64 protein-coding genes, 4 tRNA genes and 2 pseudogenes (1 of these 70 only partly in view) are annotated in these 56,157 nt (G+C 44.4%); 19 read left to right on the top strand and 51 right to left on the bottom strand.

The annotated features are described in order from the left end of the window. On the bottom strand, positions 1–122 hold the start of the coding sequence (locus NI469_RS05350) for an energy transducer TonB (RefSeq protein WP_253174564.1). The gene continues 736 nt to the left of window position 1, outside the view; only the first 122 of its 858 coding nucleotides appear in the window; it begins with the start codon at positions 120–122; the stop codon falls past the left edge of the window. 263 nt (positions 123–385) lie between these two features. On the opposite strand from NI469_RS05350, the gene NI469_RS05345 reads away from it, so the two are divergent. The 3 genes from NI469_RS05345 to NI469_RS05335 all read left to right on the top strand — a co-directional run bounded on the left by NI469_RS05345 (position 386) and on the right by NI469_RS05335 (position 2,609). Beyond that, positions 386–1,072: a hypothetical protein gene (locus tag NI469_RS05345; RefSeq protein ID WP_174894205.1), complete on the top strand. Its 687-nt coding sequence runs from the start codon at positions 386–388 to the stop codon at positions 1,070–1,072. 159 nt (positions 1,073–1,231) lie between these two features. Next, the gene (locus NI469_RS05340; protein ID WP_253174563.1) at positions 1,232–1,945 is read left to right on the top strand and encodes a DUF3108 domain-containing protein; all 714 of its coding nucleotides are present in this window, start codon (positions 1,232–1,234) and stop codon (positions 1,943–1,945) included. An 88-nt stretch (positions 1,946–2,033) separates the two neighbouring features. Beyond that, complete coding sequence (locus NI469_RS05335; RefSeq protein ID WP_253174562.1) at positions 2,034–2,609, top strand: xanthine phosphoribosyltransferase; 576 nt, start codon at positions 2,034–2,036, stop codon at positions 2,607–2,609. A 311-nt stretch (positions 2,610–2,920) separates the two neighbouring features. Here NI469_RS05335 and NI469_RS05330 read toward each other — a convergent pair whose 3' ends face one another. The 3 genes from NI469_RS05330 to NI469_RS05320 form a co-directional block, all read right to left on the bottom strand. Then, positions 2,921–3,595, bottom strand: a complete 675-nt coding sequence (locus NI469_RS05330; RefSeq protein ID WP_253174561.1) for a hypothetical protein — start codon at positions 3,593–3,595, stop codon at positions 2,921–2,923. A gap of 84 nt (positions 3,596–3,679) precedes the next feature. Then, a complete protein-coding gene (locus NI469_RS05325; protein WP_253174560.1) occupies positions 3,680–4,885 on the bottom strand; it encodes a CsgG/HfaB family protein in 1,206 nt (401 codons plus the stop codon). Continuing rightward, the gene (locus tag NI469_RS05320; RefSeq protein ID WP_253174559.1) at positions 4,879–5,256 is read right to left on the bottom strand and encodes a hypothetical protein; all 378 of its coding nucleotides are present in this window, start codon (positions 5,254–5,256) and stop codon (positions 4,879–4,881) included. The genes NI469_RS05325 and NI469_RS05320 overlap by 7 nt, the downstream gene beginning before the upstream one ends. Positions 5,257–6,047: 791 nt before the next feature. On the opposite strand from NI469_RS05320, the gene NI469_RS05315 reads away from it, so the two are divergent. Beyond that, positions 6,048–6,455, top strand: a complete 408-nt coding sequence (locus NI469_RS05315; RefSeq protein WP_171054336.1) for a hypothetical protein — start codon at positions 6,048–6,050, stop codon at positions 6,453–6,455. 47 nt (positions 6,456–6,502) lie between these two features. On the opposite strand, the gene wrbA is transcribed toward NI469_RS05315, so the two are convergent. After that, complete coding sequence (gene wrbA / locus NI469_RS05310; protein ID WP_114541585.1) at positions 6,503–7,099, bottom strand: NAD(P)H:quinone oxidoreductase; 597 nt, start codon at positions 7,097–7,099, stop codon at positions 6,503–6,505. 113 nt (positions 7,100–7,212) lie between these two features. On the opposite strand from wrbA, the gene NI469_RS05305 reads away from it, so the two are divergent. After that, complete coding sequence (locus NI469_RS05305; protein WP_184412847.1) at positions 7,213–8,460, top strand: YihY family inner membrane protein; 1,248 nt, start codon at positions 7,213–7,215, stop codon at positions 8,458–8,460. A gap of 27 nt (positions 8,461–8,487) precedes the next feature. Here the strand turns inward: NI469_RS05305 and yddG are convergent, their stop codons facing one another. Continuing rightward, complete coding sequence (gene yddG, locus NI469_RS05300) at positions 8,488–9,375, bottom strand: aromatic amino acid DMT transporter YddG (RefSeq protein WP_253174558.1); 888 nt, start codon at positions 9,373–9,375, stop codon at positions 8,488–8,490. Beyond that, positions 9,372–10,310: a DMT family transporter gene (locus NI469_RS05295; protein ID WP_253174557.1), complete on the bottom strand. Its 939-nt coding sequence runs from the start codon at positions 10,308–10,310 to the stop codon at positions 9,372–9,374. Before NI469_RS05295 ends, yddG begins: the two co-directional genes overlap by 4 nt. A 104-nt stretch (positions 10,311–10,414) precedes the next feature. Between NI469_RS05295 and NI469_RS05290 the strand changes: the two genes are divergently transcribed. Beyond that, a complete protein-coding gene (locus tag NI469_RS05290; RefSeq protein WP_253174556.1) occupies positions 10,415–11,236 on the top strand; it encodes an AraC family transcriptional regulator in 822 nt (273 codons plus the stop codon). A gap of 52 nt (positions 11,237–11,288) precedes the next feature. Here NI469_RS05290 and NI469_RS05285 read toward each other — a convergent pair whose 3' ends face one another. Then, a complete protein-coding gene (locus NI469_RS05285; RefSeq protein WP_253174555.1) occupies positions 11,289–11,930 on the bottom strand; it encodes a fumarylacetoacetate hydrolase family protein in 642 nt (213 codons plus the stop codon). Positions 11,931–11,967: 37 nt separating this feature from the next. Further along, positions 11,968–12,465 carry a YcxB family protein gene (locus NI469_RS05280; RefSeq protein ID WP_253174554.1) on the bottom strand — a complete coding sequence of 166 codons (498 nt, stop codon included), beginning with the start codon at positions 12,463–12,465 and terminating at the stop codon, positions 11,968–11,970. Positions 12,466–12,622: 157 nt separating this feature from the next. On the opposite strand from NI469_RS05280, the gene NI469_RS05275 reads away from it, so the two are divergent. Further along, positions 12,623–13,921, top strand: coding sequence for an SRPBCC family protein (locus NI469_RS05275; protein WP_253174553.1), 1,299 nt, complete (start codon positions 12,623–12,625; stop codon positions 13,919–13,921). 105 nt (positions 13,922–14,026) lie between these two features. Here the strand turns inward: NI469_RS05275 and NI469_RS05270 are convergent. The 5 genes from NI469_RS05270 to NI469_RS05250 form a co-directional block, all read right to left on the bottom strand. After that, a tRNA-Arg gene (locus NI469_RS05270) sits at positions 14,027–14,103 on the bottom strand. A gap of 287 nt (positions 14,104–14,390) precedes the next feature. Then, positions 14,391–14,996 (bottom strand): dihydrofolate reductase family protein, encoded by a 606-nt coding sequence (locus NI469_RS05265; protein ID WP_114541580.1) that lies wholly within the window; start codon positions 14,994–14,996, stop codon positions 14,391–14,393. Positions 14,997–15,114: 118 nt separating this feature from the next. Next, positions 15,115–15,191, bottom strand: a tRNA-Arg gene (locus tag NI469_RS05260). 49 nt (positions 15,192–15,240) lie between these two features. After that, positions 15,241–15,317 (bottom strand) — tRNA-Arg (locus NI469_RS05255). Positions 15,318–15,333: 16 nt separating this feature from the next. Continuing rightward, positions 15,334–15,423, bottom strand: a tRNA-Ser gene (locus tag NI469_RS05250). A gap of 263 nt (positions 15,424–15,686) precedes the next feature. Here NI469_RS05250 and rnr point away from each other — a divergent pair. From rnr to NI469_RS05225, 5 genes are all read left to right on the top strand, one after another. Continuing rightward, positions 15,687–18,134 carry a ribonuclease R gene (rnr, locus tag NI469_RS05245; protein ID WP_016806776.1) on the top strand — a complete coding sequence of 816 codons (2,448 nt, stop codon included), beginning with the start codon at positions 15,687–15,689 and terminating at the stop codon, positions 18,132–18,134. Positions 18,135–18,576: 442 nt separating this feature from the next. After that, complete coding sequence (locus tag NI469_RS05240) at positions 18,577–20,631, top strand: M3 family metallopeptidase (RefSeq protein ID WP_253174569.1); 2,055 nt, start codon at positions 18,577–18,579, stop codon at positions 20,629–20,631. Positions 20,632–20,671: 40 nt separating this feature from the next. Next, positions 20,672–20,878, top strand: coding sequence for a YheV family putative zinc ribbon protein (locus NI469_RS05235; protein ID WP_253174568.1), 207 nt, complete (start codon positions 20,672–20,674; stop codon positions 20,876–20,878). 19 nt (positions 20,879–20,897) lie between these two features. After that, positions 20,898–21,332, top strand: a complete 435-nt coding sequence (locus tag NI469_RS05230) for a restriction endonuclease subunit S domain-containing protein (protein WP_005168705.1) — start codon at positions 20,898–20,900, stop codon at positions 21,330–21,332. Between the two features lie 55 nt (positions 21,333–21,387). Further along, entirely contained in the window at positions 21,388–22,269 is an 882-nt protein-coding gene (locus NI469_RS05225) for a DMT family transporter (protein ID WP_253174552.1), read from the top strand. Between the two features lie 61 nt (positions 22,270–22,330). Here NI469_RS05225 and NI469_RS05220 read toward each other — a convergent pair whose 3' ends face one another. The 5 genes from NI469_RS05220 to NI469_RS05200 all read right to left on the bottom strand — a co-directional run bounded on the left by NI469_RS05220 (position 22,331) and on the right by NI469_RS05200 (position 27,662). Then, a complete protein-coding gene (locus NI469_RS05220; protein WP_253174551.1) occupies positions 22,331–24,613 on the bottom strand; it encodes a TRAP transporter large permease subunit in 2,283 nt (760 codons plus the stop codon). Positions 24,614–24,810: 197 nt separating this feature from the next. Then, positions 24,811–25,383 carry a rhombosortase gene (gene rrtA / locus NI469_RS05215; protein WP_253174550.1) on the bottom strand — a complete coding sequence of 191 codons (573 nt, stop codon included), beginning with the start codon at positions 25,381–25,383 and terminating at the stop codon, positions 24,811–24,813. 67 nt (positions 25,384–25,450) lie between these two features. After that, entirely contained in the window at positions 25,451–26,491 is a 1,041-nt protein-coding gene (locus tag NI469_RS05210) for a hypothetical protein (protein WP_004281480.1), read from the bottom strand. A 534-nt stretch (positions 26,492–27,025) separates the two neighbouring features. Continuing rightward, positions 27,026–27,412, bottom strand: a complete 387-nt coding sequence (locus tag NI469_RS05205; protein WP_253174549.1) for a hypothetical protein — start codon at positions 27,410–27,412, stop codon at positions 27,026–27,028. Continuing rightward, on the bottom strand, positions 27,405–27,662 hold the full coding sequence (locus tag NI469_RS05200) for an FAD assembly factor SdhE (RefSeq protein ID WP_004281484.1): 258 nt from the start codon (positions 27,660–27,662) through the stop codon (positions 27,405–27,407). Before NI469_RS05200 ends, NI469_RS05205 begins: the two co-directional genes overlap by 8 nt. A 183-nt stretch (positions 27,663–27,845) precedes the next feature. Between NI469_RS05200 and NI469_RS05195 the strand changes: the two genes are divergently transcribed. Next, entirely contained in the window at positions 27,846–29,018 is a 1,173-nt protein-coding gene (locus NI469_RS05195) for an acyl-CoA dehydrogenase family protein (RefSeq protein WP_253174548.1), read from the top strand. A gap of 60 nt (positions 29,019–29,078) precedes the next feature. On the opposite strand, the gene NI469_RS05190 is transcribed toward NI469_RS05195, so the two are convergent. The 30 genes and pseudogenes from NI469_RS05190 to NI469_RS05045 form a co-directional block, all read right to left on the bottom strand. Continuing rightward, a complete protein-coding gene (locus NI469_RS05190) occupies positions 29,079–30,569 on the bottom strand; it encodes a flavin-containing monooxygenase (protein ID WP_253174547.1) in 1,491 nt (496 codons plus the stop codon). Between the two features lie 221 nt (positions 30,570–30,790). Next, positions 30,791–31,156: a 50S ribosomal protein L17 gene (rplQ, locus tag NI469_RS05185; protein ID WP_004281488.1), complete on the bottom strand. Its 366-nt coding sequence runs from the start codon at positions 31,154–31,156 to the stop codon at positions 30,791–30,793. Positions 31,157–31,174: 18 nt separating this feature from the next. Then, on the bottom strand, positions 31,175–32,182 hold the full coding sequence (locus NI469_RS05180; protein ID WP_004281489.1) for a DNA-directed RNA polymerase subunit alpha: 1,008 nt from the start codon (positions 32,180–32,182) through the stop codon (positions 31,175–31,177). 16 nt (positions 32,183–32,198) lie between these two features. Then, positions 32,199–32,825: a 30S ribosomal protein S4 gene (rpsD, locus tag NI469_RS05175; RefSeq protein WP_004281490.1), complete on the bottom strand. Its 627-nt coding sequence runs from the start codon at positions 32,823–32,825 to the stop codon at positions 32,199–32,201. 12 nt (positions 32,826–32,837) lie between these two features. Next, positions 32,838–33,224 (bottom strand): 30S ribosomal protein S11, encoded by a 387-nt coding sequence (rpsK, locus tag NI469_RS05170; RefSeq protein WP_004281491.1) that lies wholly within the window; start codon positions 33,222–33,224, stop codon positions 32,838–32,840. 19 nt (positions 33,225–33,243) lie between these two features. Beyond that, positions 33,244–33,600: a 30S ribosomal protein S13 gene (rpsM, locus tag NI469_RS05165; RefSeq protein ID WP_004281492.1), complete on the bottom strand. Its 357-nt coding sequence runs from the start codon at positions 33,598–33,600 to the stop codon at positions 33,244–33,246. A 105-nt stretch (positions 33,601–33,705) separates the two neighbouring features. Beyond that, positions 33,706–33,822 carry a 50S ribosomal protein L36 gene (rpmJ, locus tag NI469_RS05160; RefSeq protein ID WP_000867907.1) on the bottom strand — a complete coding sequence of 39 codons (117 nt, stop codon included), beginning with the start codon at positions 33,820–33,822 and terminating at the stop codon, positions 33,706–33,708. A 19-nt stretch (positions 33,823–33,841) separates the two neighbouring features. Then, positions 33,842–35,161 carry a preprotein translocase subunit SecY gene (gene secY, locus NI469_RS05155; RefSeq protein WP_180037316.1) on the bottom strand — a complete coding sequence of 440 codons (1,320 nt, stop codon included), beginning with the start codon at positions 35,159–35,161 and terminating at the stop codon, positions 33,842–33,844. 45 nt (positions 35,162–35,206) lie between these two features. Next, a complete protein-coding gene (rplO, locus tag NI469_RS05150) occupies positions 35,207–35,647 on the bottom strand; it encodes a 50S ribosomal protein L15 (protein WP_004281494.1) in 441 nt (146 codons plus the stop codon). 3 nt (positions 35,648–35,650) lie between these two features. Then, positions 35,651–35,827: a 50S ribosomal protein L30 gene (gene rpmD / locus NI469_RS05145; protein WP_004281495.1), complete on the bottom strand. Its 177-nt coding sequence runs from the start codon at positions 35,825–35,827 to the stop codon at positions 35,651–35,653. 6 nt (positions 35,828–35,833) lie between these two features. Continuing rightward, complete coding sequence (gene rpsE, locus NI469_RS05140) at positions 35,834–36,331, bottom strand: 30S ribosomal protein S5 (protein WP_004281496.1); 498 nt, start codon at positions 36,329–36,331, stop codon at positions 35,834–35,836. Positions 36,332–36,333: 2 nt separating this feature from the next. Continuing rightward, positions 36,334–36,684 carry a 50S ribosomal protein L18 gene (rplR, locus tag NI469_RS05135; protein WP_004281497.1) on the bottom strand — a complete coding sequence of 117 codons (351 nt, stop codon included), beginning with the start codon at positions 36,682–36,684 and terminating at the stop codon, positions 36,334–36,336. A 14-nt stretch (positions 36,685–36,698) separates the two neighbouring features. Next, positions 36,699–37,232, bottom strand: coding sequence for a 50S ribosomal protein L6 (gene rplF, locus NI469_RS05130; RefSeq protein WP_004645059.1), 534 nt, complete (start codon positions 37,230–37,232; stop codon positions 36,699–36,701). Positions 37,233–37,245: 13 nt separating this feature from the next. Then, on the bottom strand, positions 37,246–37,641 hold the full coding sequence (gene rpsH / locus NI469_RS05125; RefSeq protein WP_004281499.1) for a 30S ribosomal protein S8: 396 nt from the start codon (positions 37,639–37,641) through the stop codon (positions 37,246–37,248). A gap of 12 nt (positions 37,642–37,653) precedes the next feature. Beyond that, a complete protein-coding gene (gene rpsN, locus NI469_RS05120; RefSeq protein WP_004732275.1) occupies positions 37,654–37,959 on the bottom strand; it encodes a 30S ribosomal protein S14 in 306 nt (101 codons plus the stop codon). A gap of 9 nt (positions 37,960–37,968) precedes the next feature. After that, positions 37,969–38,505 carry a 50S ribosomal protein L5 gene (rplE, locus tag NI469_RS05115; RefSeq protein ID WP_004645057.1) on the bottom strand — a complete coding sequence of 179 codons (537 nt, stop codon included), beginning with the start codon at positions 38,503–38,505 and terminating at the stop codon, positions 37,969–37,971. Between the two features lie 16 nt (positions 38,506–38,521). Continuing rightward, the gene (gene rplX, locus NI469_RS05110; RefSeq protein WP_004281502.1) at positions 38,522–38,839 is read right to left on the bottom strand and encodes a 50S ribosomal protein L24; all 318 of its coding nucleotides are present in this window, start codon (positions 38,837–38,839) and stop codon (positions 38,522–38,524) included. Positions 38,840–38,848: 9 nt separating this feature from the next. After that, on the bottom strand, positions 38,849–39,217 hold the full coding sequence (gene rplN, locus NI469_RS05105; RefSeq protein WP_004281503.1) for a 50S ribosomal protein L14: 369 nt from the start codon (positions 39,215–39,217) through the stop codon (positions 38,849–38,851). 91 nt (positions 39,218–39,308) lie between these two features. Then, complete coding sequence (rpsQ, locus tag NI469_RS05100; RefSeq protein ID WP_004281504.1) at positions 39,309–39,566, bottom strand: 30S ribosomal protein S17; 258 nt, start codon at positions 39,564–39,566, stop codon at positions 39,309–39,311. Further along, positions 39,563–39,760: a 50S ribosomal protein L29 gene (rpmC, locus tag NI469_RS05095; protein WP_004281505.1), complete on the bottom strand. Its 198-nt coding sequence runs from the start codon at positions 39,758–39,760 to the stop codon at positions 39,563–39,565. The genes rpsQ and rpmC overlap by 4 nt, the downstream gene beginning before the upstream one ends. Beyond that, complete coding sequence (rplP, locus tag NI469_RS05090; protein ID WP_004281506.1) at positions 39,760–40,173, bottom strand: 50S ribosomal protein L16; 414 nt, start codon at positions 40,171–40,173, stop codon at positions 39,760–39,762. The genes rpmC and rplP overlap by 1 nt, the downstream gene beginning before the upstream one ends. After that, positions 40,113–40,929: pseudogene (rpsC, locus tag NI469_RS05085) on the bottom strand (30S ribosomal protein S3). The gene rplP and the pseudogene rpsC overlap by 61 nt, the downstream one beginning before the upstream one ends. Position 40,930: 1 nt before the next feature. Further along, entirely contained in the window at positions 40,931–41,260 is a 330-nt protein-coding gene (gene rplV / locus NI469_RS05080; RefSeq protein WP_001982638.1) for a 50S ribosomal protein L22, read from the bottom strand. An 11-nt stretch (positions 41,261–41,271) separates the two neighbouring features. Further along, positions 41,272–41,547, bottom strand: coding sequence for a 30S ribosomal protein S19 (gene rpsS, locus NI469_RS05075; RefSeq protein ID WP_004281508.1), 276 nt, complete (start codon positions 41,545–41,547; stop codon positions 41,272–41,274). 19 nt (positions 41,548–41,566) lie between these two features. Further along, positions 41,567–42,391 (bottom strand): 50S ribosomal protein L2, encoded by an 825-nt coding sequence (gene rplB, locus NI469_RS05070; protein WP_004281509.1) that lies wholly within the window; start codon positions 42,389–42,391, stop codon positions 41,567–41,569. Between the two features lie 11 nt (positions 42,392–42,402). Next, a complete protein-coding gene (gene rplW, locus NI469_RS05065) occupies positions 42,403–42,723 on the bottom strand; it encodes a 50S ribosomal protein L23 (RefSeq protein WP_004281510.1) in 321 nt (106 codons plus the stop codon). Next, positions 42,720–43,322: a 50S ribosomal protein L4 gene (rplD, locus tag NI469_RS05060; protein ID WP_004281511.1), complete on the bottom strand. Its 603-nt coding sequence runs from the start codon at positions 43,320–43,322 to the stop codon at positions 42,720–42,722. The genes rplW and rplD overlap by 4 nt, the downstream gene beginning before the upstream one ends. A gap of 11 nt (positions 43,323–43,333) precedes the next feature. Further along, positions 43,334–43,972 (bottom strand): 50S ribosomal protein L3, encoded by a 639-nt coding sequence (gene rplC, locus NI469_RS05055; protein ID WP_004645054.1) that lies wholly within the window; start codon positions 43,970–43,972, stop codon positions 43,334–43,336. Between the two features lie 60 nt (positions 43,973–44,032). Next, positions 44,033–44,344: a 30S ribosomal protein S10 gene (gene rpsJ, locus NI469_RS05050; protein ID WP_000070912.1), complete on the bottom strand. Its 312-nt coding sequence runs from the start codon at positions 44,342–44,344 to the stop codon at positions 44,033–44,035. Between the two features lie 272 nt (positions 44,345–44,616). Beyond that, positions 44,617–45,351 (bottom strand): type 1 glutamine amidotransferase, encoded by a 735-nt coding sequence (locus NI469_RS05045; protein WP_005108602.1) that lies wholly within the window; start codon positions 45,349–45,351, stop codon positions 44,617–44,619. Positions 45,352–45,514: 163 nt separating this feature from the next. Here NI469_RS05045 and NI469_RS05040 point away from each other — a divergent pair, with 163 nt between their 5' ends. The 5 genes and pseudogenes from NI469_RS05040 to yihA all read left to right on the top strand — a co-directional run. Beyond that, the gene (locus NI469_RS05040; RefSeq protein ID WP_035335417.1) at positions 45,515–46,717 is read left to right on the top strand and encodes a PLP-dependent transferase; all 1,203 of its coding nucleotides are present in this window, start codon (positions 45,515–45,517) and stop codon (positions 46,715–46,717) included. Positions 46,718–46,735: 18 nt separating this feature from the next. Further along, positions 46,736–48,286, top strand: a complete 1,551-nt coding sequence (locus NI469_RS05035) for a helicase HerA-like domain-containing protein (RefSeq protein ID WP_253174546.1) — start codon at positions 46,736–46,738, stop codon at positions 48,284–48,286. Between the two features lie 153 nt (positions 48,287–48,439). Then, a complete protein-coding gene (locus tag NI469_RS05030) occupies positions 48,440–49,201 on the top strand; it encodes a globin domain-containing protein (protein ID WP_004281516.1) in 762 nt (253 codons plus the stop codon). A gap of 97 nt (positions 49,202–49,298) precedes the next feature. Continuing rightward, positions 49,299–49,739, top strand: a complete 441-nt coding sequence (locus NI469_RS05025) for an RrF2 family transcriptional regulator (RefSeq protein ID WP_253174545.1) — start codon at positions 49,299–49,301, stop codon at positions 49,737–49,739. Positions 49,740–49,844: 105 nt separating this feature from the next. Continuing rightward, positions 49,845–50,621 (top strand): annotated as a pseudogene (gene yihA / locus NI469_RS05020) (ribosome biogenesis GTP-binding protein YihA/YsxC); the annotation flags it as partial. Between the two features lie 277 nt (positions 50,622–50,898). Here yihA and NI469_RS05015 read toward each other — a convergent pair. After that, positions 50,899–52,146 (bottom strand): dicarboxylate/amino acid:cation symporter, encoded by a 1,248-nt coding sequence (locus NI469_RS05015; RefSeq protein ID WP_071850882.1) that lies wholly within the window; start codon positions 52,144–52,146, stop codon positions 50,899–50,901. Between the two features lie 173 nt (positions 52,147–52,319). Further along, entirely contained in the window at positions 52,320–53,192 is an 873-nt protein-coding gene (locus tag NI469_RS05010; protein ID WP_180180576.1) for an acyl-CoA thioesterase, read from the bottom strand. 283 nt (positions 53,193–53,475) lie between these two features. Between NI469_RS05010 and plsB the strand changes: the two genes are divergently transcribed. Next, positions 53,476–56,043: a glycerol-3-phosphate 1-O-acyltransferase PlsB gene (plsB, locus tag NI469_RS05005; protein WP_253174544.1), complete on the top strand. Its 2,568-nt coding sequence runs from the start codon at positions 53,476–53,478 to the stop codon at positions 56,041–56,043. Positions 56,044–56,157 lie beyond the last annotated feature (114 nt).

Raw genomic sequence — 56,157 nt, 5'->3', positions numbered from 1 at the left:
CTGGTATCCCGATCTTGCGGCATACCAAATTCCAGTGTCAGCACGATCAAATGCAGAATGCCTGCGGCAAGCAACGCACTGCTAAACACTGGATCTTTCCACCAAGTTCTGACCAGAGGCATGAGTATCATCGTTTTTTCACATTCGCCTAAACTCAATAATGAGTTCAGCTCCCCAAAAAAGTATTTGAAAGATTAAAAATAAACGGATTCGTCATTTATCTTTTTAAAATGCCAAATCCATCAAATCTTCAACGTTACATAACTAAAACTATAAAAATGGTGCTATTTATTTTGCTAAACTTCAAGCATGAACGCTTGTATTTTTCATACAATTCGACAAGATACATCCCGAGTCAAAAATAAAGTTGCCAGGACGCTTCAGTATGCAAACGCTAATTTCCAATATTTCCAACCGAATCCGCCAAGTGTATCAGAGGGCGGAAGGATTTATTGAAGATGAGCGTGAATTTCCCTTATCGCAAGTCTTCCTGAATGCAACTTTTCAGCGCTTTGTCACAGATAATGTCGATGCATTGAAAGACTTACATGCAGATTTACATGAAGACTGGCTGCGTTTATATGCAACACTAGATTATAAAGGCTTGATTGTCACTTTATCGGTTGATTTGAAACTGGTACAGATGGAACTGAATAAAACTACCCAGTTGATCGTGTTCGAGCAAATTAGTGATACTCAGCTGATTGAAGCCAAATATCCGAATATGCTGTATAAACTGGGCGTGCGTTTTGGCCTGTTTTTCTATCAACGTGTCTTGCATAAAGATCCTTTGGGAATGATTCTGGAAAAATTGGGTGTAATTAAAGTCATCGATGACTTGCTCTATCTGGATTTAAATCGCTGGTTAGGCAAAAGCCGATCGGTCATTGATACCTTGGGCAAAGTTCATGTGAATCACGCAGTACTTCGTGAAGCCGAACTGGTGGTGATTGGTAATGTCAATCTGGCCGCCCTGTTTAGAAAACTCTCCCAAGATCAGGAAGAAAACTGGGATGAAGACGAGATGGATGACAACCGGGTCACCCCCATCAAACAGAAAGATCCTTCTTAAATCATGCCAAACGTAGTTTTTGAACAAAAGTTCCATAAAACTACATGAAATATACATTTTTGGCAGAAATATCCCTTCAATTTCCATATTTTGCCCAAATAATAAAGGGTCCAATAAGTGATATGTTTTGCCAATTGAATCAATATAGGAAAATAACTGATGGCGAAGACTGTATTCAAAATTTTAGTGATGACCACGGGTCTGAGCAGCGCAATACTGTTCACTGGTATTTCTAGCCAGGCTTTTGCCATGACTCCTTTCCAGGCCAGTTATCAATTTAGCTATAATGGCAAGAATATGGGTTCTGCAACACGGACTCTAAGTAAATCTGGCAATAACTGGACGTATGTCTTTGCTGCAAAAGCCGGGGGGATTGCCTCTGCAACCGAAACCAGCCGCTTTACTTTTAATAATGGCAAGATCGGCTCAAGCAGTTTCAGTCGCAGCAGTAAAGTACTGGTGCATAACAATACCATGAGTATTAATTTCAATCCTTCCAGCAAAAGCATCAGTACCAAGAAAGACGATGAGAAACGTTCTTTTGCCTGGAGAGCAGATGTTCTGGATGAGTTGAATGCGGAATTGCAGATCCGTGAAGATTTAAAAAATTCAGGTCTGAAAGCAAATTACTATATCGCTGATGCCAAAGAAGTTGAAGGCCGTAAGTTTGTCAAACAGGGTTCAGAGACTATAAGCACCAAATACGGATCCTTTAATACCATTAAAGTGGTGATGAAACACAGCAAACCAGGTCGTGAAACCATTTTCTGGCTGGCACCAAAACTTGACTATCTTCCAGTCAAAGTTTCGCATGTCGACAAGAAAACCTCCTATGGTTTACTGTTAACTGACTATAAAGGTGCAAGCAACTAAGTTTTTGGCGAATTTCACTTGATTTTTTCCGGGTGCTTTTTACAATACGCTTTTGCTTGAAAAAGCACCTGCTCTTGAGGATTCTCCCGTGCATGCACTAGAACAGAAAATCTTGGCTGAAGGCATCGTCCTCTCTGAAGAAGTTTTGAAAGTAGACTCTTTCTTAAACCATCAGATTGATCCAGTCATGATGCAACTGATTGGTCAAGAATTTGCGCGTCTGTTTAAGGATGCTGGTATTACCAAAATTATTACGATTGAAGCATCAGGTATTGCACCTGCCGTAATGGCCGGCCTAGAGCTTGGCGTACCTGTAATCTTTGCACGTAAATACCAGTCTCTCACCCTGAAAGATGATTTATATCGTTCTAAAGTCTTTTCATTTACCAAACAGACTGAAAGCACGATCGCGATTTCAAATAAACACATCAGCTTAACCGATAAGGTTTTAGTGATCGATGATTTCCTGGCTAATGGTCAAGCGGCTTTAGGTCTTGCAGACCTGATCCACCAGGCAAATGCAGAAGTAGTCGGTATTGGCATTGTGATTGAAAAATCATTCCAGCCAGGTCGTGACCTGCTGCTTGAAAAAGGCTACCGTGTGGAATCGCTGGCACGCGTGAAGTCTTTGGCAAATGGTACAGTTGAATTCATTCGCGACTAAACTCGCTAATGAATTTTAAAAGAGCGCTGATGCGCTCTTTTTTTATTGCGTTTTTCTGATGATATAAATTTAAAATATCCGGAACTCAGCTATAGCTCAGCCTAAGTTCTTATTTATTCTTCCAGATTTGATCCTAGATAAATGACTTAATCTTAAGCTCCAGACTATTCAATTTCTGAAATAGAGAATGTCATTAAATAAGTACTTTTTTATCCGATGAATAAACAACAATTTATGTGGATGTTATTATAAAATAAAGAGGCCTAACTATCTGCCAATAGTTAGACCTGTGTTCACCTCAAAAAAAGAGTTTATTTAACAGTCACAGTGATACTACCGCTATTCACAGCACCGATAGCGGTAGTTGTGATGCTGTTGTTAATAGCAGTTTGAGTTCCTTCTGCAATAGCACTGACTGATGCATCAATAGCACCTGCATTATAAGCAATATTCGCTACACTATAATTGCTTAAAGTTTCATTGATTTCCTCACTATAGTTGGTACTCAGTGTTGAACTCGCAACTTCCGAGATATCTGAACTATCCCCAATCTCTGATAGCTCCTCTAGAGTTTCAGAATTATTAGTTGCACTCGTTACTGCACTGTAGTCGTAGTTATCCGTTGCATCTGATATGTCTGATACCACCTTATTGTAGCTACCCTGCTCAATACTGATACTACCGGTATTCGCAGCACCAATCGCAGTAGTTTCAATTGTACCTTCAATTGAACTAATGGCTTCTGGTGCTTCTCTTGTAGCTTCTGCAATTGCTTCTAAATCGACGCTTGCATCAACATCACCTGTATTCACTGCAAGATTCAAAGCAGAACCATTTTCAACCTGCTGAGAAATAGAATCCAGGGTAGCTTGCAAGCCTGTATCTACGGTGACGTCAGTAGGTGTTTCATCTCCTTGGGCGTATGCCATACCTGTACCAGACAGAAAGGCGACGGATAAAGCGATTGTTTTGATTGTGTTTTTCATCGTTGTTCTTCCTACTTTTGTTTTGAAGTACCTCTCGCTAAGTACTCCTTCTTATAATGGGAGCGAGCCCATTTTTAAATATTTTTAATCACGTTGCATGCTAGACCAGTAATTTTCGACCACATCAGGATTGACCTCCCATAGCGTTGTAGTTTTTTCATCTTCTTGTTCTTTATCAGCCTTTTCTTGAGTATCTTTTTCTTCATTCTTTTCATTTGAAGAAGGTTGACGCTGCTTCTTGCTGATATATTTAATCAAGTCCTGTTTACTCATTTCAGGCTCTGCTTCAGGGTTTTGAATCACCTCAGACTCTTTCTGTTTAGGTGGTTTTGTATCTTTGCTCGGAGAGTTGGTTGACTTATTTTTTTCATTGAATGAGTCTCCCTGGCTTGAGACTGACTCCTGAACAGCACTGCTTGAAGCAGTACTATTTTGTTGGTGGTTTTTCTTGTATTTATGCAGCGCAACAGAACTTCGGGTTAAGTTTAATTGACCGAACTCTGGCGGTATCTGCGCACGACAGCTTTCAAATACGGCGGGTGGGACAACCTGACTCAGCAATTCAAAAGTGGCCAGATTCAACATTTGTCGCAAGGCAAAATTAGTTGCCTCGCGTTCTCCTTTTCCAATCTGAATGTTTAAGAGTGTACGACCAGCGAATCTGCCTGCACTTAAGCCATAATCCTGTGCAGCAATTTGCTTCTGCAATGAAACATTGCCCACGACTTTACTGCTGCGGGTATCTGTCAGAGATAAATCCAGACCGACCATAATCCGGGTTTGACTATAATTCGGGCCGACACCGGCGATTTGCATATCAAAACCACCACCCGGAATAAAATCAAGACTGTTAATACTGCCTGTCACATAATAATCAGAAGCCTGGATTTGTCTTGGATCACGAATGCCCCACTTGGCTTCGCTTTCGATAATCCGGGGATCACGCCGGTTCATTAAGCTCACCCCCGCCTGAAACAAGGCAGATTGCACCATATCTCCCGCACCTTGGGTCACCATTTTTCCGCTACCACCATTGGTAACTACATCCTTACCAGTTTGATCCAGAATTGCCCCTACGGAGAAACTCACGTCACTACGTAATTGTCCTTTTAGGCAGGATAAAGCCATATCAAAAGGGGTAAAAATATCGGTAATTGGGGGACCTTGCACCAGGCTAACTGGCTTCTTGTTTGAGGGTGCTAAACCTGTGCAGCCTGTTAAAAAAGAACTAAAAAGGACGGTGACACTTACGAAAGATAAATATCTTCTGGTCGAGGAGAAATTCAACATTGTGATTCTCCTGGTCTGTTACTTAAATTAAGACAGCGCTGAGGATTTTGGTTGGTATTTGAATTGACTGGTGCTTCATTCAGCAATTCACTCGTAATATCAATATTGTTGTCTGCACCCTCTACATTGATATTGTTGGTCGGGGTATTTACCGTCCCGATGGAAGTGGTTGAGGTGCTATGAACGGTGGTTTTACCTAATCCGGAATAATAGTCTGACTCCTTGAGTTCGATCAGATTGGCTTGAACTAGATTCTCATTGGAACGGGCACTGGATGATTTCCAACGCTGAGTCCACTCATCAGAGGTGGCATAAGCGTTACTCAGAAAAAATAAACCTAATAAACCCAGATTGATAACTAATATTCTCATAATCTTAATATCCTCTGACTTAAGATATTTATTTAATTTTTCATTTAAGTAAGATTAAATTTATCTGAAAAATATTAAATCACATAAAATTATAAAATGTAAAACTTATCCCTATTCACTTATTTTTTTTGTTTTATTTAAAAATATAAATTATTGTTTTTATTAAATTAATATATATTTGTTTATTATTTGTGATTTGTAAGAAATCATTATATAAATTTTTTTGAATATAAAATTCATCCAAAAAACTTGATTAAGATAATATATTTTTTATATTTTAAAAGTCGTAAATTTTTATTTTATTAGAACTTCTATTTAATAAGGATAAATGTCACGATTTATTTAAAATATAATTAATCAATTACAATGAAGGTGACTTATAAAGAAACGCCAATATTCAGATGTATTTTGGCTGAAAACTTGAATAGACCTGATAAGAACTCGTTTACATATTTTTCGACTTCCCTTCCTTTTTCATTTCGAATCCAGAAATGGCCTACCTAAGATCGCAATATTTAGACTGATGAGAGAAGAACATTTCTGATGATCTTGAGATTTGCCATTTCCTCAATGACAGGTTAAGAATTGCGTTAATCAACCAAGAAGGCATATATTTACAGCTGAAATACAATGTTTTAGCGTGAACTCAACTAGAATCAAGTGAGTATGCAATGTTTCTGATTTGCGAATTCAAAACTTATCTAGTGTGTTGTTGTATGTTATGAATAAGTGCTGATCAGGGCACACATCCTATTCCCGACAAACCTAAAACAAGCACATCTCAATCCTTGATGGAACAATCTATGCAATGTCCTAAATGTGGCTCAGCTGATATCGAACAGCGCGATCATGAACAGAATTTAAAGAAAATTGGCGGCATTCTCATGAGTTCAGCGGGTGCAACTGCAGGGACTGTGGGTGGCGCTGCTTCAGGTGCATCGATTGGCGCTGCAATTGGTACAGTAGCCGGACCTTTAGGTGTGATTGTCGGCGGAACCGTAGGCACTTTTGTCGGTGCAATCAGTGTCGGGATTACCGGCGGTGTGGTCGGTAATTTTCTGGGGAAAAAAGCCGGGGTTTCTGTCGACCGTAATCTGTTTCAGGATTATCAATGTCTGAAATGCAAATACAGATTTAGTCAAAAAGATCAAAAAGATCAAAAAGATCAAAAAGATCAAAAAGATCAAAAAGAAGCCTAATAAAATTCAGGAAATGAAGTTCATTCTTCATTTCCTGTGAGTGCTTGTCAGACTCGATTGAGTTTCAGTACCACTTCACCTAAACGCTTGCCTTGTACTTCACACAGAATTTTTTCATCCTGACTCAGGCCCTGATCATGCCGTGGGCCGCTGACATGACTAGCGCCATAAGGCGTACCACCAGTTTTGGTATTCGAGAGTGCCGGTGTTGCGTTACTAAGCCCCATGATCATCATGCCATGATGGAACAACGGCGGCAGCATGGTCAGCAAAGTACTTTCCTGTCCGCCATGCATGGAACCTGATGCCGTAAACACGCAAGCCGGTTTACCGTGTAGCGCTCCATTCAGCCACAGACTCGTGGTCTGATCCCAAAAATATTTCATTTCAGAGGCCATATTGCCAAAACGGGTCGGTGAACCAAGCGCCAGGCCGGCACATTGCGCCAGATCGTCCAGAGTACAGTAAATATCCCCTTCCGCCGGAATACTCGGTTCAGCGACTTTTACCATGCTGGATATATTTGGAACTGTCCTGATTTTTACTGCCACGCCTGCCGCTTCAATTCCATTGGCAATCAGATGCGCCATTTCTTTGGTTGAGCCATATTTGCTGTAATATAAAACAAGGACATAAGGTTGCATCATGGTTCTTATTCATTACTTAAAAAAATAAAACTATACGATACTTTGCAAGTTTTTTGGTTAAGCTGATGGTGAAAATTCATGATGATTAAAAAAATTGAGATTGGATGCAGATGATTGTTAAGTATTTAAAGAAATTACCTTTCTATGAAAAACACTGGTTTCAATTTGTTTTATTTGTACTTCGACGCTTTGAAGCAGACCGCTGTCGCGAACAGGCAGGTTCCCTGACCTACACTACCCTGTTTGCGGTGGTGCCGATGCTGACGGTTTTTCTGGTAATTATCTCTTCCATTAAAGCGCTGGAACCTGCGCGGCAGCAATTGCAACAACTGATCTATAGTAATTTTTTACCCAAAACTACAATTGCCTTTGATAAGGCCCTGAATGCCTTTACCGATAAATCCAGCAATCTCACCATCATTGGTATTCTGTTCTTGTTTGTGACGACAGTATTGATGCTCAGCAGTATCGAAACGGTGTTTAACCGCATTTGGCGCGTGACTGAAACGCGGGGCGGAATTATGGGCTTTATGCGTTACTGGACCATCATTTCGCTCGGGCCGATTTTACTCGGCAGTGCATTTGTGATTTCTTCGACCGTGGCATCCATGAGCATTCTCAGCAATAACTTTGCCGGTTATGAGCTTGATGGCGCTTTTGTCCTATGGGCGATTTCCTTTTCTTTGACTGTACTCGGATTTTTCATTTTGAACTGGACTATCCCGAATCGCAGTGTACCGCTTAAATCTGCCTTTATTGCCGGTCTGTTTAGTGCCGTGGTGTTTGAGCTACTGAAAAACCTGTTCGGCTATATCATGTCGAACTTCACCAGTTATGAAATTGTCTATGGTGCCTTCGCCGCCGTGCCGATTTTCCTGCTCTGGATTTATCTGTCGTGGATTATTGTGTTATTGGGGGTTGAAATCAGTTATGCCTTGACGGCTTTTGAATCTGGGCAGGACAATAAACGCCATCCCATCGTCATGCTGCTGGATTTGTTAGAGCTCTTTTATAAAAAACAGAAGACCGGTGAAAGTATCAGTGAAGCACAAGCGCTTGAAGTCTTGGGCAGAGATGAAATTGGCCGCTGGCCGAGCTATGTCGCCATGTTTGAAAAGCAGAATCTGATTAAACGCACCGATGAGAATGAATATGTGCTGGTTCGTGATCTGGATCAGGTCAGCTTCTGGAATTTTTATCTGCAATTACCCTATCCACTGCCACGCAAAAACCATCTCACTAATGCCCAGACTGATGATATCTGGATGCAAAATTTCTCACCTAGATTACAGGAAACCGATCAATATCTGGAAGAAAAGCTCAGTTTTCCATTGTCCGAACTGTTCCGACATAAATAAAAAAATCCTCTCGCTTGAGAGGATTTTTTAAATATTATAGGTGGATTTCCAACAAATAAGCGCACCCACGCTTACCAAGCCTGTCCCGATCCAGAAATTGAGTTCGGGTCTGACATCCAGAATCAGCATTGACATGACCAAAGAAAGAATCGGCATAAAATAGGTGGCTAAAATCAGCACCTTGATATTGCCGAACTGCATACTCTGATTCCATTTACTATAGGCGATGCCAATCAGACTACCCACCACCGCAATTCCCAGCCATAGCTTGAATGAGGGCATGATAAAAGGTTCATTTAATCCTAAATGTAAGAGCCATAAGCTGATTACAGCGACCAAAAAGAAAATCGGTACACCATTTTGTCCGCGGCCGTAGGTTCTGGTCAGAACGCAATAGCAAGGCCATAACAAAGCGCCGAGAAAGGCAAAGCCATAAGCCCAAGGATTTTCAGCTAAAACCTGCATAAACTTCGGCAGATTAGTGATTTCTGGATTGACCACCAGCATCAGTCCCATCACAGCGAGCAGAAAGCCTGGAATCACCCAGAGGCGGGCCTGCAACTGTCGGGCAAAAATCGAAAAAACAATCATCAAGGGTGGCCACAGATAATTGATCATGGCAATCAGCATCACCTGTTCACGATTATCCGACCATGCCACAGCAACCAGAAATAGAATCTCATAAGCCACAAATAAAGCGCCACAACCGAGCAGATAACGCTTGGACATTTGCGTGATTTTTGGAAAGCCGGTGAACGCAAAAATCGCCAGACTGCTAAAACTATAAATTAAAGCAATCCCCTGCACTGCACTTGTAGATTCAGTAATCAGTTTCACTACGGCGACCAGACTGGCCCAGATCAGAATAGAAGACAGACCAATCCAGGTCGCTAAATTTACAGACCAGATTTTCATGCTTGCTCTTGAATGCTTTTATTGATATTCGGTTTTTTCAGCCATCCCTGCAAACTCACTAGAATCACACCCAGCATGACCATACAGGTGCCGATAATAAAATTGATTTCGATGTGTTCATCCAGAATCAGTACGCCGAACAGCATGCCGAATACAGGGGTCAAAAAGGAAAATACCCCTAGACGCGATGCCAGATAATGCTTCAGCATCCAGAACCAGATCAGATAACTGGCAAAGGAAATCAGCATGGTATGAAAAACCAGACTGGAAATAGACAACACCGTCCATTGAATGGCTGCTTGTCCAGTCAGAACAGCCAGAGGCAATAACAGCATTCCACCTATCAATAATTGATAGAACAAAGTCTGGGTTGCAGGTGCTTCAGCCAGCCGGCTCAGACGTACACTGACTGTGGTGGCTGCCCAGAATACGCCGCCAAGCAAAGCCAGAAAATCTCCCCACAAGGCATCAGTTTGTAAAGTTGATTCTGTCTGTGGACGTAACAGAAAGCTGACTACAATTCCGCTAAAGGCAAGAAATATTCCGCCCCATTGCACAGAAGACAAACGCTCTGCCGGCAATTTCCAGTGTAAACCCAAAGCCACAAAAATCGGCGCGGTATAAAGTAAAACAATCGTATGCGAGGCTGAGGTATAACGCAGTGCCTCACCAATCAGATAGAATTCGGTTGCAAACAACACACCGACTAGTAATCCTGCAGGTAAATAGCGTGCATTCCAGAGTTGACGGCGCACGCTCTGCTGAATCAGGGGATAAACCATCAGCGCAGATAAGGCTGAACGCAAGGCAATTTGCATCAGGGCTGAAATATCACTGGCGGCCCATTTCAATACCACCTGTTGTAAACCCCACAACATACACAATACAAACATGATGGCAGATGCTTTGGCATCTAATGCCTGACGCTGGCTCACATACGGTCCTGTTGCTCATTTGGAAGGTACACTATAAAAGTGTCAGAAATAAAAGATATACTTCAAAGTAGACAAATGATGGTGTTATTCAGGCAATTTCGGTGATGCATAAAAAAATCCAAGCAGATTCAGCTTCGCTCAAGCAACTTCCGACCCATGATCTGATTAAAGCACCGCTCTGGCTCAGTTTCAGGGAGGATCCCGCGCAATCTTTTTATCCGCTGCATGGCCATGCCTGGGGAGAATTTGTCTATGCTTTTCATGGCGTGATGGAAGTGAATATTAATCATATAAATTATGTGACACCTTCACCTCACGGCATCTGGCTCCCGCCAAATTTAGAACATCGTGGTCTGAACCGTACCGCAGTTTCTCATGGCACCCTGTATGTGCATGAATCACTATGCAGCCAACTGCCCACCCAACCCGGCATCCTGCTCAGTGCACCTCTGGTCACCGCTTTATTCACCCACCTGAAACAACTGCATCAGCAAGACCATCCAGCACTCGAGAATTCAGTTGAATATCAGCGTCTGCTACAGGTGCTGCTCGATCAGCTCCAGCAAGCCCAACTGGTCAGCAGTTATTTACCGCATTCAGAACATGCATTGCTGAAACAGATTTTAGATTATTTATATCAGCATCCGGCAGATCAGAGCTCGCTGCAGCAACTGGCCGAACGCGTCAATTTAACCGAGCGGACGCTAGCCCGATACAGCCAGAAAGAATTGGGAATGTCACTACATGAATGGCGGCAACGCCTGAAAGTGATGCAGGCCATGTCTTTATTAAATGCAGCGCATAGTGTCGAGAGCATTGCCTTTGATCTGGGCTATGCCAATGCCTCGGCATTTATCAGCATGTTTAAACGCTGGATGGGAAGCACCCCAGATCAGTTTCGCAAGCGTTATACTGTTAATGAATAAAATGATGCATATGAAAAAGGAGCCCATTGGCTCCTTTAATTTAAAATCTTGGTTATTTCACAAAAGTCATCCAGACATAATCCTGAACCTGCCCCTTCAGCGTCATTTTCAGTTGATCGCCTGAATGCAATGCCGCAACGCCTGCCGGGGTACCGGTCATCACCACATCGCCTTCTTCCAAAGTAAAGACCTGACTGATGTCAGCCAGCAACGTCGCAATATCAAATATCAATAATGCAGTATCGCCTTTTTGACGCAGCTCATCATTGACTTCGAGTGTGTAATGCACATCTTTCCAGTCCGTGACTACATCGGCGACAGGCACCCAGTCCGACAACAAACAAGAACCATCAAAGGCTTTGGCACGTTCCCAAGACTGGCCTTTTTTCTTGAGATCATCCTGTAAATCACGCAAAGTTAAGTCCAGACCTAAAGTCACCGCACCCACAGCTTTAAGTGCTTTCAGAGGATCGCTTTCTTTGCTTAAAGTCCGGTCAATACGCAAGCTGAGTTCACATTCATAATGACAATTGCCCCATTCCGGATTCCATTCAATGCCTGCTTCGAGCGAACTTAAGGCACTCGGTGGCTTGATAAACAATACCGGACGATCAGGGATCGCATTGCCGAGTTCTTTGGCATGATCGGCATAACTGCGACCCACACAAACGATTTTGGATGGACGTGTGCTCATGATCAAAACTTCCCTTTTCCTTTTATAGATATCTGAATTATTTTTTAAATGTATGCTCGAACATACTCTGTTCAGTGGCGTCCTTAAATGCACGCTTCGGCACAATAACCACGGTACGGTTTTTCAATTCCAGCATATAAGTCAGTTTACCAACAGCAAAATTCTGCACTTCGCTATATGGCACCAGCTTGCTACGATCATTGGTAAAAATTTCCGCATAGTCCTGATACAAATCAATACCCTGTTCGCTTTTACCAAACTGATATTTAACAAACTGGCGTTTAAACATCATCGGCAGGAACCAGTAACGCATGATGCCTTGCAGGATCAGGAAGAATGCACCCAAAGCCACGTAATAACGTCCAACGCCATCAAAGCCCATCGAGAAACCCCAGATGATGATCCCGATACTGACCAAAGGGGTCAGAAAACGTGAAATCTGCTTCTTGCCAAACGTCGCCAAGGCAAAACCATCCTGAGATTCTTCTAAAGTCAGAAAATAACGGGTCGATAAAGTCGGTGCTGACTCAGTCATAGCATCACATCAAAAATAAAATCTTGCCCAATACTATACCAAAATATCCACAGCGCTTATGGCCTGTCGCATCAATTACATAACTTTGCTTTGGAAATATGTGCATTTGGTTTTAAATAAATAGCAATTAAAAAAAAAATACACAACAGGATGTTGAATGAAAGGATTAAAGCAATGCATGCTCATCGGTGTTTGTTTGGCAGCTTCTGCTCCAGCACTGGCCAAGATTATTCCTTGGAATGCCGAACTGCCGAGCAGTCTGAGTGCTTATCAGGGCAATGCCCAGCAACTGGCAGAGTTAACCGGCGAGCGGATTCTGATTTATGCACATCCAACCAGTAAAACCCAGCTTCCCACCTTAAACAGTAATGCAGCCAGCAAGACACAGTTTTATAGTGCGGCTGTGGTATTACCGGTAGCTGAAGCTCAGGTCGAAAAATTGCTGCGCCATTATCCGAATTATGTCGGCCTGTTTCCGACCTTAAAGTCGGCCAAAGTGCTGGAGCAGCAGGGTTCGATTCAGCAGGTTAAATATCAGGTTCATATCCCGACCCCGATTCCAGTCTTGAACTTTAAAGAAACCGTAGTGATGCAGCATCATCTGGGTGAAAACAGCATCAGCACCTTAATTATTGATGCGCCAATTCCCTATGGTGCGGGAAAACTGGAATGGTTTGCACTGGGTCCGCATAAAACGCTGGTGACTGTCACCCAATGGGGCGACCTGAATCAGCCCAAAGGCTTTTTATTCAGTAAAATCCTGAATGCGCTGCCTGAAGCCAAACTCGGCATTCCGCCGAGTACCAATGCATTTCTACTGGAAGCACTACAACAGCGCTTTGAAACCGATCATACAGCGGCACTAGCAACTCCAATTCCGCAGATGAGATTCAACCCTCAACAGCTACAAAAAATTGCCCAGATCAGCCAAAAATCAGGGCAACCGGTCAGTTTCATTTTACCGAGCTATCAGGTCAAAGAAGGAAAAGCCTCAGAAAATTTAAGATTTAGCAGCACCTATCAATATTTTGCGCATCCGGTCGAAAAATTGCGACCGTGGTTAGCGGCTGAAGCGACGCAGCAGCTTTTTCCTCGGCAGATCAAGAAAGTCGAACTGAATCCGGTCAATACTCAGAATATAGATGCCAACTATAAGGTGTCGGTGGGTTTGGGCGTGATTCAGATCCCGTTTAATTTTAAGATGCATTTTTACCAACCTGATTCCCTGCAAAACCAGTTCAATGCCAATGGCGGTGACTTGAAGTTTGTGAAAGGTGGTATGCGCTTATTGCCGCAGTCACAAGGTACCTTATTTCAAATCACCAGCAGTATGAAAATTCACGATCAGGCGCCGTTCTTATTAAGAGCCATGCGTAGCATGCCCTATCATGATATTTTACCAGCAGTGGGTGGTAATACCGTTTATGCACTGAAAGTGCAGCAAAAATTAAGATGAGCAGGAAGCAGAGAGTTATTGGTTTTTTATATGAAAAATAGTTAAAAATCACAGACGTAAAAAAACCGCATCAACGTGCGGTTTTTTCAGAATTCTTATCAAGATTGGTGCGCTCAGAGAGATTCGAACTCCCGACCCCTTAGTTCGTAGCCAAGTGCTCTATCCAGCTGAGCTATGAGCGCGACGTCTTGATGGGGTGCATTATACGAGCTTTTTCAGTCTTGTTAAGTGTTTTTTAATAAAATCACAACTGAATGTACAGTAATTAAACGATGTATCAAAATTTATAGTTTTCTGCTGAAAATTTCTGCGGATTTAGAGCTAAAAACACTTAATTAATTCAATCAAGAGGCTTGTATTTTCCAAAAATTCCATCACTACGCAATGGGTCAGCCTTAAGTATTCTTAACCAGGTATTCAGCCAGAATAGAATTCAAATATAAAACGACCATCATCCTTGTACACTTTATCACTCGCCTATTGTTCCAGTCTTTACTTCTCCTGCCCTTTGATAATGCGTAAACACAATACCATTTGAGCTGGCCAGATGATCTATCAATTGAAAAGCGGCGGGTATTGATTCATGGCTAAACAGGCGTTTGCCAACACCGAGTATAATTGGAAAAGTCAGCAGACGAAGTTCGTCCACAAGCTCATATTTGAAAAGTGTCTGTACCACTGCAGCACTACCATACACGCGAATATCCCCCTCTCCCGATGCTTTAAGATTGATTATCTCATCAATGCTTTTCAGAAAAAGGGTATTTTGCCAGTCGGAATGCTCCAGACTAGTAGAAAGAATATATTTATTGACGTCATTGATTCCCGGCCAGTCTTCAGTATGTGTGGGCCAGTAAGATTCAAAAATCTGAAAAGTATGTTTCCCTAAAAGAATATCGGAGGGCTGCATCCATTTTTGCATAATGACATCAAATGCCGGATCAGGTTCCGCATTAAAATACGGCGCCACCCAGCCACCATATTGAAAGCCACCAGATATATCTTCTTCTGGGCCGCCGGGCCCCTGCATCACGCCATCGAGGGTCAAAAATTCCTGGACAATGATTTTTCTCATCACGACTGCCTTTATTTTTATTCACTCGCCTGAGACTTATTTTTAGCATGTGTTGTCTGGTGTTTCTGTAAATTTTAGGCACAAAAAAACCGCAACATGTGCGGTTAATTGTTCAAGTTGGTGCGCTCAGAGAGATTCGAACTCCCGACCCCTTAGTTCGTAGCCAAGTGCTCTATCCAGCTGAGCTATGAGCGCGTAACTTGTCTGCCTCGGTTGGCAATACGTTTTTTCTGCTTAACTTACTTGGTGCGCTCAGAGAGATTCGAACTCCCGACCCCTTAGTTCGTAGCCAAGTGCTCTATCCAGCTGAGCTATGAGCGCGCGACATAAGTAAGCGTGGCGGTGAGAGAGGGATTCGAACCCTCGATACAGTTACCCGTATGCGTCCTTAGCAGGGACGTGGTTTCAGCCACTCACCCATCTCACCGTAACGTGCGGCCATAATACAAATTTCGGCATGGCACTGCAAGCGCAGCATCAAAAAAAAGTGCATATTTTTGCTCGTTTAAATACTTTTTAAGCAATTCCTCGATTTTTCGCGCATTTTGATGGCAAAAAAACTGCATAAATTTCCAGTTATCGAAAATTAACAGAAAATTGAAAACTTAAATGGATTATTGCAATCATTTACGTGCAGTCTGCGCACACATGTTTTATGCTAAACCTATCTCCTAAGATAAATTTAAAGACATGATGAAAAACTGGGTCGATCCTGAAGCAAAAGCTGAAGCCGAACGTTATGACAACCCTATCCCTAGCCGCACGCTCATTTTAGAAACCATCGAAAAGAACAATGCCCAGTCCCATGCAGACCTGGTCGAACATTTTGAAATTGCAGATCAAAAAAGTATTGATGCCCTGAGCCATCGTTTAATTGCGATGGTGCGTGACGGGCAACTGATGAAAGACGGCTACAAGTTTCAGATTGCCGTCGAGCAACCTGAATCCGAAGCGACGGTTTATATCAATTCCCGAGGGATGGGAACTGCCAACATTTCCGGCCAGGATGACCTATTATTGGCTGAGCGTGAACTGCGTCTGGTCTTTAATGGTGACCGCGTTAAAGTGCGTCAGACTTCGGTAGACCGTAAAGGTAAGGCCTGGGGCTATATTACTGAAGTTGTGCAGCATCGTGTCAAACAGATCATTGGTAAAGTGTCAGAGTATGATGGTGAATACTTTATCCAGCCAGCCAACCCGAATGCACATCAGCCAATCACCCTTGAAAAAGAACTGATCGAACATGCCCAGGTCAATCTGGGTGACTCGATTCGTGTGGCGATTGATACCTATCCGACCCGTGAAGAATTCGCGACTGGGCATATTGTGCAGTCCATGGCAGACAAGGCCGATACTGAAATCATCATTCCACAAACCATTTTAGAATATGGTTTGCCTTATGAATTCCCGGAAGAAGTTGTTAAAGAAGCCGAGAGCTTTAAAGAACCAACGGCCAAAGACCATGAAGGTCGTGTGGATCTGCGTGATTTAGCCTTAGTTACTATTGACGGTGAAGATGCACGTGACTTTGATGATGCCGTTTATGCCGAAAAACGTCCCGGCGGTGGTTATCGTGTAGTCGTAGCCATTGCCGATGTCAGCCATTATGTGCGTCCAGGCAAACCGCTGGATGATGAAGCGCAGGAACGCGGGACGTCAGTCTACTTCCCGCACTTTGTTTTACCGATGCTGCCTGAAGCATTGTCGAATGGCCTGTGTTCGTTAAATCCGAATGTTGACCGCCTATGTATGGTCTGTGATTTAAAACTGTCACGTGCTGGCCGTGTTACCGGTTTTGAGTTCTATCCATCTGTTATGCATTCCAAGGCACGTTTGACCTATGATCAGGTCGCACAGTATCTGGAAGGTGACAGTCAAGCCATTACCGAAGACCGTGAAGTTCGCAAGTCGATCAACACCCTGTTCCAGCTTTATCAAGTTCTTAAAAGTTTACGTGCTGAACGCCATGCCATGGAATTTGAAACCGTCGAAACTTACATGACCTTCGACGAACTGGGCGGAATTAAAGAAATTTTGCCGCGTAGCCGTAATGATGCGCATAAGCTGATTGAAGAATGTATGTTGCTGGCCAACGTGGCAGCCGCAGAATATGCATTGAAAAATGAAATGCCAATGTTGTACCGTGTGCATGAGCCACCAGAGTTCTCACGTATCCAGAAAGTCCGTGACTTCGTCAAGCTGCTGGGTTTGAATTTCCCGGAACAGCCGACTCAGAAAGATTATCAGGCGGTGATTGAAGCGACCAAAGAACGGATTGATGCACCAAGTATTCATGCCGTGTTATTACGCTCCATGATGCAGGCTTACTATGGTGCGAGTAATGCAGGCCATTATGGTCTGGCTTATGAAGCCTATACACATTTCACTTCACCAATTCGCCGTTATCCGGATTTGTTATTGCATCGTGCAATCAAAGCACATTTAAATAACAAGCCATCTCCGCTTTCAGGCGGTGCTTTAGATGAAGCTGGTGACCATTTCTCTGCCACAGAACGTCGTGCAGATGAAGCGTCGCGCTCGGTGACGACCTGGTTGAAATGTCATTATATGCAGCAGCATCTGGGCGAAGAATTTGTCGGCATTATTAGTGCAACGGCAGAATTTGGCCTGTTTGTCACGTTAAAAGATCTGTATGTCGATGGTATGGTGCATGTCAGCCAGCTAGGTGATGACTTCTTTGTCTTTGATCAAAGCAGCCAGAATCTGATCGGCCAGAACCGTGGTCAGGTCTTTGGTCTGGGTGATGAAGTCAAAATCAAGGTTGCCGGTGTCAATCTGGAAGAACGTAAGATCGATTTTGAACTGGTGCAACAACTCAGTCATGCCGGCCGTGCAGTTCGTGCCCGTGCACCGCGCGTGAGTGAGAAAAAACCAGTATCACGTCCAGCAGCGACAGAAGAAGTGTTTGGCAATAATGAACGTGAATCTAAATCCAACTTGAGCGCCGATGGAGAACAACCCATACGACGCAAAAAAGGAAAAGGAAAACCCAGCTCTTACAGTAAAAAGTCTGCTAAACCATCTGCAGGAAAGTCTGAAGCAAAGGTTAAAGATAAAGTAAAGAAAAAGGCCAAGGTCAAAAAGAAAAAGTCGAATGCAAAAGCCAAGACTGAATAATTTTTGACGGTTTAAAAAGAGTGCTACGGCGCTCTTTTTTTTATACCTTATCCAAAATAAATACGATTAGAATAAAAATGTTCACCGCATCGAATCATCATCTTAGATCACGTACCTGCCCTCTTTTTATCTAAAACTGAGGAAAACCGTATAACCTCTTGATCCATACTCAATCAGTGAAATTCAAAGATCTGCAAAGACATATTTCCTATTTCTTTGAAACAGACTATGGAATTCTGCCTATTCTTAAACTATCTGTTTCGAAGTTTCAGCGAGCAACACCAATCAGTTGAACTATAACTCAACATTAGCAAAAGTAGCTTGGACATCATTGTGAACGAGATTGAATAAATCTCGATACCTCCTGCTTCAGAATAAATCACCGGTCAAGCTTGATTTCTCGATCAAGAAGCCTTACTTCTAGAACTAACACTGAAAATTAATTTGGCAGACCGACATGACTTTAGAAAAGGCAACTTTGCCTGTTCCACAATTTGATCAGATTACGCTGGCTGAGCTAAAACAAAAAATTGAAAGCTGTATCGCTGAAGGGCAAAAGTTCCTGAATGACCTCACCGAAACGCCTACTACAGTACAGGAGCAGCTAACCACACTGGAACATGTCGACACGCTTGAAAATAATATGAGTGAGTCTTGGGGCATCCTGTCGCATTTAAATGCCGTGATGAACAATGCCGAAACCCGTGATGTCTATCAAGCACTCTTACCGGGACTTAGCGAATACTATACGCAACTGGGTCAACATACGGCCTTGTATCAGACCTATCAGCATATTTATGATGCGTCGATTTATAGTGAACTGCCGGCAGCGCAGCAAAGCGCCATTAAACTGGCCTTACGTGACTTTAAATTATCTGGGGTGGCGTTAGAGGGTGAAGCGAAAAAACGTTATGCGGAAATTTCGGCACGTCTGTCCCAATTATCTTCCGACTTCTCCAACCATGTGCTAGATGCGACTCAGGCCTATTTCAGACCGCTGAATGAAGATGAGTTAGCGGGTCTATCTTCAAATAATATTGAGCTGTTAAAACAATATGGTCAGCAACGTGAGCTGGATCAACCGGTGGCTACGCTGGATTTCCCGTCTTATCTGGCGATCATGACCCATTCAGAAAATCGCCCTCTGCGTGAAGAACTCTATAAAGCTTATACCACGCGTGCGTCAGATCAGGCTGAACAGAGCGAGTTTGACAATACTGCACTGATCGAAGAAATTCTCAGTTTGCGTCTGGAAATGGCAAAACTGCTTGGCTTTAATAATTATGCGGAATTGTCCTTAGCCAGCAAAATGGCACCAAGTGTAGAGGCCGTAGACGAATTCTTGCGTGATCTGGCAGAGCATGCCCGCGCGCCAGCAGAGAAAGAAATTGCAGAACTGAAAGCGATTGCTGCTGAAGATGGCATCCGTGATCTGCAACCGTGGGACAGTGGCTATTATTCTGAAAAGCTGAAAATGCAGCAATTTAACCTGTCACAGGAAGCGCTTAAACCTTACTTCCCTGCACCGAAAATCCTGCAAGGCCTGTTCAGTATTGTGAACCGTCTGTATGGCATTCAAGTCATTGAACGTGAAGCTCCGGTATGGCATTCGGATGCACGTTATTTTGAACTGGAAGATCAGGGTCAGGTGATTGGCGGCTTCTATTTTGACCTGTATGCACGCCAAGGCAAACGTGGCGGTGCCTGGATGAGTGGTTTCCGTTCCCGTATGCAGACCAGTGATGGCCTGCAAAAACCGATTTGCTATATGGTCGGTAACTTTACCCCACCCGTCGGCAATCGCCCTGCGCTCTTGACCCATGATGAAGTCATCACCTTGTTCCATGAATTCGGCCATGGCCTGCATCATATGCTGACAGAAGTGGACAATATTGCCGTGGCAGGTACCCATGGCGTGGCGTGGGATGCCGTTGAGCTGCCAAGCCAGTTTATGGAATTCTGGGCATGGGATCAGGAAAGTCTGGATCTGCTCAGCGAGCACATCGAAACTCAAGAATCCCTACCGGCTGAACTGCTCAAGGCCTTGCTCGATGCACGTTTCTTCCAGTCTGGCATGCAAACCCTGCGCCAGCTGGAATTTGCTCTATTTGACCTGAGTATCCACCGAGCCAATCCCGCTTTAAATGCAGCACAGGTTCAGGCTACTCTGAATGAGATCCGTGAAAAATATGCGGTTCTACCGACCACCGACTATAACCGTTTCCAGCACAGCTTCAGTCATATTTTTGCCGGTGGTTATGCAGCAGGATATTATTCCTATAAATGGGCCGAAGTTTTGGCCAGTGATGCTTTCGACCGCTTTGAAGATGAAGGTATTTTTAATACCACTACCGGAAAGCAGTTTCGGGAAAATATCCTCGCAGTTGGCGGAAAAGACACAGCACTTGACGCATTTATCAATTTCCGCGGACGCGAGCCAAAAATAGATGCATTGCTGCGTCATCAAGGTTGGACGAACCCCTCTAAAAACGCTTAAACTAGCTTTTTAAGTTGATCACAAGGTGAGTATGATGACCATTAAACGTCGTTTCATTGCAGGCGCAAAATGTCCAAAATGTCAGGCGTTAGATCGCGTCGTCATGCTGACCTCTGGTGAAGATGAATGGATCGAATGTATTGAATGTGGTTATGAAGAAAATCGTCCCACGCATGTTGATCAACCAGAAATACCAGCTGTTCCAGATGAAGTTGGCGTGATTCAGTTTAAACCTCGTTCAAAATAAAAACATCAAGGTTCAAGCTATGTCAGTAGAACAAAGAAATAACCCCAAACTTTTAATGGGGATTATGGGGGCTTTAGTTACTGTCGTTGCATTGGTATTGCTATATCAGTGGTTGAATGCCTCTTCCGGTGAAGCGGAACGCATACATCAGGAAGATATCGCGGCTGTTCCGGCAGCAAAACCTGCGGCGAAAACTGAAGAAGATACGGCGGCAGCGAAAGCAGCTGAGGCGATCGAAGCTAAAGCACTGGTATCAGATCAGCTGTTAGATGCACCAGTGCCGGAGAATGCCAGTTTGGCCAAAGAAGAAGTGGCTAAATTAGATGATATCCAAGTTCAGCTCAATGAACAAAAAGCCACACTGGATGCGCAGCATAGCGATGCCGACCAGTTGATCCAACTGAAAGAGGAACAGATCAAGTTACTTGAAGCACAACTTGCTCAAAGCCAGTAAATCTCGACAGCATTTCAGCTAGAATATCGTCAGATCTTCTAGCTCAGTTGTTTCCATGTCTGCCCCAGCCGCTCCGCATCTGCTTAAAGCCATTCTGTTACTGACCTGCTCTGCTTTTCTCTTTTCAGTCATGGGCGTGTGTATCCGTTATGCCTCGGCAACGGTTGATAATGCCACCGTGGTCTTCTTTCGCAATTTTGTCGGGCTGTTTATTTTCCTGCCCTTCATTTTCAATAAGGGCATTGATTTTTTCAAAACTAAAAAACTATGGATGCACACCTGGCGCGCAGTGGTCGGCCTGACTGCCATGTACGGCTTTTTCTATGCCATCGCGCATTTAAAACTCTCCAATGCCATGGTCTTCACCTACTCTTCCCCTATTTTTATTCCGCTGATTGCCTGGCTATTTCTTAAGGAAAAAATCACAGCAAGCATGTTAGTTGCGGCTCTGATTGGTTTCGTCGGGGTACTCTGTGTTGCCAAACCGGATTCGGGTTTAATTAACCTGATGTCAGTCATTGGTTTAAGTGCGAGTTTTCTGGCGGCGATGGCGTTTGTCACGGTTCGGGCACTGACCAAAACCGAGTCTCCGGAAAAAATCGTATTTTATTTCTGTTTTATTGGCACCCTGATTTCCGTGATTCCGATGTTTTGGCTATGGCGACCTTATACCCTGACAGAACTCAGCTATCTGATTACTGCCGGCATTCTGGCCAATTTTAGCCAACTATTTATGTCCAATGCCTACAAGCTGGCTCCGGCAGGACAAATTGGGCCAGTCAACTATGTGGCGATTTTCTTTGCCGGCATGTGGGGCTTTCTGTTCTGGCAGGAAGTTCCGGACCTCTATAGCCTAATCGGGCTGGGGCTGATTTTCTGTGCGATTCTACTGTGTAGCCCGATACTGCAAAAGCGCCTGAATTCTTCGAAGATTTGATCAAGATTCGAAATCAAAGCAATAAAAAAGCACCCGTAGGTGCTGTTTTATTGCTTTTCTTTTATTGATACCAGCCGAACAGCTTAAAGATATAAGGCACATAGGCAATAATCAGCATCGCAGGCAGCAATACTATTACCGGCAAAATCCAGCGTTCATAACGGTAGTAGAAAGACAGGTGTCGTACTTCTGCATCCGCTTCGGCCACTTCGGCATCACCAATCGACTGTCTGGCCAGTAAATGATTCAGCGCAACCGGTGGCGTCACATAACCCAGTTCAAAACCAATCAGGGTAATCATCCAGAAATGTACCGGATGAATACCGTATTGGTAAGCCACTGGAGCCACGGTTGCCGAGATCAGAATCACCGCACCGAATGGATCCATGATCATCCCGACAAAAATCATTAAGCCGACAATCAGTGAAATCACCAGAATGGTACTACTGATATCGGTCGGGAAGGCTTCCATAATTTCCATACGTTCTAGCAAGCCACCCACACTCACCGAAAGTGCCATCAGGATGACCAGAGCACCAATATGTCCCACGGTCTCACTGGTCGAAATATGCATGGACTTCCAGAAACCGACATGACGCAAAATTTCAGTCGCTTTTGAACGCTGCACAGCATGATCAACAACCAGCTCTTTGCCTGGTTGTTCGCTATGTTCAGCTTCACGATATTCTGCATTGGCCGCGGCACCGGCTGTCGCCAGTTCAGGTGTCGATCTTGAGTTTAAAGTTGCGGTCAAGGTTTCATCCCAATGCCCCACTGCCGGCAACGGCGCAGGTTCATGGCGTAACTTATCGAACAGGACAATCATCAGCAGAATGACTGGCATCATCACCGGTGCGGTAAATTCATTCAGGTCAGTCGACAAGGCATATTTATAGAATAACCAGATCAAAATGAAAATCACGATATATGGAATAATCGCCATGAAGGCACGACCGGATTGAGGAGCAGCCACAGTAGGCGCAGCAATGCGGAATTTGTTTTCTGCAAAGAACAGGGAAATTACCAGGAATAAAGTCGAGCTGAGCAGGAAGACATAAATCCCGTAGTGATACAGTAAGTCGGTGGTCACTTCTTTATTGAGTGATGCCACGACGACAATCAGCAAGCAAGGACGTAAGACTACGCCCATTGAGCCGGACATTGCGGTGGCTGCCAGTGCAAACTGACGGCGTCCACCCGCATTCCAGACTTCCTTATAAATAATCGCACCTGCGGCAATTACAAAAATCCCTGATGCTCCGGTATAGGCAGTCGGTAATGCAGCTGCCAGCAAGATTAGCCAGGTCAGGGTTTCAGGTGCCAAATTCCAGGGACGCAGAATGTTCAGGAACATGTCCACGACACGGGTCTGTTTCAGCAACATACCGGCCCAGATAAACAAGGCCAGATTCAGGAAGATACTAGAAAACTCTACCAATTGACCGAGGTAAATCCCCTGTCCCATTGGATAGTCCATAAAGAAAGTGAAATTTATTCCGGTCGTAATGGCCATATAGGCATATAGCGGTACACTCAGAAAGGCCAGACCAAAACTGCCGCCCTCACGCGTTGGTTTTGGTTGTTTGATCACCTGATACAAGCTGATCAATGTGAGGGTGCTGAACAGAATCATCCACAACCAGTAGATGTATTTCATCTCTCCCATCGGCACGCCCGAGTTCAATACGGACTGATATTGGCTATAGGATGAAAATGCCAGGAAAGCATTAGCAACCAGCATGGCGACCGAATAAACTTTAAAGTCGATACGTGTGCTCGGGCTACGTAAACCAATATGATGAGTTTTTAGGGTGGCACTGATCGCAGCAAAGACCACCATGATAACCAAGAGCAAAGCCCGGTTTTCTGTACCAAACTTGAAGATACCAAAGAAAGAGGTTTCAAACGTCCGATAAGCCCGAATACTTGGATGAGCTTCCACATGTTGAATGGCTTTATCATAGAACAGGTAGGATTCTTCACAGACCTGCTGTGCCTGTAACACCGCAGCACGGACATCCGCTTCCGAACGCACCCCGAAGAAATCGGCATATTCATCGGCTGCATCGGCTTTCATCTGCTGCTGAACACGCTGATCAACATTGATATTGCGTTCACATTGTGGACGCGTCGGTTCAGCCCTTAGAAATGAATATTGCATTGCGGTTGCCGGATCGCCGTAAATACGCTCCCCCATACGCAGCAACTGGCCGTGAATCATTTCCCCGGTGCCAATAATCAAAGTGAGCAAAAGTAAAACCAGCACGACGAAGGTCGAGATCCACTCTGTCCATATATAACGCAACAGACCTAATCCTGATCTGTTTTGATCATTATTTTGCATGTGTATTCCTATTTTTATTTTAGCGGCCTGATGCTTGGTCTAGGACGCTGATCTTCCCTTCTGCCTAGAAAATTCCTTTTCAAAGGTCAGGATCTTTATTCTATGTTTTGACTTTGCATGAAAATTGGCACAATAAAAATGACAATTTATATTTTCTTTTTGTATTTTCTGCCAAGTAAATTATTTATCTCTGCACTTTAATTATCCCGAAAATAATTGCTCACAATATAGATCAGCGCCAGAATCACGCCCCAAATCACCCCAAGTAAATGTGCCTCAACCAAAACCGGACTGCCAATCAGCTGCGCCGTCCCGACATTGCCAATGGTGTTTTCCCAGACCAGTTTGGCAAAGATCAAAAATAACACTAACGCCGCAAAGCCGCGTTCCCGCTTATACAGCAAATGTACACAGGCTACGGCGACATAGGCACCATGCAGCACGCCCGACAGACCCGCATAAGCTTCAATATTGGGCAAGAAAAAATAAAAACTTAAACTGATCAACGGCGGCAAAATCAGCAAAATGGCACAGAAATGCCAGACCGTGGCGCGTGGAAAAATAAAAGGTAAACAGATAAAGGCGAGAATATTCAGAAAATAATGGATCCAGCCCACATGTACCCAGTGCGCCGTCCAGAGTCGCCAGAATTCACCCAGCAGACTTTCTTGCCAGTAAATGAAATGATCGTGAAAAATTTGCAGACATGCAGAGAGAGAGACAAAAGCCGCTAGAAAAATAATTTTTCGTCGAAAATGTTGATCTAGCATCGGCCTGTTGTCCTCCCTGACCATCTAATTTGACTTCATCCCTGAAGCTTCATGCATAGTATCTGCATTACAGATCCGCACTGAACAGATCATCGAGCTCGGAAGAACTGTCGGATTCATCCCAGAAACGTTGCATGCCATCATCGCCACTACGTATACCAGTATTTTCTGTCCAGTAACGATCTGATATGCCACTGACCATAATCGCGGCCATGCTGTCAATCAGCTTGAATTGCGGATTTACCGGTTTTTCCTCCGTACGGGCCTGAGCAAAGGTTTTCAAGGCATCCCGAACTTTGGCATCATCGCCACTGGCCTGAGCCGCTACGGCATACAAGGCATGAGATAAACGTACACCTTTTTGCTCACCAATTTGTGTAGATTGTTTTAATGTTTGGTAAGGGTCAGGCTTGCCTTCCCCTGCGCCTGGCAACAAAGTCCAGATCACCGCACGGGTGGCATTCGGCGCACCCCAGAATTTCGCGTTATCCAGACACACCATGCCACGCTCGACCACGGCAGCAATATCTTTCGGTACATGCACTGCACCACCCGAGTTAATATCATTGGTCATAGCCTGCAAGCCACTGAGCATACCCAACAGATAAACCGTTTGCTCGATATCACTGTTCATGCGTGGGCATTCTTCACCCAGGGCTTTTTGGTATTTCTTTTCATAACGGCTCTGGAACAGTTGATAACCGGTATATTGACGCTGTGCTGCCAGTGCCGCCCAGCGCTTCTGCTCGATTCGGGCATCTTGAGCTTCTGCCACCTGATTGGTTTTTGAAGCACGTAAATAGCGTAACTCGGCTTCCAGCGCTTTTTGCTCGGCACAAATACCGGCAGCCGAATACATCAGCACGGCCACCCGTGTTGGATCCGCCCCCATTTCTTTGGTCGCCATAATGGCCGGCGTTAAAGAATTCCCTGAATTACACACCATTTCAGCATCATCCATCGCTAAAATCGGCGGTACAATATGGTTTTCGGTGAAACCCAGTGCAACATTGGCACCGGTTTTAATGACCTGAGAACACCCCGTCAAAACTGTTGTTGTTATTGCAATGGTCGCCATACCTTGGCATATTTTACGGACGTCTGACATTTTCCTGTCCTCTATAATTGTGATTATGTCCATCTTTCTGCTAAAGATATCAGAAGCATTTTGTGAATAAAAGAGTATTTACTCTAATTTAGACGAGACACTTTGCCATTAAATAGCCGCGCTGCAATTGACTGTATTTAGAAGAATACCAAATTTTGGGCAAAAAAAAGTAGCATTGCGACGGTTCAGCACATGCTACTTATTAACTGTACAAGCAGAAAAATAATAAACCCTGCTTGATTAAGATGAAAATTTATCCTTCAACACTGTCCCGAGTCGTCCGATCACCAGCGTTAAAACAATCGCTACGATCAGAAACATCCATACTGGAAATTCCATTAAGGTCTCCCGTAGTTGCTGTTGGTGAGTTAAATGTACAGGCTAAAAATAAAACATAGGGAATAAATTGTCAGACAATTTCTCTAAGTCATGGATTAACCTTGATTTCTGTCTGACAATAAAAATAGGAATTTGGTCTAAATATTTGTTTTATGAGCATTTTAATTAAATCATTAAAATGCGTTTGTTTTACAACTAAATTAATTTAGTCAATAATTTTAAGGATTTCCATTGTTTGAAGGGCAATTGATCACACCAGATCAATAAAGGTCGCGCCTTGGCATGCTGAAAATACACCACAATATACGCCTGATGATCAATTACGTGACTAATACATACCCGACGGGTCGGTCGTGCTTTGGTAGTCAATGACCATTCACGTCCATTCAGATATTCAAACTGCTCAATCTGTGGTGTCTTGCGGTAAAACAGCTGATAAATCACCAAGCCTATGACAGCGCACACTGCCCAAAGTGCAATCGGCAATAACTGATACAACAGATACATCAGCAGTGCAAAAATAAAAAGCTGAAACGCCAATGCACAGAGACTGCGTTTCAGCTTAAAGCAACGATTATCCATGAACGTAAAATTTAAGCTTCTTGATAAAATCTTTTAGTTCAGGACGCGGCGGCTCAGACACTTCCATAAACCAGTCCAGCAAATCCGGGTCTTCCTGCTCAACCAGCTCTGCAAACATCTGTTTTTCGAAAGGCTCAGCATTCAGGTAATGGTTTTTTACGTAGGGATCAAAATATACATCCAGTTCTTTTAGACCACGACGCGCACGATAAATCACTTTGCGCTCTTCTAAGCTGATGTCATCAGTCATCGAATTTCCCCAACTCGTTATAAACCCGAATAGTTTACCTGAAGCGCTGGCTGAATTTCGAGGGATTTCATAGAAATGACCAAAAGCATCAGCAGATTGAAGTCATTTGAACATTCCGCTCATTGCTGCTGATCTTGGCATGGCCTAAGTTAAACCAAACAGATCAAAATAAGGAATAACAAGATGCAATCTGCAGCCATTCGCCCACTCGCTCCGATGCTGCCGCGCCAACTCTTTACTGCCGAACATGAGGCTTTTCGCGAGACGGTACGTAAATTTTATGAGAAAGAAGTCATTCCACATACCGAGCGTTATGAAAGCCAGCAGCATGTAGATCGAGAGCTATGGAATAAAGCCGGTGAGCTTGGATTGCTCTGCGCTACCATGCCTGAGGAATATGGCGGATCTGGCGTAGACCGGTTGTATAGCATGATTTTGATTGAGGAACAGGCCTATGCCGGAGATTCAGCGACTGGGTTTTCGCTACATTCGGATATCGTCGCCAATTATCTGCTGAACTTTGGCAGTGAAGCTCAAAAACAGCAATGGCTGCCGAAAATGGCGTCTGGAGAGGTCGTCACCGCAATCGCCATGACCGAACCGGGAACTGGCTCTGACCTGCAAGCAGTGCGGACATCTGCTGTATTGGATGGCGACGACTATGTGATTAATGGTTCCAAGATTTTTATTACCAATGGCTATCTTTGCGATATGACGATTGTGGTATGTAAAACGGGCAATAATGACAAAGGTTCGGCCAATCTGTCATTGATTATAGTCGAAGCCGACCAAGCTGGATTTAGTAAAGGCAAGCCGCTGAATAAAATTGGCATGAAAGGTCAAGATACCTGTGAACTGTTCTTTGACAATGTTCGGGTTCCGAAAGAAAACCTGCTCGGTCCGGAAGGCATGGGTTTCATGATGCTAATGAAAGAACTAGCTTGGGAACGCCTGATTGTAGCGATTATCTGTCAGGCAGGTGCTGAAGCCGCTTTTGCCCACACAGTAAAATATACCAAGGAACGTCAGGCTTTTGGCAAGAGCATCAGCCATTTTCAAAATACCCGCTTTAAACTGGCAGAACTACGTACCGAGATCGATGTGTGCCGGGCTTATCTGGATCGCTGTATGCAGCTGCAACTCAAGCATGAACTAGGCGTAGATGCCGCTGCTGCGGCCAAATACAAGATTTCAGAAATATATAGTAAAGTCGTAGATGAATGTCTGCAATTGCATGGCGGCTATGGTTATATGCTGGAATATCCGATTGCCCGTGCCTATATCGACAACCGTGCCAACCGGATTTATGCGGGTACCAATGAAATTATGAAAGAACTCATCGCACGTTCACTTTAAAATGGATGCATAAAAAAGGAGTCTCTCAGGACTCCTTTTTCTGTATGCAAAGATATAACTTTAAGAAACCAGACGCGGTTTATGCTTTAAAGCATTACTGTTTTTTCTAAATTTCAGTACACCATCTTCAAACGAAGCCTGTTTGAGCTCCTTACGGTCTGCCAGATAATTATTGCTGACTTTCCACGGAGCCTGTTTGCCTTGCTTTGGCATGACGTCTGCAGCCCGGGCAATATAACCCGAACTGAGACTACCCATGACGGTATCCTGAAGCAATTCACTCTGATCTCCCTGAGGAATTACCTGTGCATAACCTTGCTGATCCATATAGTTCAACAGACGGCAAATATATTCTGCTGCAATGTCGACTTTAAGCGTCCAGGAGGCATTGATATAGCCAATAATCAGCGCCATATTCGGTATGTCACTGACCATGATACCTCTATACAGCATATGCTGAGAGGTATCGATAGGCTGACCATCCATCGTCGCCTGAATCCCGCCAAGAATTTGAATATTCAGACCGGTGGCAGAAACAATAATATCAGCATCCAGATGTTGACCTGATTTCAGCTGAATTCCCGTTTCGGTAAAGGTTTCTATCTGATCCGTTGCAACCGATGCCTGTCCTTCACGTAAAATTTTGAACAGATCTCCATCCGGCACCACACAAAGACGTTGATCCCAAGGTTCATAATTCGGGGTAAAGTGCTTCATATCCACTTTACCTTTCAGCTGGAATTGCACCGATTTAAGCAAAAGCGATTTTAATAATTTTGGCTGTTTCTGTGCCAAAGCGTAAATCCCGCGCTGCATGCCGATATTACGCGCACGTGTCAGCTTATAGGCGACCTCCTCAGGCAGATATTTACGCATTTTTGAATAAATAAAATCGACCGAGGGTACAGAGGCAATATAAGTCGGTGAGCGTTGCAACATGGTCACATGTCCTGCTCCGCCTTTAACCATCGCAGGAACCAAGGTAATCGCGGTCGCACCACTGCCAATAATCACTACCTTTTTGCCTTGATAGTTTAAATTTTCCGGCCAATGTTGCGGATGAATAAATTCACCTTGGAATACAGTTTGATTAGCAAATTCCGGCTGAAAACCCTGATCATAATTATAATAACCGGTACAACCCAGTATAAAGTTGGCGATCCAGATCTGCTTCTTACCGTGTGCATCCTCGATCTCTACTGACCATTTGCAGGTCGCAGAATCATAATCAGCACTTAAGACACGATGCTGAAAATGGATTTTCGGCTGAAGCTTAAATTCCTCTACCACTTCAGTGAGATAGTTTTTGATGGATGCGCCATCTGCAAGCACACTTTCTTTCTTCCAGGGTTTAAAATTAAAGCCAAAAGTCGACATATCCGAATCGGAACGAATTCCCGGATATTTAAACAGATCCCAAGTTCCGCCAATACTTTCACGACGTTCGATGATGTCAAAAGAGCGTTGTGGACAATGTTTAGAAAGATGCGCTGCCAGACCAATCCCCGAGATCCCCGCACCCACAATTAGAATATCTACCTGCTTTTCCATGTTGTTTTTTTTACCTAAGCGATGCTATCTGTTTTTATTAAATCACAAAACTGACAATACACAATGTCAAGTTTATTAAAAAGCCGCTATTTTTTTATCTTTTGAGGCCAGATCCAGTTATACGAGATTAAAAGTCAGACTAAATTAAAATATACAGACAATAAAAAAGGCCGGTTTATTCAACCGACCTTTTCGAACAACTTGCGTTATTCTTCACGAAATTAGTTAACTTCGCGATCTACTAGCTCAACGTAAGCCATCGGTGCAGCATCACCTGCACGGAAGCCCGCTTTAAGAACACGTAGATAACCGCCGTTACGCTCTTTGTAACGAGGGCCAAGAACGGTAAATAATTTACCAACAGTTGCTGCTGAACGAGTACGAGCAAACGCCAAACGACGGTTTGCTACTGTATCGTTTTTAGCTAAAGTGATTAAAGGCTCAGCTACACGACGTAACTCTTTTGCTTTAGGCACAGTTGTTTTGATCAACTCGTGCTCGAACAAAGAGTTAGCCATGTTTTGGAACATCGCTTTACGATGACTGCTTGTACGGCCTAATTTCACACCACTATTACGATGACGCATGGTGATAGTCCTACTTAATTAACGGCTACGATAGGCGAAACGATCGTCCATACGGAGACTAGCCGGTGGCCAGTTCTCTAAACGCATGCCGAGTTGTAAGCCTTTAGAAGCCAGAACATCTTTGATCTCAGTAAGCGATTTTTTACCCAAGTTAGGAGTTTTAAGCAACTCAACTTCGGTACGCTGTACAAGATCACCAATGTAGTAAATGTTTTCTGCTTTCAAACAGTTAGCAGAACGAACAGTTAGCTCTAGATCATCTACTGGGCGAAGCAAGATTGGGTCAACTTCTTCACGAGGCTCTTGAGCAACAGGTGCTTGATCTTTCTGAAGGTCAACGAAGATCGCAATTTGTTGCTGCAAAATAGTTGCAGCTTTGCGGATCGCTTCTTCAGGATCTACAGTACCATTGGTTTCAAGATCAATGATCAGTTTATCAAGGTCAGTACGTTGTTCTACACGCGCGTTTTCCACGGTGTATGAAACACGTTTGATTGGGCTGTAAGACGCATCTAACTGCAAGCGACCCACTGGGCGAGTTTCGCCTTCAGGGAAGCGTGAATCAGAAGTCTCGTAGCCACGACCTTGAGCCACTTTCAGACGCATTTTCAATGAGCCTGAGGCACTTAAAGTACCGATCAAATGTTCAGGGTTAACCACTTCAACATTATGAGGTAAACGAAGGTCAGCCGCAGTTACGTCGCCTGCACCTTGTTTCTCTAATGTCAAATATGCTTCATTTTGATCGAACAGCTTAATCGACAATCCTTTTAGGTTCAGCAAGAGCTCGACGATGTCCTGCTGCAAGCCTTCCAAAGTACTGTACTCGTGCTCGACCCCTTCAATCTCAACTTCTACCACAGCTGCGCCAGGTAGAGAAGAAAGAAGGATGCGACGTAAAGCATTACCAAGAGTATGACCAAAGCCACGCTCTAATGGTTCTAGAATAACTTTTGCCGAGGTCCCGCTTGCCGCTTCGACCTTGATCGCTTGCGGAGTTAGAAACTCATTTGCAGTACGCGTCATATTGCTTCCTCAAGGATTATTTAGAATACAATTCTACAATCAAGCTTTCGTTGATTTCAGCAGGTAAATCAGAACGATCCGGTGCAGCTTTGAACGTACCTTCTAATTTAGAATGGTCAATTTCCATCCAAGAAGGCATGCCACGTTGAGTAGCTAATTCAATTGCGTTTTTGATACGTAATTGTTGCTTAGCGCCTTCGTGAACTGCGATCACATCACCCGCTTTAACTTGGATAGACGCAATGTTAACACGACGGCCATTCAAAGTGATGCTACGGTGAGATACTAACTGACGAGCTTCTGCACGAGTAGAACCGAAACCCATACGATAAACAACGTTATCAAGACGGCTTTCAAGTAGCTTCAACAGGTTTTCACCAGTTGCGCCTTTAACACGAGCAGCTTCTTTATAGTAGTTACTAAATTGACGCTCTAAAACACCGTACATGCGACGTACTTTTTGTTTTTCACGTAATTGTAGTGAGTACTCAGATTGTTTACCACCACGAGCCCCGCCGTGTTGGCCAGGAACTTTCGCATGTTTTTTTGTCTTAACATCAAACGGTTTAACGCCTGATTTAAGTTGCAGGTCTGTCCCTTCGCGACGAGAGAGTTTGCATTTTGGACCAATATAACGAGCCATGAATGTTTCTCCTTACACGCGACGTTTTTTAGGTGGACGGCAACCGTTGTGCGGGATTGGCGTCACATCGGTAATGCTGTTAATTTTATAACCCACTGCACCTAAAGCACGAACCGCAGATTCACGACCAGGACCAGGACCTTTTACAAGGACGTCCAAGTTTTTCAAACCGTAGTCTAAAGCAGCTTTACCAGCAACTTCAGCAGCTACCTGAGCAGCGAACGGAGTTGATTTACGTGATCCACGGAAGCCTTGTCCACCTGAAGTGGCCCAAGCCAGTGCATTACCTTGACGATCGGTAATAGTCACAATGGTGTTATTAAAAGAAGCGTGAATGTGTGCGACACCTTCAGAGACGGTACGAGTGACCTTCTTGCGTGCGCGAGTATCTTTAGCCATCTTTTAGCTTCCAGAAATCTTATTTCTTAATAGGTTTGCGCGGACCTTTACGGGTACGAGCGTTAGTTTTGGTGCGTTGACCGCGGACAGGCAAGCTGCGACGATGACGAAGACCGCGGTAGCAGCCTAAATCCATTAAACGTTTAATGTTCATGGAAATTTCGCGACGTAAATCACCTTCGGTCGGAACCTTAGCAACTTCTGCACGAATCGCATCAAGCTGAGCGTCATCTAATTCACGGATCTTAGTAGTTGGAGCAATACCAGCAGCAGCTAAGATAGCTTTTGAAGTATGGCGACCAATACCAAAGATATACGTTAGAGAGATAACAGCGTGCTTGTTATCCGGAATGTTTACACCGGCAATACGAGCCATTCAATTTTCTCCAAAAAGGCAGTAGATAATCAACCGCCCCACAAAAATCTTGAGGGGCGGATAATAACCTAATTCGCCTACAGAAATCAACAGGTCTTAATCAGATTAACCTTGACGCTGCTTATGACGAGGTTCTGCGCTACAAATTACGCGGATAACCCCATTACGACGGATAACTTTACAGCTACCACAAATTTTCTTAACAGAAGCTTGTACTTTCATGATGAAACCTCAAGTGCGCTTATCCCTTAGGATGAGCAGTCGTTTTTCTCATTAACGTTTGATTATCGTATTGGTGCGAAGTAAGGTGTGATTGCAGCTGAGCCATAAAGTCCATCACCACTACCACAACAATCAGCAAAGAGGTACCACCCAAATAGAATGGAATACCAAATGAACTTTGCAATACCATCGGCATCAAACAAATGACGGTGATGTAAATCGCGCCAATAAACGTCAAACGATTGAGAATATGATCTAAGTAACGAGCAGTTTGCTCACCTGGACGTATACCAGGCACGTAAGCTCCGCTGCGTTTCAAGTTCTCTGACACTTCTTTAGGACTAAATACCAGTGCTGTATAGAAGTAACAGAAAAAGATAATTAACGCACCAAAGAGCACCAAATACAACGGCTGACCAGGCGACAACACCAATGCTACATCTTGCAGGCTACGCTTAATAAATCCAGCATTTGGATCTGCACTACCCACCCACTGACCTAAGCTCGCAGGGAACAAAAGCAATGAGCTGGCAAAAATTGCCGGAATCACACCCGCCATATTAATTTTTAATGGCAAATGTGTCTGCTGTGCAGTAAATACACGACGACCTTGTTGTTTTTGAGCATAGTTTACCGGAATACGACGTTGCGCTTTCTCGATAAACACGATCGCTGCCAAAACACCCAGAGATAACAAACCAAAAATTACCAAGCCAATCAGGCTGGTCTGGCCATTATCTACAGAGGAGAAAGATTGCATAATCAGATTAGGCAATCCGGCAACAATACCCGCGAAGATGATCATGGAAATACCATTTCCCACCCCACGCTCGGTAATCTGTTCACCCAACCACATCAAGAACATGGTCCCCGCAACCAGTGAGGTTACTGCAGGAACATAAAAAGCCAAACCAGTATTCAGGGTAATCCCCTGACTGATCAGGCCTGCACACATACCTATCGCCTGTACCAGCGCTAAGAATAATGTACCTTGTCGTGTGTATTGATTAATTTTACGTTTGCCTTGCTCGCCTTCTTTCTTTAAAGCTTCCAGCGAAGGAACCACAGTTGACATCAACTGCACGATAATCGACGCAGAGATGTATGGCATGATCCCGAGAGCAAGAATAGACATTCGTTCTAATGCACCACCAGAGAACATGTTAAACAAACCAAGGATGGTACCTTGGTTTGCATTAAACAAGTTTTCTAACGCAGCATTATTGATGCCTGGTACTGGAATATGCGCTCCTAGTCGAAACACCAACAACGCACCAATGAGAAACATCATTCGACGAATAATTTCACGGTATTTCACATGAAATGGTTGGCCTTTCATCATGTTGACATGACCTGAAGAACTAGGAGTCATAGACACTGGGGATTACTCCTCGACTTTGCCGCCAGCAGCTTCAACAGCAGCTTTAGCGCCTTTAGTCAATGCAACACCTTGAACAGTGAATGCACGAGTAATTTCACCAGAAAGTACGATACGAGCACGGATCATGTCTTTACGTACAACGTTCGCAGCTTTTAAAGTTTCAAGAGACACGATGTCGCCTTCAACTTTAGCAAGCTCAGATAAACGTACTTCAGCAGTTTTCAAAGCCAATTGGCTAGTGAAGCCGAATTTAGGCAAACGACGGTAAAGTGCTGTTTGACCGCCTTCGAAACCTGGACGAGTACCACCGCTCTTACGTGAGTTTTGACCTTTGACACCACGGCCACCGGTCTTACCAACGCCAGAACCGATACCACGGCCTAAACGAAGGTTGTCACGTTTAGCACCTTCTGCAGGTGCAATTGTATTTAAACGCAGAGTCATGGCTTATTCCTCTACACTAACCATATAGTAGACTTGGTTGATCATACCACGGTTAGAAGGTGTGTCTAACACTTCTACAGTATGACCAATACGACGCAGACCTAAACCTTGCAGGCTAAGCTTGTGATTTTTCAAGCGGTGCGATGCAGATTTAGTCTGGGTAACTTTAATCGTTTTCATGATTGATTACCCTTGAATTTGTTCTACTGAAAGACCACGTTTCGCAGCAACCTTTTCAGGAGTAGTCATATCACGCAAACCATTGAAAGTTGCGTTTACTACGTTAGCAGCGTTAGTAGAACCACGGCATTTAGTCAACACGTTACGTACGCCTACAGCTTCTAGAACTGCACGCATAGCGCCACCAGCAATTACACCTGTACCTTCAGAGGCAGGCTGCATGAATACGCGGCTAGCGCCGTGACGTGCATGAATTGGGTGCTGTAACGTACCATCAACAAGGTCAACAGTAATCATATTGCGACGAGCAGCTTCAAGTGCTTTAGAGATAGCAGCTGGAACTTCACGTGCTTTACCACGACCAAAACCTACGCGACCATTACCATCACCCACAACAGTTAATGCTGTGAAAGAGAAGATACGACCACCCTTAACAACTTTGGCTACACGATCAACGGCAACCAGCTTTTCAACAAGACCTTCGTTTTGTTCAACTTTAGCCATGATTAGAACTCCAAGCCGTTTTCACGAGCAGCATCAGCCAAGGCTTTGATACGACCATGATATTTAAAACCAGAACGGTCAAATGCAACTTTAGTAACACCAGCTGCTTTAGCGCGTTCTGCGATTAAAGCACCTACTTTTTGAGCTGCTTCAACGTTACCAGTTGTACCCGCACGTAGAGTAGCGTCTAAAGTAGAAGCTTGCGCTAATACTTTGCCACCATCTGCAGAGATAACTTGAGCATAGATGTGACGCGGAGTGCGGTTTACACACAAACGAGTCGCACCCAATGCACGGATGTGCAAGCGTGTGCTTTTCGCACGACGCAAACGGGATTGTTTCTTTTCGTTCATAAGAACCTCGCGCCTTATTTCTTCTTAGCTTCTTTACGAAGTACAACTTCGTCAGAATAACGAACACCTTTGCCTTTATATGGCTCTGGTGGACGGTAACCACGGATATCTGCAGCAACCTGTCCTAAAGCTGCTTTATCAGCAGACTTAAGAATGATTTCAGTTGCAGTTGGAGTTTCAGCAGTTACACCTGCAGGAAGTGCATAATCGATCGGGTGAGAGAAACCAAGGTTAAGATGAACAACGTCACCTTTAACCGCAGCTTTATAACCAACACCGATAAGCTGTAACTTACGTTCGAAACCTTCGCTAACACCTTTTACAAGGTTGTTAAGCACAGCGCGAGCAGTACCAGCTTGCATCCAAGCGTCTTTCGACTCTTGTACTGGAGCAATAGCTAGAATACCGTCTTCCTGTTTAAGCTCGACCAGCGCATGCAGGTTGAAAGACAATGTACCTTTAGTGCCTTTCACTTCGACCTGCCGGCCGTTCTGAGTAACTGTTACACCGTTAGGTACAGTTACTGGGGCTTTAGCCACACGAGACATGAGGAATCACCTATTAAGAAACAAAAGCAATAACTTCACCACCAACGCCTGCAGCACGTGCAGCGCGATCAGTCATGATGCCTTTGCTTGTAGAAACAATTGCAATACCTAAACCTTGCTTAACGCTCGGAAGTGCATCTTTACCGCGATACTGACGTAGACCTGGCCGGCTTACGCGCTTCACAGTTTCGATAACTGGTTTGCCTTCGAAATACTTTAAAGTCAAAGTAAGAGTTGGTTTGCCTTCAGCATCCGCAACTTCTACGTTTGAAATATAACCTTCTTGTTGAAGTAAGTTAGCAATTGCTACCTTCAACTTAGAATTAGGCATAGAAACAGTTTGTTTCTTTGCCATTTGTGCGTTACGAACACGTGTTAGCATGTCGGCAACGGTATCTTGCATACTCATCTATAGTGCTCCTTACCAGCTTGCCTTAACAACGCCAGGTACATCACCTTGCATTACTGTTTCACGTAATTTGTTACGGCTTAAACCGAACTTACGGAAGTAACCATGAGGACGACCAGTTAAACCACAACGGTTACGTAGACGTACTGGAGATGCATTACGTGGTAATGCTTGTAATTTCATCATCGCTTCGAAACGTTCTTCGTCTGATGCATTTACGTTTGCAATAACAGCTTTTAATTCAGCACGTTTTGCAGCGTATTTAGCAACAGTAGCTTCGCGTTTCAATTCGCGATTAATCATACCTTTCTTAGCCATATCGACCTCTTATTTGAACGGGAAGCCGAATGCACGCATAAGCGCACGGCCTTCGTCATCGGTGCGAGCAGTCGTAGTAATGGTAATATCCATACCACGAATACGATCAATCTTGTCAAAATCGATTTCAGGGAACATGATTTGTTCCTTAAGACCCATTGAGTAGTTACCACGACCGTCGAATGATTTCGCAGAGAAACCACGGAAGTCACGGATACGAGGGATCGCAATCGAGATCAAACGGTCCAAGAATTCGTACATACGTTCGCCGCGTAAAGTAACTTTACAACCGATCGGCCAACCATCACGGATTTTAAAACCAGCGATTGATTTACGAGCTAACGTAAGTACTGGTTTTTGACCAGCGATAGCTTGCATATCTGAAAGAGCACCATCAAGGAGTTTTTTGTCGGCAGCAGCTGCGCCAACACCCATATTGATCGTGATTTTAGTGATGCGAGGAATCTCCATCACATTCTTAACGCCCAATACTTCTTGTAATTGAGCTTTAAGTTCGTCGTTGTAACGTGTTTTAAGTCTGGCCATGGCCTATATCAACCTATTACTTCGCTACCGCCACTGATTCACCATTTGATTTGAATACGCGAGTTTTCACGCCATCAATCACTTGGTAACCAACACGGTCAGCCTTTTGGGTTGTAGCATTAAAAACTGCCACGTTTGAAATATGAAGCGAAGCTTCCTGAGTTACAACGCTACCTTCAGCGCCTGTAGCACGGTTCGGCTTCTGATGCTTCTTCACCAAGTTAAGGCCTTCAACCTTAACACGGTCATTAGAAACAGACAGAACAGTACCCTGTTTGCCTTTTTCTTTACCTGCGATCACAATTACTTGATCGCCTTTTTTAATCTTAGCCATGATCGCCTCTTATAGAACTTCAGGAGCCAATGAAATAATTTTCATGAACTGTTCAGTACGAAGTTCACGAGTCACTGGTCCGAAAATACGAGTTGCAATCGGCGCTTTGTTGTTGTTCAAAATAACAGCAGCGTTATCGTCGAAACGAATCACTGAACCGTCTGCACGACGGATACCGAATTTTGTACGAACCACAACCGCATTCATCACGTCACCTTTTTTAACACGTGCGCGTGGAATTGCTTCTTTTACAGTAACTTTAATAATGTCGCCAACAGAAGCATAACGACGATGCGAGCCACCAAGTACTTTAATACATTGTACGCGGCGTGCACCACTGTTGTCTGCTACGTCGAGCATAGTTTCGGTCTGAATCATTGCCCTACTCCAAAACCGAGCAACACCGGTCGAAATTTCGAAAGGCTCAAAGAGTACTCGAAATTGACCGATGATGCAACAAGAACGTTAATTACTCAGCAGCTGCTTCAACAACTTCAACTAGAGTCCAAGACTTAGTTTTAGAAATTGGGCGGCTTTCTTTAATGGTTACAACATCACCAGCTTTCGCTGTGTTGTTCTCATCATGAGCATGTAATTTTGTTGAACGGCGGATTAATTTGCCATACAACGGGTGTTGAACTTGGCGTTCAATAAGAACAACGATAGATTTATCCATCTTGTCGCTTACAACTTTGCCAGTTAACGTGCGGACTGTTTTATCACTCATTGTCCGTTCCCCTGTTTTTCGGTAAGGAGGGTCTTAATACGAGCAATCGTCTGACGAGTAAGTGCAACTTCATGCGATTTACCCAATTGACCAGTTGCTTTCGCCATACGAAGACGGAATTGGTTAAGCTGTTGCTCATCAAGCAAAGCTGTCAACTCTTCTACCGACTTTTCACGTAGATCTTTAGTTTTCATTACATTACCGTCCGAGTCACGATAGCGGTTTTAAACGGAAGCTTAGCTGCTGCAAGCGTAAACGCTTCGCGAGCCAATTCTTCGTTAACACCATCAATTTCGTACAAGACTTTACCTGGTTTGATTTGGCAAACCCAATATTCCACAGAACCTTTACCTTTACCCATACGCACTTCAAGAGGCTTAGAAGTAATCGGCTTGTCCGGGAATACACGGATAAAGATCTTACCACCACGCTTAATACGACGGCTAATTGTACGACGCGCTGCTTCAATTTGACGCGCAGTCATTTGACCACGTTCAACTGATTTAAGTGCAATAGTACCGAAAGATACTGTGCTACCGCGGTGTGCTAGACCAGTGTTACGGCCTTTCTGCACTTTACGGAATTTAGTACGCTTAGGTTGCAACATGGATTATTCTCCTTTTTCAGCAGAACGATCATTGCGACGACCACGACGCTCTTGACCTTCACCACGACCACGACCGCGTTTAGCTGGACGCTCTTCTGCTGGAGCTGGGTTCATGACTTGTTTCATGCCGCCCAAGATCTCACCACGGAAGATCCAAACTTTAACACCGATCGTACCGTAAGTAGTCTCAGCACGCATAGTCGCATAGTCGATATCTGCACGAAGCGTATGTAGAGGTACACGACCTTCACGATACCACTCAGTACGAGCAATCTCAGCACCACCTAAACGGCCTGAAACTTCTACTTTGATACCTTTAGCACCAGCACGCATTGTGTTTTGAACCGCACGCTTCATAGCACGACGGAACATTACACGTTTTTCTAATTGAGAAGCGATAGCTTCAGCAACTAGACGCGCGTCTAAGTCTGGACGATCAATTTCATTGATACTTACTTGCGCAGGAACACCCATGATAGATGTTAATTCGCGTTGTAGTTTCTCAATATCTTCGCCTTTTTTACCGATTACGATACCTGGACGAGCAGTGCTAATAGTTACTTTAGCAGCGCCTGTAGGACGCTCGATAAGAATGTTGCTGATCATCGCGTTTTTAAGTTTTTTGATCAAAAACTCACGAACTTGAAGATCTTTAAGCAAGTATTCAGCGTATTGTTTCGGATTCGCATACCAGTTAGCGTTATGACGTTTCACAACACCTAGGCGGATACCGATTGGATGAACCTTCTGACCCATATCAAACCCCTACCTTAACGGTGATGTGACAAGTACGCTTAGTAATACGATCTGCACGGCCTTTAGCACGTGGCATAATACGTTTCAGGCTCATGCCTTCATCAACGTAGATCGTAGAAACTTTAAGGTCGTCTACATCTAAACTGTTATTGTGTTCAGCGTTTGCAATCGCAGATTCCAACGCTTTCTTAACTAGAACTGCAGCTTTTTTGTTGCTGAAGTTAAGGATGTTAAGAGCGTGCGCAACAGATTTGCCGCGGATAAGATCTGCAACCAAACGAGCTTTTTGTGCCGAGATAGCGGCACCGCGTAATTTAGCAGTTACTTCCATCATAGCACCCATTAACGTTTAGATTTCTTGTCAACACCGTGACCGCGATAGGTACGAGTTGGTGCAAATTCACCAAGCTTGTGACCAACCATGTGCTCAGAAACGATCACAGGAACGTGGTTACGGCCATTGTGTACAGAAATTGTTAAACCAACAAAATCCGGGAGGATCATCGAACGACGCGACCAAGTTTTGATCGGCTTACGGTTATTAGCCGCGATAGCCGCTTCAACCTTAGCGAACAAGTGCGCATCGACGAATGGGCCTTTTTTCAGAGAACGAGGCATTGTCAGATTCCTTTACTTGTTACTTAACGCGACGGTCGCGAATAATCATCTTAGTCGTACGCTTATTGGTACGTGTCTTGTACCCTTTAGCTTTTTGACCCCATGGGCTTACAGGTTGAATACCTTTGTTACGCCCTTCACCACCACCATGTGGATGGTCAACTGGGTTCATCGCCATACCACGAACGGTAGGACGAACACCACGCCAGCGTGATGCACCAGCTTTACCTAGTGAACGAAGGTTGCTTTCTGAGTTAGATACTTCACCTAACACAGCACGGCATTCAACGTGAATTTTACGCATCTCGCCTGAACGCAGACGAACGATAGCGTAAGAACCGTCACGACCCAACAGCTGAACTGAAGTACCAGCTGAACGAGCTAACTGCGCGCCTTTACCGATTTTAAGTTCGATGTTGTGAAGAGTAGAACCGATAGGCATGTTGCGAAGCGGCAAGCAGTTACCTGGACGAATTGGAGCATCGTTACCAGACTGTACTTTATCGCCAGCGCGAAGGCCTTTAGGAGCGATGATATAACGACGCTCACCGTCAGCATACAATACAAGTGCAATGTGTGCAGTACGGTTAGGATCGTATTCGATACGCTCTACAGTTGCAGGAATACCATCTTTGTTACGTTTAAAGTCAACTAGACGGTAGTGCTGCTTGTGACCGCCACCAACGTGACGAGTCGTGATGTGACCGTTGTTATTACGGCCGCCAGTACGTTTTTTAGCTTCAACCAACGGAGAGTATGGTGCGCCTTTGTGAAGGTGATCGTGAACCACTTTCTCTACAAAGCGACGTCCTGGAGACGTTGGCTTACATTTTTGAATAGGCATAATTCTCGTCCTTATTCCGCTGTGCTTTCAGCGGTATCGCCCAAGTCAGCCATTTCAACATCTTGGCCAGCTTTCAGGGTGACGTATGCTTTTTTAACATCAGAACGACGTCCTAATGTTTTACCAAAGCGTTTAGACTTACCTTTAGTGATAGTCGTGTTAACTTTAACAACTTCCACACCAAAGAGTTGTTCCACTGCTTTTTTGATTTCAAGCTTGTTTGCATTTAATGCAACTTTAAACACTTGAACACCAGCAGTTTCACCTAAAACTTGTGCTTTTTCTGAGAATACAGGTCCTTGCAGGACTTGATAGATACGTTCGTTGTTCATCCGAGTTCTACCTCAATTTTCTTAGCAGCAGCTACAGACATAACAACTTTGTCGAACGCAATCAAGCTAACCGGATCGATTGCAGCAGCATCAACCACATCAACGTGTGGAATGTTGCGCGCAGCAAGATACAGGTTCTCATCAACAGCATCAGTAACGATCAATGCGCGAGTCGCATTCAAGTCGTTAAGTTTTGCAAGCAATTCTTTAGTTTTTGGAGCTGCAACAGCAAACTCTTCAACTAAAACTAGGCGATCTTGACGAACAAGTTCAGCTAGGATGCATTGCATAGCACCGCGGTACATTTTACGGTTTACTTTTTGAGACCAGTCTTGTGGACGAGCAGCAAAAGTTTTACCACCGCCAACCCAGATTGGGCTACGAATAGAACCAGCACGAGCGCGGCCAGTACCTTTTTGACGGAATGGCTTGCGACCACCACCAGAAACGTCTGCACGTGATTTCTGAGCTTTTGAACCTTGACGGCCACCAGCTAAATAAGCTGTAACCACTTGGTGAACAAGAGCTTCATTAAATTCACGACCGAACGCAACTTCTGATAATTCAACAGCAGAGCCGGAAACAGTATTTAAATTCACGTTATTTCCCCTCAGGCCTTGATCGTAGGACGAACGATTACGTCGCCACCAGTAGCACCAGGAACCGCGCCTTTAACAACTAGAACTGAACGTTCTGTGTCGATAGCAACGATCTCAAGACCCTGTGTAGTTACGCGTTCAGCACCTAAATGGCCAGCCATTTTTTTGCCTTTGAATACGCGACCAGGAGTCTGGTTTTGACCAGTAGAACCTAAAACACGGTGAGAAACTGAGTTACCGTGAGTTGCATCTTGCGTACGGAAGTTCCAACGCTTAACACCACCTTGGAAACCTTTACCTTTAGATTGACCAGTTACGTCAACAACTTGACCAACTTGGAACAATTCAACGGTAAGCGTACCACCAACTTCACGACCTTCAAGATCAGCTTCTGTAGCACGGAATTCTTGAACTAGACGACCAGCTGCAACACCCGCTTTCGCGAAGTGGCCTTTCTGAGCGTTAGTTACGCGAGATTCGCGACGTTCACCAGTAGTGATTTGAATCGCTTGATAACCATCAGTTTCAAGCGTTTTGATTTGAGTGATGCGGTTAGGATCAACCTCAATCACTGTAACAGGCACAGAAACACCAGCATCTGTAAAGATACGTGTCATACCGCACTTGCGACCGACTAAACCAATAGCCATGTGCATAAACCTCTAAAAAAGCGGCCTAATTAACTTAGAGTGTTAATTAACCCGAAAGCCTTAACCCAATGCGATCTGAACATCAACACCAGCTGCAAGATCTAACTTCATCAATGCATCTACAGTTTTGTCTGTAGGTTGAACGATGTCGATCAAACGCTTGTAAGTACGGATTTCGTACTGGTCACGCGCGTCTTTGTTTACGTGTGGTGATGTTAAAACGTTAAAACGTTCAATGCGTGTTGGCATTGGAATTGGACCACACACTTGTGCGCCAGTACGTTTTGCGGTTTCTACGATTTCTTGAGCTGATTGATCAATCAGGCGATGATCAAAAGACTTAAGACGGATACGAATTCTCTGGTTAGACATACCAGTAAACTCCAAGCCAAATATATAAAGAATCACTCTTGACGCATCTCACCCCACTTTATATGGGCAAGTGTCAAGAGCAGTGAAATATCACTAAGGTCATGATCGATGCCACGACTGTAACGATAGTTAACTACTTTATTCGCAGTTAACCCCCTTCCTATTGAAGGGTCGCTTATTATAGCCATTGTTTAATGCATAAGCAAATCTCTTTTATGGTTTTATCCAAGTTTTCAATTTATGACTTAAAACAATAGTTTATTGTTTAAATATTAGGCAGTTTTTGCCAAAACATATTCTATAGCACGATTTAACATCTGATTTCCTTCAATAAATTTTTGCTTCGTGGTTTTTTTTAATTCAAATAAATTTTGCACATATTTTCCTGAAAATTGCGCAAGCTCTTCTTCATTTTCCAAAAACAATGCCAGGGTTTCCGGCGTGATTTCAGGATGAAACTGGAAGCCCAATACATTTCTGCCCAACTGGTACATCTGATTACGACAGGCTTCATTTTCTGCCAGATGGACTGCACCTTTGGGCAATTCAAATGTTTCATTGTGCCATTGCAGAATATTAAACTGCTCCGGCAAGCTAAAACACGTCTCTGGTAGATTCGCCACTCTGTGCACCGTGGTCCACCCCAATTCTTGTTCTGGATTGCGACTAACACCTGCACCCAAAGCATTTGCAATCAACTGCCCACCCAGACACAGGCCAATTGCCGGTTTACCATGCGAAAGATAGCGACGCAACCAGCGTTTTTCTATTTTTAACCAAGGGAAATTTGCTTCATCATTCACACTCATGGTTCCCCCCATAATGATCAGCAAATCCACCTCTTCCACTGCAGGCAGCGCCTCGATCTCCAGCGGCCGATCCACGGGTAAAGCAAAAAATTCAGTCGCGGTAATGTGCGCCTGATGCTGCTTTAAAAATTCATAACAACTACCAAAACCTTCACCAGCAATATGCTGAAAATAATGCACTTTTAAATGCGACTTCATGCTCCTCAACCTATTTTTTTAGCTATATAGATTTAGGTTTTGCAAAAATGAAGCCAACTTTTTATAAGACTTGTTGTTTTTAAACAATTCACAACGTAACTGGCAGTGAGTCACAGATTCTCTTAAGCTAGAGTAATATTTGATTACATTTGAGCGCATTCACGTGAAACAAGACTCTCAAACTCGCCTGATTCATGCACCACGAAAGGCTCCTCAAGCGATTTCCACCATTCAACCTCCCCTCTATCGTGCATCGACCATTATCTTTAACAATACCGATGCCCTGTTTAATCGCCATTGGACCGATGACTATGACTATAGTTATGGCACGCATGGCACGCCTACGACCTTTACGCTGGGCGATAACATCGCACAGCTCGAAGGTGGTTTATATCACCTGCTCGCACCGAGTGGTTTATCCGCGATTAATCTCGTGAATTCTTGCTTTTTAAGCCAAGGAGATGAGGTTTGGGTGGCTGACAATATCTATGGTCCAAACATGGAGCATTTACGCAATATGGAAAAGCGTTATGGAATTACGGTTAAGGTCTACAATCCCATAGAGCTTGATACATTTCAGCCTACAGATAAAGCCAAACTGATCTGGCTCGAGGCTGCTGGCTCAGTCACCTTGGAATTTCCGGATCTGGCTGGTTTAGTGAAAAAAGCTCAGGCACACAATATTCTTACTGCGCTGGATAATACCTGGGGCGCAGGTCTGGCTTTTGATGCCTTTGATTTTAGTGAAGAGCATTTAAGTGTAGATATGACAGTACATGCACTGACCAAATATCCAAGCGGCGGTGGTGATATCCTGATGGGCTCAGTGGTTACGCGAGATAAGACCCTGCATCACAAACTGTTCCGTGCGCATGCCATTCAGGGCATTAGTGTTTCTGGTGATGATGTGGCACAGATACAACGTAGTCTGGCTTCGATGCAACTGCGATATCAACATCAATCCAACAGTGCGCTTACATTAATGACATGGCTTAAACAGCAAACCGAGTTTGTGCAAGTACTTCATCCTTCAGATCCGGACAGTGCAGGCCATCAGTACTGGAAAGAAATTTGCAAGCAAGGTGATAGTGCCGGCCTGGTCAGCGTGATCTTTGACAGCACATACGTAATGCAGGATATCCGGAATTTCTGTGATAGCTTAAAACTGTTTAAGCTTGGCTTTAGTTGGGGTGGCCCTGTCAGTCTGGTCATGCTATATAACTTAAAAGACATGCGTGTGCTGGAACATTCACACTTAAAAGACGGCTTGCTGGTTCGTTTCTGTATTGGACTGGAATATCCGGAAGATTTGATTCAAGATATTCAGCATGCACTAGAACAAATGAAAAAACTTAAAAACGAATAATAAATAACAGGAAAAGCTATGGGTAGACCAATTGTTATTGCTAAAAAAACTGCGGATACCACACAGGATATTGTGCTGCATTCCCAACTTGCCAATCGACATGGCTTGATTGCAGGTGCCACTGGTACCGGAAAGACTGTGACTTTAAAAGTATTGGCGGAGAGCTTTTCTCGAATTGGTGTGCCTGTATTCCTCGCCGATGCTAAAGGCGATGTGTCCAGCCTGGCCAAAGCAGGTGAAAGCAACCCAAAATTTGATGAACGGATTAAAAGTCTCAATATCGAATCCATTCCTTTTGCAGCTTCACCAGTGGTGTTTTGGGATTTATTTGGCGAACAGGGCCATCCAATTCGCACCACAATCTCAGAAATTGGTCCGTTGCTCCTGGCTCAAATGCTGAATCTGAATGATACCCAGGAAGGTGTTTTATCTGCCGTGTTTCGGATTGCCGATGATCAGGGCTTCCTGTTGATCGACTTTAAAGACCTGAAAGCGATGTTGAGTTATGTCTCTAAGCATGCGGCTGACTTTAAAGCTGAATATGGCAATTTATCTCCTGCCAGTCTTGGCGCGATTCAACGTAACTTGTTGGCACTGGCTGACCAAGGTGGTGACCAGTTTTTTGGCGAGCCGGCGCTGGATCTGATGGACTTTTTGCAGACGGATAGTCAGGGCCGTGGCAATATCAATTTGTTGGCGGCTGACAAGCTGATGAACACGCCTAAGCTGTATGCCACCTTCTTGCTCTGGATGCTCTCCGAGTTGTTTGAACAGCTTCCCGAAGTTGGCGATCTGGAAAAACCGAAACTGGTGTTTTTCTTTGATGAAGCCCATCTCTTGTTTGATAATGCTAGCCCTGCCCTGCAAGATAAAATTGAGCAGGTGGTGCGCCTGATTCGCTCTAAAGGCGTGGGAATTTATTTTGTCACACAAAATCCGTTGGACTTGCCGGAAAGTGTCTTAGGCCAGCTCGGCAATCGGGTTCAGCATGCTTTGCGGGCTTTCACTCCCAAAGATCAAAAAGCAGTGAAAACCGCAGCAGAGACTTTCCGAGCCAATCCTGAATTTAAAGTCGATCAGGTGATTACCGAACTCGCTGTCGGTGAAGCCCTAATTAGCTGCCTGGATGAAAAAGGCATTCCACAAATTGTAGAGCGTGGCTGGGTCATGCCGCCGCATTCATCCTTTACACCGATCTCGCTTGAAGAACGCAAGGCTCTTATGCAGCAAAGTATTGTCGCCGGTATTTATGAGCAGCCAGTCGATCGGGATAGCGCCCATGAAATGCTGCAAAACAAGGTCGCAGAACGCCAGCAACAGGCTCAGGCCGCCGAACTTGCCAAACAGCAAAGCAAGGAACAGGAAGCTCTTGCCAAGCAGCAAATTAAAGAACAGGAACGTCTGGCACGAGAACAGCAAAAAGAAGCTGAACGCGCAGCCAAGCAACGAGAAAAACTGACTCAGGATATTGTCGGCACCTTTGCCAAAAGTGCTGCCCGTAGCCTGGGCGGGAGTACTGGGCAGAAAATTGTGCGCGGCTTACTGGGTTCGCTGTTTGGCCGCAAATAATCCCCCTCCTTTTCCGATCATCATCACACTTTTTATGGGATATTTTTATATCCCGTAATTTTTTTATGGTTTTATGACTATGCGCTATTGTAAAGCCATTTTAAAAGATGTAATTTAAATACATCTTTTAAAAAACACCTGTAGACGGCTCTAATGACTCCACAACATATTGAACTTGTACAAGCGACTGTTCCTGTTTTACGTGAAAACGGCGTAGCACTTACCACGTATTTCTATAACCGCATGCTGAAAAACCATCCAGAGTTGAAAAACACCTTCAACATGGATCATCAAAGTACTGGCCGTCAACCACGTGCCTTGGCTGCCGCAGTACTTGCCTATGCCGAAAACATTACCAATCCGGGCGTTTTGGCCAAAGCCATCGAACGCATTACCACTAAACATGTCAGCCTGGATATTCAACCGGATCAATATGCGATTGTCGGTGAGAATCTGTTGCACTCGATCAGCGAAGTTTTAGATGTACCCATGGACTCAGACCTGATTGCAGCCTGGAAAGAAGCGTATATGCAACTGGCAGATATTTTGATTGGTGTGGAAAAATCTAAATATGCCACCCTAGCTTCTGAAAATGGTGGCTGGGCGGGCTGGCGCGAATTTGAAGTAGCAGCAGTCAATGATACCGACGCAGGTAAAATCTTTACACTTAAAGCTAAAGATGGTGCAGCGATTGCAAGTGCTGAAGCCGGTGAACATATTTCAGTACGTGTACAGGTGCCTGAACAGCACATTCGTCAACCACAACAGTTTAGCTTTGATCAGGCTCAAAACGAGCAATATCAAATTACTGTGAAAGCGGAAGAAAATCCAACCGCATTCTCGGTTGCACAGACACTGATCGACCACTACAAAGTTGGTGATGTAGTTGAAGTGTCTGCCCCGCTCAAGCTTTAATTGCAAAAACGGTTTAGACTAGCATCAGATTCTGATTAAAAGCTCCATTCGTGGAGCTTTTAACATTCAATTCTTTCATTTTCTAGCTGTTGACGTTATGCAACTCAATAAATTCACTGACTATGCGCTTCGGATTCTGATGTATGTCGCACAGCCACGTGATCTCCCCTATACCATTGCAGAACTTGCCGAGCGATTACAGGTTTCACAAAATCATGCCATGAAAATCGTGCATTTTATGGCGAAACAGGAGTGGCTGATTACCACACGTGGTAAAGGTGGCGGCATACGTTTAAATCCGGCCAGCCTGAACCTCCAGCTGGGACAGATTGTGCGGATCCTGCAACGCGACAGCAATGTAGTGGAATGCAATAGCCCACCCTGCGTATTACGTCCGACCTGTGGTTTAAAAGGTATTTTAGATGATGCGGTGGAACAGTTTTATAGCAGTCTGGACCAATATGTGCTTAAAGATGCGATTAGGCCACGAAATGCGCGTTTCAGTACAAATTCTCCGATCGGCCTGATTAATCTTTAAAGTCTTCCGGGTCAGGTCTTGTGACTTATTCTTGCGGCAAAGTTCGCTTGCCTGTGCGACTTCCTTTATAATGTTTCATTGTAGATCATTTATTGAAGTTGAGTTATGCACCACAGCAGAGGAAAATCCAAAAACAGTAAGACAGCCCATGCGCCTAAGCAAAAGATCAGCTACGAGAAAAAAGTTGATTCTGCCATTACTGAATATTCTGTGCGCGCACTCAACTGGCTACGCAAAGCCGAATTTTTAATGAGTGCACCCAAACTCAGTCTTTGTGTAGAAGATACAGGCTATGAAATTGCTTTTGCCGGCCGCTCGAATGCGGGTAAGTCTAGTGCGATTAATGCCCTGACCAACCAGAAACAGTTGGCACGTGCATCGAAAAAACCTGGCCGTACCCAGATGATCAACTTTTTCAGCCTGGGTAATCCGGATCAGCGTCTGGTCGACTTACCCGGTTATGGTTATGCGGCTGTGCCTGAAAAAATGAAACTGGTCTGGCAAAAAGAACTGGAAAATTACCTGATTCACCGTCAAAGCTTGCAAGGCCTGGTATTGTTGATGGATATCCGTCATCCCCTGCAACACTTTGATGTAATGATGCTGGAATGGGCTTATTCCCGCCAGTTGTTCGTGCATGTGTTATTGACCAAATCTGACAAACTAAACCGTGGTCCTGCATCCAAAGCCTTGCAGGAAGTCAAAGCGGCATTGAAAAAGATGAAGCTGGATTTCTCGATTCAACTGTTTTCCTCCATGAACAAACAAGGTTTAGAAGAACTGGCCAGCGTCATGGGTGGCCGTTTGAACTTTACCTTAGATCAAGCATCTGAATATGATCTGGACAGCATTCCGGAAGCATCAGCGCATGATTTAAATGAATCTGATGAACCGCTTGAAGAGCTCGAGCTTAGTGAAGCTGATTCTGAGCATGCTGAAGTATCGATGCATGCTTTAAATGAAGCTGAAGAACCGCTGGAATTGCTTGAGCAGGATCAATCCGAGCTTAAAGCGGCAGATGAGCTAAATCAGAATAAGCGTTCAGCGGATTAAGACCATATCACCTAAATGATCTGTGATCATTCTTGATTTATTAAAACTCAACGTACAAATAAAAAAGCAGGTCAAATACCTGCTTTTTTTTATTTTTTTAAATGTTTTAGCTATCTGTAGCTTGAAGATCGGGTTCACGCGTATGCCGGTCCACCACCACGCTGATCATCATATCTCCCTGAACATTCACCACTGTACGTACGGTATCCAGTAAACGGTCGATCGGCAACAGAATGGCAATTGCCTCGGCAGGCAAACCTACCGATTGCAAGACCATAATCATAGTCACCATACCGGCACTCGGAATCCCCGGTGCACCTAAGGATGCAATCATCGCAGTCGCGCAGACCACCAGTTGCTGCCCCAGACTCAGATCCAGCCCCATTAAATTGGCAATAAACAGAGCTGCAGCTGCTTCATACAGCGCCGTACCATCCATATTTAACTGGGTCCCAAGTGGAATTACAAAGCCTGCGGTATGTGGGCGTACCCCTAAATTTTCCTGTGCGCATTTCATCGACAGGGGCATGGTGGCCGAACTGGAACTGGTGGCAAAGGCAGTAATCAAGGCAGCACGTGTGCCTTTAAAGAACGTGACCGGATCCATCTTGCCGAAAATCCATAGCAATAAAGGCAAGACCACGATGCCATGAAAAATCGTCGTACCGGTGACTACCGCAGCGAATTCAGCCAGACGACTAAGAACCGAAACATCTTCAGTGGCAATTAATTTGGCCAATAAGGCAAAAATACCGAGTGGTGCCAGTTTCATCACCCAGCCAATCATTAACATCATGATCTCGAAAAACTGGTGACTCAGCTTGCGTACAGTACGGAATTTATCTCCCCCTGCGACCAGTGCTACACCAACAAATAGCGCAAAGACTACCACCGCCAAGACATTGCCATCGGCAAAGGCTTTAAACGGATTGATCAGGGTATTTTGAATAAAGTTGGTAAAGAAAGAAGATGGCGTGAGCGTATCCGGTGTTTGATGTTGTGCCATGGCATCCTGGAACATCAGTACATCGACGCCTTTGCCCACATCAAACAGATGCGCACACGCCAGACCTAAAATGAGCGCCAAGGTGGTGGTGGTCACACAACACATCAGGGTAATTTTCCAGGTACGGCTCAGTTGCCCACCCGCCTGCAGATTCGATACACCGACCACGATTGAGCTAAAAATCAGCGGCACTAACAGCATTTTTAACAAGCCAATAAAAATACTGCTGACAATACCGATGCCATATAAGCTGATATCAAAAAATGAGGTCTGCGGAAATATCGTCAGTAGAAATCCAAACAGTACCCCCAATACGGCGGCAATTAGAATTTGCGTATTTAAGCTCATCTTTTCATGCATTTTTAATATTGATCTTAAGCCGCACTATGCCATGCAGTGTCTATAGAATCGAGTAATATTTTATAAACGCGGTGTAAGGACATGGCATCGACTGGCCATTTTCATCCAGCTTAAAAACAAAAAAACCGAATCTGAGATTCGGCTTTTTGAGCAAGAAAAAATTATTGCGTCTCGATTTCACGCAAACGGATCAGGCCTTCCTGAGTCGTACTGCAGACCAGCTCACCGTTCTGCCACATCCGGCCAAAATTCAGGCCGCGTGAACTGGCGCTTTGGGTGGCATCCATATCGTAAAGCATCCATTCATCTGCACGGAACGGTTTATGGAAGTACATGGCATGGTCAATACTGGCACATTGTAAACTTGGCGAGATATAGCTCAGACCATGTGGACGAAGCGCCGTGGTCATCAAGGTAAAGTCGGAATAGAAAGCAGCAATGGCCTGATGCAAAGAGATCTGATCAACTTCTGCAGCAATACGGTCATGCGTACGGATATAGTGCGCATAAGACGGTGCTTCAGGTTGAGGCTGGAATGGATTTTGCGGATTGACCGGGCGAATTTCCACATGACGATCACGGGTGAAAGACGCACGGACATTTTCCGGAATAAACTCGATCATTTGTTTGATCAGTTCTGCTTCATTTTTCAGGCTTTCTGCTGGCGGATATTCAGGCCCTGAAATCTGATAATTCAAACCTTCTTCCGGCTCTGCAAAAGACACCATACACATGAAAATAGTCCGGCCATGCTGAATTGCACGAACCTGGCGACTGATAAAGCTTTTACCGTCACGGATCCGTTCTACTTCATAAATAATGGGTGCATTGACATCACCACCAAACAGGAAATAGGCATGTAATGAATGCGCCGGACGGTCTGTAGTATAAGAGGCTGCGCGGAGTGCCTGCCCCAAAACCTGACCGCCAAATACGCGCTTGCCTACCAGATTACGGCTGATTCCCCGGAAAATGTTTTCTTCTAACTTTTCTAAGCTGAGCAGCTCGACCAGTTCCTGTGTTAAGGCATTCATAAGCAACCTACGTAATATTGGAGATATCCAAAATGGAAAAACAGATCTAAATAACGAATCTGGAATATTCTGCCACAAAATCAGAACGAAACTCTAAAGTTTGCATGACTGTTCTGTCATACTGATGTCATAAGTGACTAGGAAAAGCACCTGCTTTCACGCTAAAATTGAAGCACTTCTGTTGAAGTTGTTAAAAAAAGATATATGGTTTCGCTTTAGAAACCCGCAAAATAAATCCCCCTCAGAAGTCCTGTGGTTTTGGTCAGTAAAATTAGGAGCAGCTATGTCCAAGAATGGCTTTGGTCAAATGTATCGCAAGCTTTCAAGTAAGTTACTTGATCTTGTGGTTACCCCTCATGTTCTTGGGGAAGTACCAAGTGAAGTGACAGCGCCTGAATCTGATCAGACTGCAACAGACTCGCGAAAGCTGGTCTGCTACGTTTTACAGAACCATTCGCGCAGTAATGCACTGGTGGTCGATGCAGAAACGCGCCGTTTAAAATTACCGGCTGCCCTTGATCCAATGCAGATCGGCAACAACAAAGAAAAAGCATCAGTACTGTTTCTGCAACATCATGATGAAAACAACCTGTTGAGTTCTCCCCCGCATGCTTTCCCGCCGCGCCTGTTACGTCTGATTGAAATCCTGGAACAGCATCCTGAGCTGGATGTCGAACTGGTTCCGGTAACAGTACTTTGGGGACGTGAACCTGAGAAAGAAGATTCCTGGTTTAAGCTTTTATTTACCGATACTTGGTCTACGCCAAGCCGGGTCAAACAACTGGTCAATATCGGCCTGCATGGTCGCCAGTCTTATTTAGAGTTTCATGAACCGCAATCTTTACGCACCTTGATTAACTTTGCCAAAGAGACGCATCCAAATTCAGCGCCAGCAACTTATATTGTCAGCACTTTAAATGATTACCTGGATGGTCAGCGTGAAGTCATTCTCGGGCCGGATCTGTCCGACCGCCGTAATGTGATGCATGGTCTGATCAAGTCGCCAGATGTACAGGCGGCGATTCGCAATGACAGTATTCGCAGCAAAATCTCGATGCTGGAGTCTGAACGTCGCGCCATCGGTTATCTGAACGAAATCGTTTCCGACTATTCTCATTCTACCGTACGTTTTGCCGATAAAGCCCTGACCCGCTTATGGACCCAGCTTTATGATGGTGTGGAAGTGCATAATTTCAGTACCGTGCGTGAACTGGCCAAGGATTATGAAATTGTCTATACCCCATGTCACCGTAGTCACATCGACTATTTGTTATTGTCTTATGTGATCTATCGTCGTGGCTTGATGGTGCCGTATATCGCTGCGGGCGATAACCTGAATATGCCTTTTGTCGGTCAAATTTTACGCGGTGGTGGTGCCTTCTTTATTCGCCGTACCTTCCGCGGCAATGCGCTCTATACCACAGTGTTTAAAGAATATCTGTATAGCGTCCTGTCACGTAATACCCCGCTGGAATATTTTATTGAAGGTGGCCGTTCACGTACCGGTCGTTTGCTTCCGCCAAAAACCGGGATGCTGGCGATGACCGTGCATGGTCATTTACGTGGCAAATCTAAACCGATCGTATTTTTGCCGACCTATATCGGCTATGAACGCCTGATGGAAGGTGGCACTTATGTCGGTGAAATGAGTGGCAAGCCGAAAGAGGCAGAGTCTATTTTTGGAATTTTGAAAACTCTGCGCAAGATTGAACGTATTTTTGGCAAGGTACACCTGAACTTCGGGAACCCTGTATTTTTGGATGATATTCTGAAACAGCATGGCGCAGAAAATATCAAGATCGAAAAGAATGATGATCCGATTCCACAAGCGGTTTCTGATGCAGTGAATAGCGCTGCGCAGGCCATTCTGGAAAATATCAACAGTGCGGTCGTAATCAATCCGGTATCGATATTGTCTTTAATCTTGCTGGCTACGCCAAAACATACGCTGGATGAAGAGATCTGTATCAAGCAGCTGGACACCTATCGCACCTTGCTGGAAGCTCTACCTTATGACGAGCGCATGCAGGTGACGCCGCTTTCTGGCAAGGAAATTATTGCCTATGCAATGAAGCTGAAACTGATCAAGCGGGTCAAGCATGTACTGGGCGATATCATTGCCATTGAAGATAATCAGGCAGTTCTGCTGACGTATTTCCGCAATAATATTGTGCACACCTTTGTGCTGCCATCTTTAATTGCAGCCTTGGTTGAACATAACGGTACCATTCGCCGTCATGATGTCGTGAATATCAGCAGTACCCTGTATCCATTCCTTAAAGCCGAACTGTTCTTAAAATGGCATGAAGATGAAATTCAGGATCAAGTGAATGCGCATATTGACAGCTTAATTGCCTCGAAACTGATTACACAAGATGGTGAAAACCTGATTGCACCGGCACCGAATACAGAAGCGCATCATCAGCTTGAAATTCTGGCTGCGCCCGTAACTCAAAGTCTGGAACGTTATTACATGACTTTGGCACTGATTACCCAACGCGGTTCTGGCAATATCTCAACCCGTCAGGTGGAAGAACTCAGTTATCTGGTTGGGCAGCGCCTGTCTGTGTTGTATGAGTTTAACTCGCCAGAGTTCTTCGACAAAGCCCTGTTCCAGAGCTTCATTAAAGTCCTAACCCAAAAAGGTTATCTATGTACCAATGAAGACAATGCCATTATCTTTGATGAACAACTGACCAATGTAGCGCAATATGCGGATCTGGTACTGGATGAAGTGAAGTTGCAGATGCTACATCACATCACCGATTTTACGGATGAAGAACTGAAAGAAGCTTTGGATGCAGTTGCGGCTGAACAAGCCAAGAAACGCGCGAAGCGGAAAAAGAAGTAAGGCTTTTTATTCCCTCTCCTTTCAGGCATAGGTATCTACACATCTATGAGATACCTAATGCCATTGTGGCTATCTCATTGAGTTCATCTATTGAATATTCCGAGAGCAGTTGAA

The sequence above is a fragment of the Acinetobacter lwoffii genome, assembly GCF_024129735.1.
GTDB lineage: Bacteria > Pseudomonadota > Gammaproteobacteria > Pseudomonadales > Moraxellaceae > Acinetobacter > Acinetobacter lwoffii_H.
This window is presented reverse-complemented; position numbering and strand designations above follow the sequence as displayed.

Bases quoted from the DNA above. Each gene is read 5' to 3' on its own strand.
- NI469_RS05345 (WP_174894205.1), top strand. From the start codon at position 386: ATGCAAACGCTAATTTCCAATATTTCCAACCGAATCCGCCAAGTGTAT.
- NI469_RS05340 (WP_253174563.1), top strand. From the start codon at position 1,232: ATGGCGAAGACTGTATTCAAAATTTTAGTGATGACCACGGGTCTGAGC.
- NI469_RS05330 (WP_253174561.1), bottom strand. From the start codon at position 3,595: ATGAAAAACACAATCAAAACAATCGCTTTATCCGTCGCCTTTCTGTCT.
- NI469_RS05325 (WP_253174560.1), bottom strand. From the start codon at position 4,885: ATGTTGAATTTCTCCTCGACCAGAAGATATTTATCTTTCGTAAGTGTC.
- NI469_RS05320 (WP_253174559.1), bottom strand. From the start codon at position 5,256: ATGAGAATATTAGTTATCAATCTGGGTTTATTAGGTTTATTTTTTCTG.
- NI469_RS05315 (WP_171054336.1), top strand. From the start codon at position 6,048: ATGGAACAATCTATGCAATGTCCTAAATGTGGCTCAGCTGATATCGAA.
- wrbA (WP_114541585.1), bottom strand. From the start codon at position 7,099: ATGCAACCTTATGTCCTTGTTTTATATTACAGCAAATATGGCTCAACC.
- NI469_RS05305 (WP_184412847.1), top strand. From the start codon at position 7,213: ATGATTGTTAAGTATTTAAAGAAATTACCTTTCTATGAAAAACACTGG.
- yddG (WP_253174558.1), bottom strand. From the start codon at position 9,375: ATGAAAATCTGGTCTGTAAATTTAGCGACCTGGATTGGTCTGTCTTCT.
- NI469_RS05290 (WP_253174556.1), top strand. From the start codon at position 10,415: ATGCATAAAAAAATCCAAGCAGATTCAGCTTCGCTCAAGCAACTTCCG.
- NI469_RS05285 (WP_253174555.1), bottom strand. From the start codon at position 11,930: ATGAGCACACGTCCATCCAAAATCGTTTGTGTGGGTCGCAGTTATGCC.
- NI469_RS05280 (WP_253174554.1), bottom strand. From the start codon at position 12,465: ATGACTGAGTCAGCACCGACTTTATCGACCCGTTATTTTCTGACTTTA.
- NI469_RS05275 (WP_253174553.1), top strand. From the start codon at position 12,623: ATGAAAGGATTAAAGCAATGCATGCTCATCGGTGTTTGTTTGGCAGCT.
- NI469_RS05265 (WP_114541580.1), bottom strand. From the start codon at position 14,996: ATGAGAAAAATCATTGTCCAGGAATTTTTGACCCTCGATGGCGTGATG.
- rnr (WP_016806776.1), top strand. From the start codon at position 15,687: ATGATGAAAAACTGGGTCGATCCTGAAGCAAAAGCTGAAGCCGAACGT.
- NI469_RS05230 (WP_005168705.1), top strand. From the start codon at position 20,898: ATGTCAGTAGAACAAAGAAATAACCCCAAACTTTTAATGGGGATTATG.
- NI469_RS05225 (WP_253174552.1), top strand. From the start codon at position 21,388: ATGTCTGCCCCAGCCGCTCCGCATCTGCTTAAAGCCATTCTGTTACTG.
- NI469_RS05220 (WP_253174551.1), bottom strand. From the start codon at position 24,613: ATGCAAAATAATGATCAAAACAGATCAGGATTAGGTCTGTTGCGTTAT.
- rrtA (WP_253174550.1), bottom strand. From the start codon at position 25,383: ATGCTAGATCAACATTTTCGACGAAAAATTATTTTTCTAGCGGCTTTT.
- NI469_RS05210 (WP_004281480.1), bottom strand. From the start codon at position 26,491: ATGTCAGACGTCCGTAAAATATGCCAAGGTATGGCGACCATTGCAATA.
- NI469_RS05205 (WP_253174549.1), bottom strand. From the start codon at position 27,412: ATGGATAATCGTTGCTTTAAGCTGAAACGCAGTCTCTGTGCATTGGCG.
- NI469_RS05200 (WP_004281484.1), bottom strand. From the start codon at position 27,662: ATGACTGATGACATCAGCTTAGAAGAGCGCAAAGTGATTTATCGTGCG.
- NI469_RS05195 (WP_253174548.1), top strand. From the start codon at position 27,846: ATGCAATCTGCAGCCATTCGCCCACTCGCTCCGATGCTGCCGCGCCAA.
- NI469_RS05190 (WP_253174547.1), bottom strand. From the start codon at position 30,569: ATGGAAAAGCAGGTAGATATTCTAATTGTGGGTGCGGGGATCTCGGGG.
- rplQ (WP_004281488.1), bottom strand. From the start codon at position 31,156: ATGCGTCATCGTAATAGTGGTGTGAAATTAGGCCGTACAAGCAGTCAT.
- NI469_RS05180 (WP_004281489.1), bottom strand. From the start codon at position 32,182: ATGACGCGTACTGCAAATGAGTTTCTAACTCCGCAAGCGATCAAGGTC.
- rpsD (WP_004281490.1), bottom strand. From the start codon at position 32,825: ATGGCTCGTTATATTGGTCCAAAATGCAAACTCTCTCGTCGCGAAGGG.
- rpsK (WP_004281491.1), bottom strand. From the start codon at position 33,224: ATGGCTAAAGATACTCGCGCACGCAAGAAGGTCACTCGTACCGTCTCT.
- rpsM (WP_004281492.1), bottom strand. From the start codon at position 33,600: ATGGCTCGTATTGCCGGTGTAAACATTCCGGATAACAAGCACGCTGTT.
- rpmJ (WP_000867907.1), bottom strand. From the start codon at position 33,822: ATGAAAGTACAAGCTTCTGTTAAGAAAATTTGTGGTAGCTGTAAAGTT.
- secY (WP_180037316.1), bottom strand. From the start codon at position 35,161: ATGAAAGGCCAACCATTTCATGTGAAATACCGTGAAATTATTCGTCGA.
- rplO (WP_004281494.1), bottom strand. From the start codon at position 35,647: ATGACTCTGCGTTTAAATACAATTGCACCTGCAGAAGGTGCTAAACGT.
- rpmD (WP_004281495.1), bottom strand. From the start codon at position 35,827: ATGAAAACGATTAAAGTTACCCAGACTAAATCTGCATCGCACCGCTTG.
- rpsE (WP_004281496.1), bottom strand. From the start codon at position 36,331: ATGGCTAAAGTTGAACAAAACGAAGGTCTTGTTGAAAAGCTGGTTGCC.
- rplR (WP_004281497.1), bottom strand. From the start codon at position 36,684: ATGAACGAAAAGAAACAATCCCGTTTGCGTCGTGCGAAAAGCACACGC.
- rplF (WP_004645059.1), bottom strand. From the start codon at position 37,232: ATGTCTCGTGTGGCTAAAGCCCCAGTAACTGTACCTAACGGTGTAACA.
- rpsH (WP_004281499.1), bottom strand. From the start codon at position 37,641: ATGAGTATGCAAGATACCGTTGCCGACATGCTAACACGTGTTCGTAAC.
- rpsN (WP_004732275.1), bottom strand. From the start codon at position 37,959: ATGGCTAAGAAAGGTATGATTAATCGCGAATTGAAACGCGAAGCTACT.
- rplE (WP_004645057.1), bottom strand. From the start codon at position 38,505: ATGGCCAGACTTAAAACACGTTACAACGACGAACTTAAAGCTCAATTA.
- rplX (WP_004281502.1), bottom strand. From the start codon at position 38,839: ATGGCTAAGATTAAAAAAGGCGATCAAGTAATTGTGATCGCAGGTAAA.
- rplN (WP_004281503.1), bottom strand. From the start codon at position 39,217: ATGATTCAGACCGAAACTATGCTCGACGTAGCAGACAACAGTGGTGCA.
- rpsQ (WP_004281504.1), bottom strand. From the start codon at position 39,566: ATGAGTGATAAAACAGTCCGCACGTTAACTGGCAAAGTTGTAAGCGAC.
- rpmC (WP_004281505.1), bottom strand. From the start codon at position 39,760: ATGAAAACTAAAGATCTACGTGAAAAGTCGGTAGAAGAGTTGACAGCT.
- rplP (WP_004281506.1), bottom strand. From the start codon at position 40,173: ATGTTGCAACCTAAGCGTACTAAATTCCGTAAAGTGCAGAAAGGCCGT.
- rplV (WP_001982638.1), bottom strand. From the start codon at position 41,260: ATGGAAGTAACTGCTAAATTACGCGGTGCCGCTATCTCGGCACAAAAA.
- rpsS (WP_004281508.1), bottom strand. From the start codon at position 41,547: ATGCCTCGTTCTCTGAAAAAAGGCCCATTCGTCGATGCGCACTTGTTC.
- rplB (WP_004281509.1), bottom strand. From the start codon at position 42,391: ATGCCTATTCAAAAATGTAAGCCAACGTCTCCAGGACGTCGCTTTGTA.
- rplW (WP_004281510.1), bottom strand. From the start codon at position 42,723: ATGAACAACGAACGTATCTATCAAGTCCTGCAAGGACCTGTATTCTCA.
- rplC (WP_004645054.1), bottom strand. From the start codon at position 43,972: ATGGCTATTGGTTTAGTCGGTCGCAAGTGCGGTATGACACGTATCTTT.
- rpsJ (WP_000070912.1), bottom strand. From the start codon at position 44,344: ATGTCTAACCAGAGAATTCGTATCCGTCTTAAGTCTTTTGATCATCGC.
- NI469_RS05045 (WP_005108602.1), bottom strand. From the start codon at position 45,351: ATGAAGTCGCATTTAAAAGTGCATTATTTTCAGCATATTGCTGGTGAA.
- NI469_RS05035 (WP_253174546.1), top strand. From the start codon at position 46,736: ATGGGTAGACCAATTGTTATTGCTAAAAAAACTGCGGATACCACACAG.
- NI469_RS05030 (WP_004281516.1), top strand. From the start codon at position 48,440: ATGACTCCACAACATATTGAACTTGTACAAGCGACTGTTCCTGTTTTA.
- NI469_RS05025 (WP_253174545.1), top strand. From the start codon at position 49,299: ATGCAACTCAATAAATTCACTGACTATGCGCTTCGGATTCTGATGTAT.
- NI469_RS05015 (WP_071850882.1), bottom strand. From the start codon at position 52,146: ATGAGCTTAAATACGCAAATTCTAATTGCCGCCGTATTGGGGGTACTG.
- NI469_RS05010 (WP_180180576.1), bottom strand. From the start codon at position 53,192: ATGAATGCCTTAACACAGGAACTGGTCGAGCTGCTCAGCTTAGAAAAG.
- plsB (WP_253174544.1), top strand. From the start codon at position 53,476: ATGTCCAAGAATGGCTTTGGTCAAATGTATCGCAAGCTTTCAAGTAAG.